Below are 57,671 nucleotides of genomic sequence, written 5' to 3'. Positions count from 1 at the left end.
GACAAGTATTACCTACGGATGTTGATGACTTACTGGTGGGTCAAAGTGCACGAGTCAAACTCTCTGGGCTTCAGCAAAGGACAACACCTGAACTGATAGGAAAGCTGCAATATGTCTCAGCTGACAGCATGTTAGACGAGCGTTCGGGTATGACTTATTTCATTATTCGAGTAAGTATAGCAGCAGAAGAGCTTGCGAAGCTTCCTTCAGAAGGTCTTATTCCCGGGATGCCAGCAGAAGTGTTTGTACAAACCGGTGAGCGCACCGCTCTAGAATATTTACTTCAACCACTTTCCGACACTATTGATCGGGCATGGCGAGAAAAATAAGTCCCCACATAAACACATTTTTCTTAGCGCTTAACGTCACTTAATAGATCAAGCGATTTCAAACAGGTAAGCTGCTAACGCTTTCGTCGAGTCTTTGTGAGTTTCAATACAAAATAAGGTTATCTAGCGACTAAGTGAAATACCAAATTATCAGCGTCTACTTTGCCTTTCAAACCGCCTTCAAGCACCGAGCGCTCTAACCTTTGAATGTTGTAGTCCGCTGAATAAAGAGCGTCGACGGTTTTTTCGTTAACGCTAAATGGAGGGCCGGCCATTTCATTTTGGTCATACTCGAATGAAATGATTAGCTGGGGGGCGCATTGGGTAATAGCAATTAGGTGCGCTGCATATTGCTCGCGAAGGGGGCTAGGCAGCGCTACTAAAGCTGCTCTGTCGTAAACACCAGTAACGTCACCTATGTCGCTTGATGTGAGTTTAAAAATATCGCCCACGTGTATGGTTAAGCCGTCTTTAGTATAAACCTTACCTTTGGCAGTAGTGGTAACGGTAGGCTCTGCACCTAGCTCTTCAAACAGCTGTATAATAGCCACTTCGCTTAGCTCAGCACCAACCACTTCACAACCCTTGGAAAGTAACCAAGCAATGTCACGGGTCTTTCCACATAGTGGAACAAATATGCGTTTTAACGAAGAATTAGAACTATCGTCGCCAAGCAGAAAAGACGCATACTTTACGAGAAGCACATTGCCTTTAGGTTCATGAAATCCAATTTCGTTCTTTTGCCATTTACTGTGCCAAAAACTATGTTCCATATAAGCCTCAAGTAGGTAAGCGATATATCTCTAAAAAAACGGGCGTTTTTATGAAATGTATTAGAAACAAAAAGGTAGCGAGAAACGCTACCTTTTAAACAAAATTAGTTATCAAGCGGTGTATTGAAGTCTTCAGATAACTCGAAGTCACCTTCAACCGTTGTCACTTTGTTGTCTACAAAGTTAATCACCATTTGCTTTTGAAAATCTTCACCACGCTTTTTCATACCGCGCTTCATATCGTAAACGTAATACCAAGTGTCATCGTCGAATGAGTCTTGAACAACAGGGTTACCTAGTACATAAATAACTTGTTCTTTTGTCATTCCAACGCGCAGCTTTTCCACATCTCTTTGATCAAGGAAGTTTCCTTGAGGAACGTCGATTCGATAAATCCAGTTCGAACAAGCGGTTGATGTAAGTGTGATACCAAGAATTACTAATAGGTGTTGCAACTTCATGCGTTAATTTGTCCAGTATTGCCTTTGTTAGTGTCAATGAACTTCGCTAAAGCGAATTTCGAGACTGTTTTATTGCAAGCGCGAAGGCATGCTACATTGACAACTATGACCAATCAACTGCATTTTAGTTCGATGCTGCGCTTTTAAGCAGTTCTTTTGCATTCGCTAGCGCCGATTTGGTTACTTTATCACCGGCTAACAGTCTTGCAAGCTCATCAATTCTGTCTTGCTTAGTCAGCGCCAACATCTGGGTTTCAGTACTTTCCCCGTCGGTAAGCTTGGTAACAAACAGTTGATTATGTGCCTGCGCCGCTACTTGGGGTAGGTGAGTTACACACATTACTTGCGATTGCTTACCTAATTTGCGTAAAAGCCCACCGACGATTGATGCTGTTGGGCCGCTAATACCCGTATCGACTTCATCGAATATCATGGTAGGTGTTGCGTGATGTCCGCTCGCGATAACCTGAATAGCCAGTCCTATACGAGAAAGTTCACCACCTGATACGACTTTTTCTAACTTGTCTGCATCTTGACCGGGGTTAGTAGACACTTTAAATTCTACGATATCTAGACCTGTGCTCACCGGCTTCTTAAGTTCGTCGTATTGAATCTGAATATCCACTTTTGCGTGGGGCATATTCATTTGGCGAATTTGCACTTCAATATCTTCGCTTAGCTTGCCTGCAGCACGTTGCCTGCTGTCAGAAAGCGCTTTGGTCGCGGTTAAATACGTTGCTCGTGCTTCTTCTACTTCGCCTTCAAGCGTACCTAACAGTGTTTCCTGTTCCGATAAAGCATTGAACTCGGCGGCAAGCTCTTGGTGATGCTGATAAAGTCCTTCTGGCATCACGGTATGTTTACGGGCAAGTTCCATCGCCTTCGCATAGCGCGCCTCAACTTGCTGTAAGCGAAGTGGATCGATCTCTAAGTGATCGCAGTAGCTACGTAGCTCTCCTGCTGCTTCTTCTACTTGAATTGCTGCATCATTAAGCATTGCAATGATTGGCGTTAAACTAGCGTCGTGCGCCTCTAATTCGCCTAAACGTTCAATACTGCTCTGTATAACTGACAGTGCGTTGCCTTCATCGCTTTCATATAAATTGTATACGCTGGTCTGTGCTTGCTCTAAAAGACTTTGCCCGTTACTCAGGCGCTTGTGTTCTATTTCTAACTCTTCAAATTCACCTTCTTCAATGGCGAATTCATCAAGTTCTTGAACCTGATAAGTTAACAGCTGAATTCTGTCTTCGCGCTGCTGAGCTTGTTCTTGAAGCGCCTTTAACGTGCGCTGCTTATCACGCCAAAGAGAGTAGGTTTCTCTAACTTGCACTAATAAGTCGTCGTGCTGAGCGTAACCATCAACTAATTCCCTTTGATGGTCTTCTTTCAGCAACTGTAGGTGAGTATTTTGACCATGAATGGCCAACAAAAATTGGCCTAAGCCTTTTAACTGCTGAAGTGAGGCGGGAATACCGTTGATAAACGCTTTTGAACGGCCTTCCTTTGAAATAACTCTGCGAATAAAGCAGCTATTCTCATCTTCATCTGAGGTGAGCTCATGTTCATCGAGGAAGGCTTTAGCTAATACATTGCCGGTTAAAGAAAAGTGAGCAATGATCTCTGCTTTTGCACTACCTTTTCGCACCGCATTTGCGTCGGCACGCTCGCCTAAGCACAAGCTTAAAGCATCAATAGCAATTGATTTACCTGCACCGGTTTCACCGGTTATAGCAGTCAACCCGTTTTCCAGTTGAACTGATAATTGTTTTACAACAGCAAAATTAGAAATAGACAGATGCGCTAACATAACCACACTCGAATAAGTTGAACATGATGATATATACAGTAACTGATAATATATACAGTATTTTTGCTGTGTAAAGTTAAGTCGCAAAATATTTATTTAAAAACAACCGGTGTCGATAGTAATGTTTTTAAAATCAGATTCATAGGTTGGAAATTTCAAAGATGGGTTATGAATAACCTCTAATTCGGGTTCGCCGCGAAGGGATAACTTAAAAAGGAGAGCCGAAGCTCTCCTTAACATTATAACTTTAATCTATTGCAGATAGTTCGGATTACAATCTGCAAACACAGTGGTCGTATTCTATTGCTGTAGCTCACCGCTGCCAGACTCAATGTGCGCGCGCACAAACCACTGGAACTGTTCTAAATCTGCAAGTTGGCCGGTGATCATATCTTCCGATACTGGGTCAATTTCACCTAGAAGCTCTAACGCTTTTCTATGGTCACCATTTACACCGTCATATACGGCATCTAGCGCCTTAAGGTGGTCAAGTACTAAACCTTTACCCAATTCATAATCGTTCCAGCTGCGACCTTCAACAATGGCTTTTGGTGTACCTTTCGGTACGCCACCTAATGTAGCAATTCGCTCTGCAATTGTGTCGGTCATTTCGCGTACCGCATCTACCTGCGGATCCAACATTTCATGCACACCGATAAAATTTGGTCCTACTACATTCCAATGAATGTGCTTCAACGTTAACTGTAAATCTAATAGTGCAACCAATCGCTGATCCAATACCTTGATTGTTTTGGCAGCAGCATCGTTATCCATTCCAGGGGCTGTAAATTTGATATTGGTGTTACTCATGATATCTCCTATTGAATGCAAATAAGTCAGCGGGATGCGAAACATCATTTAGGCCAAATAACAAAGACCTTGTGCTGACGGCTTGTTGTAATAGGTGCAACAGGTATGCCGAAAACTTATATTTCTATAAGTCTTGGTTTTCGTTAAGGAAATTAGAGAAGATTAAAATATCTTTATTTTTCAAGCCTGTAGCAATCAAGAAAATGCTACAGGCTTATGTAATAAATGCACATGGAATCAACTAAATGGAGCAGGGAGGTTAGTAAAGCTTACTACCCCAACCTAATTTTTTACGAAGTACATTGAAGTAGCTGTAGCCCTTAGGATGAACAAGATGGAGTTTGTCTACGCTTTTATTTATTCGAATTTCATCGCCAGGTAGCACCGGCAGGACAATATGGCTATCGCAACTCACTTGTAGCGAGTCACTGTTAACCTTTGATACTTTCATCGATACCTGACTGTCAGCATCAACAACGATTGGCCGGCTGCTCAGTGTGTGAGGAAACATGGGTACTAAAGTTAGCGCATCTAGCTTAGGCATTATAATAGGGCCGCCCGCTGATAAAGAGTAAGCCGTTGAACCTGTAGGAGTGGCTACTATTAATCCGTCGCTGCGCTGACTGAATACAAATTGCTCATCGATGTAAATTTCAAATTCCATCATATGGGCAACTTTTCCGTGGTGAAGCACCACTTCGTTTACAGCAGAGTTGTTACTTTTAAGCTTTTCGTGTCGATAAACTTCTACTTCAAGTAAGAAGCGCTCTTCTACTACGCATTCACCGTTAAAGATAAGGTCAAGTTGTTGAACAATATCATCGGGGTGGATATCAGTTAAAAAGCCGAGATTTCCGCGGTTTACACCGACAACGTGAATGTCAAAGCGAGCGAGCACACGTGCTGCACCAAGCATGCTGCCGTCACCGCCAACCACAACGGCAAGGTCAGCCTCTTTGCCAATAGTGACAAGGTTACAGCTTTTGAAGTTTTCAGTTTCAAGCTCTTCAGCAATACTTTCCTCAACCAATAATTTACAGCCTTTTGCCAATAAATATTCGGCAAGAATGTTCAGGCTGTCGTGGGTTGCAGCGTGCTGAGGTTTTCCAATTAAAGCAACGGTTTGATAGGGCATGGAATGCTAATGTCCTTTCATTTCCAATGGTTGGACATTAGCACAGGTTTTTTGCAAAAGAAAAGCGTAAAACGGCACACAGCGCAAGGTTTAGCGATCTTCTAACCGATTATAGTCGAGAAGACCGCCTTCAATAGGATAGCGCTCGCTAGACCATTGCATTAATTTATCACTAAACGCCCAAAAGTTAGGGTTGGTCCGGCGCATGCCAACATCGTCGAGCAGGGCTTTGTAATCGGCTTCGCTTTTAATGGATTTAAGCTTCTCAATCGAAGACGTTATTTCTGAGGCATTGATATACCAGAATGCGTCAGGGTAACTGCCCAACAAACCATGAACTAGCGTGATTGAATCTTTAGAAGGCTCCCGGTTTTCCTCTTCTTCAAATAGGCTATTTACATTGTAATGCGCGCTATTTCTAAGGGCAGTGAATACATCAATGTTGTCTGAGTTTTTGTCGTCTTGGATCACAATCATGGTAGTTTCAGGCATCAAGGTCGCTTGTTGAGCTGGTAGTGAATCCAAGTGCTTTAGTACTTCGAACTGTTCTGGTGATAGCAGACGTTTATTGTAGTTCGAGGCGTACGGTTGAACCTTGGCCAAGTATTGTGACAACAATTGATAGAGTTCTTGTTGAGGATTATCTGTTTCGAACGCTATGCCAGAAGGCTGTTCGAAACTGTTGATATCACCTTCCAAATAATCGGTTAGTTCAGGGCTGGCGTTTTGATACCAGGCGTTAAGAAGCTCATGGCGAGAGGCTGGGGGAAGTAGATTGAGGAAGTTCGACTCACCTTCCATACGTAAGAAGTCCATATACAAACGAGTCATCAGTTGATGCCCATAGTTACCATAGACGTCGAAACCAGCCACAAGTAAGTAGTGAATTCGCTCCAACAAGGCATAGTCAATAATCCATGCAGTTTTGGTCGGCTTACCAATCATTCCTTTTGCTACAGTGGCGTTATCGAAATGACGAAATACCGTCAAGCTGGCATTGGTATTATCGCCGTCGCCATCCCAAATGCTCGACAAATTCAGGTGAGCCCCGTCTTCAAACTCATTATTTAGAAAGGTGGTTCTGGCACGCATATATTCGCCCTGGCGCTTTGCGTATTTAACCCAATTTACTGCAAGGGCTGAGCTATCTTTTTCAGCGGGAAGGTGAAGGTTTTCTTTTTGAGAAGCGTAAAAAGCATTCACTTTTTCAGAGGCTGCAATGTCTGGGTCGACAAAGAACACCCAGAATCGATCGTTAATGACGTTAAGCGCGACTTGGCCTCTGCACACGGGACCTTTGATATAACCCATAATGGTGTTTTGAGCGCGTTCAAGCATAAATCGATAACGGCTTTCTACTGGCAATAAAGTAAAAGCAGTTAGTGGATTGGCTGCCACTTCAGGTTTGTATGAAGGCAATGCTTCTACAGAAAACTCTGCATCGATAAACCACGATTGCCACTTATCCATTAGTGCTTCGTTAATAGCGTACGCTTGATGTGTTTTACTCACAATAGTCGAATGCACTGGCTGAAGGCGATAATAAACGCGCTCGACCTCTGGATCGTCGAAGGGTCTGCGAGTGGCTATGATATCTAACGTTTGTCCTGGTGGTGTACGCGAGCGTACTAGGTCAAAAAACTGAGGGGGTTTTCCTTGTTCTGAAATGTCTTCGAAGTAGAGGTGAGACGTAAACAAGTGTTCGTAAATATAACGTGCGGAAAGCTGCATCTTGTTGCTATCGCCATTTAGCCACGCTTCTAAGTCAGATACTTTTTCATTCAGTTCTTGAGAGAGCGCTTTGGGCGACGGTAACGGCGCACCATGGTTTAACCATTGAATGAGTGTAGTGTGCTCAGCGTCAGATAGGGCTGGCAGGGCGTAGGGCATGCCTCCTAGAGGCTCACCAGCTATATATTCCCCCATTTCATCTATGGTTGGACACTGGTTTTGTCGGTTCAAGCTTACATCGAAACCGTCACCCAAATGAGCGGTGTTGGGCAAAGGGTGCTGTTTTTTTAGCAAAAGCATTTGCGCTAGCACCGAAGATTGGGTCGGCGAAGTGTTAGGTTTTTCTTTCGATTCTAGCACGTCGAAAAAGCCACGCTCTCGCCATGCGTCTACGTTGTGGGCGTCGAGAAACATTCTATTGGGTTGGGCAGCGGTGAGTCGTGTGCCTTCATAGACTTTTTCTTTGTTAGCACCTCTGGCTATACCTTCAGGAGATGACATCTTTAGTTGGCATGGCGCATCGTAACAGGCGTGGCAGACAACACAGCGCTGCGTTAATACTGGGTTTACTTGAGTATCAAAGAAATTGTCGGGCAAATTCTCCATGGCGGGCATGACGTTGTTTGATGAAAGTAAAGGAGCGTCAGTTTTCGGCCATTGCCATATCACTATAGCGATAATTGCTATAAGCAACGAAATCATACCGAGTTTCTTCATAATCGTATTCCACAGAAAAGTTCCAATCAGTCTATCACTCATTTCACGTACGGTGATGTTAATAATTAACCATTAACCATTAACGCTTGGCAATGGAAACAACCACACACTTGTATGCATTTGGAGAAAAGCTGAAGAGAAAGTGGGGCGATAACATTATTTTTACATTGTCATTGCTTTGGGCGTTGTACTAGGTATGCTGATGAAAAGAATTCGCAGCGAGGGAAACATGTCTCATCAAATTATTCTGCCAAGAGTGATGCACATAGGGAAAGGGGCGAGTCAGCGGGTTGCTGAAACGTTAAAAGGACTCAACTGCCATAAACCTTTATTGGTTACCGATAAGGTTATGGTTGAGTTGGGATATAGTGCTGCCATAGTGAAAGTGCTAGAAGAGGCGGGAATACACGCCGATGTATTTTCAGATACGGTGCCAGAGCCCACGGTGAGATCTATTTATTGCGGTGTGGATGCGTTCAAAACCCACGCTTATGACAGCATCATTGCTTTAGGTGGTGGAAGCCCCATCGATAGCGCAAAAGCCATCGCTATTTTGGGTAAGTACGGCGGCGAAATGCGAGACTACAAATTCCCGCGGGTTGTAGATGAAGCGGGGCTGCCGATCATTGCTATTCCCACAACAGCGGGAACGGGCTCAGAAGCAACGCGATTTACCATTATCACCGACGAAGAGACCACAGAAAAAATGTTGTGTGTTGGTTTAGGGTTTATGCCAACGGCAGCCTTGGTCGATTATTCATTAACGCAAAGTTTGCCTGCCCGCGTGACAGCCGATACAGGCATTGATGCGCTTACTCACGCTATTGAAGCGTTTGTTAGCCGCAAAGCCAATCTTTACAGTGATGCACAGGCGTTGTCAGCCATGGCGTTAATTGCGCCTAATCTACGCACTGTATTTGCCGACCCAACAAATGAAACGGCGAGAGAATCAATGATGCTGGGCTCAACGCTCGCGGGCATTGCTTTTTCAAACGCTTCAGTGGCCCTTGTTCACGGAATGAGCCGCCCTATCGGTGCAGCGTTCCATGTGCCTCACGGACTGTCGAATGCCATGTTGCTGCCCGCGGTTACCGCCTTTTCTATTCCAAGTGCCTCTGTGCGTTATGCACAATGCGCTCGCGCTATGGGTGTTGCTATCCAAAGTGACTCAGATGAGGTGGCGAATCAAAAACTTATCAACGAACTAAAAGCGCTTAATGCAGATTTACAGGTACCTACGCCTGCCGACTTCGGTATTGATAAAGAGGCATTTTTTGCAGCGACGTCAACAATGGCAGAACAAGCTTTGGCATCAGGTTCTCCCGGCAACAATCCACGCGTCCCCACCATTGAAGAAATGGTTGCCATCTACGTATCTCTTTGGGAATAACGCTTTTGCGAAAACATTAGACGAAAAAAGACTGCTTATTGCAGTCTTTTTTATGTGAAAAGAAATATTCTTTAAAAAACTAAGCGTTGAATCGCTTACGGGTTATCTAGCCGTCCAGCCGCCATCAAGCACCATGGTTTGCCCAGTTATATTGCGGGCACTGGGTGACATTAAGAAGCTTGCGGTATCGGCAAGCTCTTCAACGCTAACAAATTGCTTTTTAGGCATGGGCTCTAGCATTATTTTTGTTATTACCTCTTCCTCGGTAAGGTTATTTTCTTTTGCCTGGGCTGCAATTTGTTTTTCCACCAATGGTGTTTTCACATAGGCAGGGCAAAGGGTATTGATAGTTACATCGCAATCCCCCGTTTCAAGTGCGATAGTTTTGGCGAACCCTAACAGCCCATGCTTCGCCGCTACATAAGCAGACTTATAGGGCGAAGCTACCAACGAGTGAATAGAGCCTACATTGATAATGCGCCCATAATTTTGCTTGCGCATGGCTGGCAAAAAAGCTTGGGTTAACAGAGCAGGGCCAACAAGCATGATATTTATAAGCTGCTGCCATTTATCTGTAGGAAAGTCCTCTATGCGTGAAACGTGCTGAATACCGGCATTGTTTATAAGTACATCAACGGTATGCTTCCCTAGTACCTCAGGGAGTGCTGCGACTTGCTCTGCATCGCACACGTCTACCGCTACTGCGCTGGCCGAACCGTCTAAATGCGCAAGCCTGGTCACAGCCTCTTTTGCTGCCTGTTCGTTTATGTCGGCGATGATCACATGGTGCCCTTGTTTCATCATTGACTCAGCAATGCCAAAGCCAATGCCGCTTGCTCCACCCGTGATAAATATTGTGCGCTTAGTCATTGTTACTTCCGTTGGATTTATTTAGTGAAGGTGCACTATTTAATGAAAACAGCAGTTGTTTTACTGCGTTTATTTGTGCGCCGTTCCTGTTGGCGTAATCGCCAGAGGCATAGCCCCACCAATCCCAACAGCCTTGCGGATTTAACGGCATGAATAATGACTTTTTAGTTTGCGGATAAAGCACAACGATATTGTTGTCATCAGCCCATTCATTCAGACCTGTTTGGGTAGTGTAGGCACCGCCAACGGCATCGGCATACTGGTTACAGCCGTGGAAACTAATATGGGCTCTGCACGGCTCGCCTTGTGCACAGCTTTCAGGCACATACACAAAACCTTCGCTTGCTAATGTTTTGGCATCGCCCCCCGCTATTTTTTGCTGATCAATTGAATGAATTCGCCCTGACAGTGACTCGTCGGGTGTCGAGACATCTTCAACAAGGTGAGAGAGCATGACACCTGCTGCATCGTAATCACAGTTTCCAATGAAGGGGCTCTCTGATTTCATGCAGTTAACCCCATTGTTTTTGGTGGGGAAGAGGTGTGCCATCGGTTTGTCATTGATATAGGCAATATTTTGTGTGTCTGTCCACAATTTGTACTGTTCAAATAATAAATCGCTCACTGGTGCAATCACTCTGGTGTCTTGCGTACCGTGAAAAAGCCAGACTTTTGCGTCTTTCATATTGGAAAGCGACGCAATTTTTCCTTCAGTTTCATACTGTTTGGCTTTTTCATTCAGCGCTTCAAGGTTAATCTCTCCCTCTACCTTATTCACGCACTGCGCAAGGGCAGTGGTTATATCACCTTGTGCACAGAAATACGGGCCGCCAGCGATGACCCCAACGCCTTTTACCCAGTCACTGTGTGCTAACTGAAATTGTGTTGCCATGTAACCGCCTGAGGATAAACCAGATACGGTAACGTTCTTTAAATCAAGGGTGAGTGAAGGAAGCGCGTCTTGCGCCGATGACTCGTTACCGAATACCGGTACACTAAGGGAAAGTGCGCTTAATACAGACAGACAAAGCGCGTGGCGTAAAAAGGGTGTAGATTTCATCATTGCATTGCAGCCTTATCATTTTCTAAAAATTGGCGAATAGCCTGAGCCTGAGCGGATACATTGGTCACGCCTTCTAAATGACCTAATTTGCCATTTAGCGTAACCAATGTGCTGTCGTTATTCATTGAAGTTAAACCTTGATGTGCACTTTGCGATAAGTAGGGCATAAGTAGCAAATCAGTTTGGGCTGGAATAAACAGCGTTTTCGCCTTTATCGACGTCAGCCCTTGCTCGAGATTACCTTGATGCCCAGCAACAAAAAGCTGGCAAGCTCGAACCAAATACAAAAGGTGGTTGGCGTCCATAGATTGTGCCCGGGTCTTTGCACGCTCACGTAGCCAGTTCACAATACTGTGAGATTGACGTATGTCATTAAGCGGCGCCGACTCTACATTTTTATACCCTAACGTGTTGCCGGTTTGGTTGAAAAACGAAGGGGTAAGGGCATTTTGCGTAATTAACATGAGCGAGGCTGCTAGGCCATCAAACGGCGCTTGCTCTTTAGTGTAAGCGCCGTTGTTCCAGTTCTTGTCCAGGATAATTGGCGAAGCCCAGTGTTCCAGTGCCGCGGTAGTCCACGCATCGCTTTGACCTGCGCCGATAACTGAAATCATACGTTCAACCCAGTCTGGGTAAGCGCTCGCCCAATCGATAGCCTGCATAGAGCCCATAGAGGGCCCAATAACCGCATACAGTTTGCTAATATCTAAACTTTCAAGAAGTGCTTTTTGAACATTTACAAAGTCACGTATTGTCACGACGGGAAAGTCTAAGCCATAGGGTTTACCTGTATCTGGATTTATTGACGCAGGACCGGTTGTAATAACGTGAGGGTCGTAAGCATTTAAATTGGCCAGCGTATCAACGCTTATTACATAAAAGCGGTTTGTATCAATCGCCTTGCCGGGGCCGATAATACTATCCCAGTAGCCTGGCGCTGGATCGTTTTCATCGTACTTTCCAGCTGCGTGGGAAGATCCAGAAAAATAGTGGGTAATCAGTATAACGTTACTCTTAGCATCATTTAGTGTTCCATACGCCTCCCAGCCAACTTTTACGTTTTTAATTTGTTTACCACCAAAGGTTGTGAAATGAGGCATTTCAAAAACGCGTTTTTCTACCATCAGCGAAGCATTGGAATGCGAAGCGCTCGGCGAGGAGGAAGCTGCCTCAGATGAAGGTGCTTTTGAAGAACTGAGCAATGGCGATGTATCGTTGGGTTCGCCAGCAATGCCCTGACAATGTACCGTCAACATTAGCGTGGCAAATAATCCTACCAATGAGCGTTGCTTTTTAACTAAAAACATCTCAACCAAATTTGCTAATGCTAACTGTTTCTGCACTCGTTGTGAGCTGAGCTGTTTAAATAGCTTATTGATGCCTTTGCTCTTATTCCACACTAACGTGGAAACAAGCGTCTTTTTCCAATTCATACTTTCTTATCCTTTTCTCAGACCGCATTTTCAGATGGCAATGCTTTGCTAGAGTGACTTATATATCGTGCGGCCTTAGGCCATATCGTTGGCTTTGACTAATGCTACATAATGCTAAACAGGCCAATGGCCATGGCAAGGCCAATAACTGGCACCACAACAGTTAGCGCACCAACCGCCCAGTAGGCAGCCTGATGGGTTTCGTTGCAAATGGCGCGTATGGTAGTAACCACATAGCCATTGTGAGGTAACGAATCTAATGCGCCTGATGATATAGACACAATTCTATGTAGCTGTTCTGGCTCTACGCCTTGGTCAAGGTAATGCGGAGCCACTAAAGGTAAGGCAATGGCTTGTCCGCCAGATGCACTTCCTGTTAATCCTGCAATCACGCTTACGGCAATGGCGGCACCAATAAGCTCGTTACCAGGAATTTGGGTCATAAGCGCTACTGTTGTTTGAAACGCTTCGGTGTTTTTTGCTATCGAGCCAAAACCTACAACAGCAGCGGTGTTACCTATGGCGATCAATGCGCCGGTGGTACCCGCATTTATGGCAACCGGTAAACTGTGAAAATGTTTGTAGTTAATAGCCAGCAAACACAGTACGCCGCCGCCTAACGCCAGAATAAGCGCAAGCTGAGCGAGTTCTTCATGGAATAGAAACGAAATGACTAACACCACGACCAACGGCACAATTCCGGTAAGCGGGTGGGGTAGCGCTCTGTCTCGCACTTCAGGGTCGCTTGCTCTGGCTTCAAACACCTCGCCGTTATTAACGGCTTTTCTGATCATCTTAGCAAGCCACCAGTAACCGAAGCATGCCATGAATATGGCGACGACAAGGCTAACTTCCCACGCGGCAAAAGGGGAGGTGCCCAAATACTTTATAGGGATCCAGTTTTGGATTTCTGGTGAACCTGCCGAGGTCATAGTAAATGTTACCGACCCAAATGCCATGGCAGCAGGTATGAAGCGACGGGGTAAATTGGCATCTTTAAACAAACTTACCGCCATTGGGTAAACAGAAAACGCTACCACAAACACGCTAACACCACCGTAGGTCAAAATAGCGCAAGCTAGCACAACGGCTAGTACGGCACGCTTGTAACCAATTTTGGTGATGATCCAGCGAGAAACAGCATCTGCTGCTCCTGTGTCTTCCATGAATTTACCGAATAACGCACCAAGTAAAAACATGAAAAACCAAGAGGCGATAAAGCCAGAGAAACCACTCATATAGGTTTGAACGAAATTCACGTCGCCGGTGAAGACGCCGATATTATTGGTAATGGCAACTACAAGCGCACACAAAGGTGCAGCAATAAAGAGGTTCATGCCGCGTATTGTCAAAACAATAAGCAACAACAGACCGCCTACTAAGCCAATCATACTTAACATAGTTATTATTCCTTAAAAAATCTGTGACCGCAGATGATCCGAAACAGTTAAGTCGATTAAAAATTTGCTTACACTCAAATCCACAAAGTGTATACAAATCAAGTAAAAAGCGTTCATAACAGACATAAAGTTTGACGTTACTTTTATCAAAATCCCATAGTACGATGGTACTACATACTATTAACAATTAATTAACTAAAGTGGTTTTGACCGTAGGCAATACATCCGGCAGTGACCAGAACTTAGAACAACAAGGACTCACTATGTCTCAATCAATACACACAAATGGCTTGGTTTCACCCTACCAATCACATTCAACCTCTGCTAGCTCAGCAGAACGCAAAAGCGCTTCAGTTAAGCTCCCCATTCGCAGCCTTTGTGCCCTAGCGGTGGCTAGCGTTTTAAGCACCGCGCCAGTATTTGCTCAGGATAGTCAAGCTGATGCCGATGCCGAAGCGCAAAAAGGAAAATTAGAACGCATTGAGGTGACAGCGCGAAAAACTGTAGAGTCGCTACAGGAAACGCCGGTAGCTATCACGTCTATTGGTGCGGTTGAACTTGGCGAAAAAGGGATTAGCGTGCTGACTGAAGTGCAGCAGTTTTCGCCCAACACTACGCTACAAACCAGTCGCGGTACCAATTCCACCTTGACAGCATTTATTCGCGGACTGGGTCAGCAAGACCCGCTTTGGGGCTATGAACCAGGCGTGGGTATTTATGTTGATGATGTGTATATTGCTCGCCCACAAGGGGCCGTACTTGATTTGTTAGACGTACAGCGTATTGAGGTGTTACGTGGCCCCCAGGGGACGCTTTACGGAAAGAATACCATTGGTGGCGCGGTTAAATACGTTACGAAAGAAATGACCGGCGATACGCAGATGAACGTTGAAGCTACGGTAGGTAGCTATAGTCAGCGGGATATCAAAGTGACCGGTCAAATTCCATTAATTGAAGATACGGTGTACCTTGGCGTGGGTTATGCCAATCTAAACCGCGACGGTTTCGGCGAATACTTAGTAAGCGCGCTGCCTAATCAGGACAAAGAAAACTATAACAAAGATCTTTGGGCAGCCCGTGTGACACTTGAAGTTCATCCAAGCGAAGATTTATTTTTCCGCATTGGCTGGGATAAAACCGAAGATACATCAAACGCGAAAGGCGGCTATCGTTTAATTCCCAGTATTTTGACAGATGCGCCTGTACCTGATTCGGTTTTCGATTCCTATACTAGCCTTCCGACGTGGAATAAAGTCGAGCTAGAAGGGTATAACTGGCTGGCGCGATACCAAGTGAATGATGATTTAGAGTTTAAATATATTGGTTCGCACAGAGAAAGCTATTCACCTACCAACATCGACTTCGACAATACACCCTTGCCTATTTTCGATGTACCGGCAGAGTATGACGACAGTAATGATACTCATGAGATTCAAGCGAATTATACCGGGAACGCGTTTAGTTTAGTGTCAGGGCTCTATTTTTACGATGGTGAGAGTTGCGGTAATTTTGATGCCATTTTAGGTGTGTTAGGTCAATCGCTTGGTGCCTCAGGGTTGACGCGGGAAGTGACGGGTTGTAATAACTCAGAAAGCTGGGCTGCCTATGCGCAGATGAACTATGATGTAACCGATAAGCTATCGCTTTCGCTTGGTGCCCGATACACCGATGAAGAGAAGACCGCGTTTGTAAATAACGGTCTGGTATTCGCCAATGTTTATCCTTATACCGACTGGATTGATGGGTACGTGCGTCCCGACGGACAATTAGTGCCTCAAGTACTTGGGACAGACACCGATGGCGATGAAGTGTTAGATGCGCCAGCGGTAGAGAGTTGGTCGCGCTTTACCCCTCGAGTAGGCGTGGAGTATCAAATGGACCGCGATACCATGTTCTTCGCGAGCTATTCACAAGGCTTCAAATCGGGCACGTTTAACCCTCGTGCTCAGACTAACGAGCCTGGTGTTGAACCTGAAGTCGTTGACAGCTTCGAAGTGGGTGTGAAGAGCGACCTAACCGACGCACTTCGTATGAATATCACATTGTTCTCTTACGACCATAAAGATCGTCAATATATTGGTGTAGAAGGGGATTTGTCTGATCCAACAGCCCTCGACCAGCGACTGCGCAATGCTGCCGAAACGGCTGCAAAAGGCGCCGAGTTGGAGATGACGTGGGTAGCTACGGATAACCTTCAGTTTGACGTTGCTTACGGTTATATTGACTTTGAGATTAAGAAAAACAATGCAATCCCTCCGTTGATTGGTCTGGCAAGTACGCCAGAGAATACCTTTAATCTTAATGCCAACTACCTACTAGAAACGAGTTTTGGTGATATTACTTTCAACGCCAACTACTACTATCGCGATGATTATCTTATCTTTGAAACTAGCGATCTTATTCAACAAGATGCCTATGGTATGGTGAACTTGAGCGCGCGCTGGGAAAGCGTTGAAGGCGACTGGTATGCTGGACTACACGTCAAAAACCTGACCGATGAGGAGTATCTGGTTGGTGGTTACGACTTTGTCACGCAAGACGATGAAGGTAACTTTGGTCCGGGCCTTGGTGGCGATACCACACTTATCGGTTATTACGGTGACCCACGTACAGTTCACCTTACGGTAGGTTATCGTTTTTAGTGACCAATGCCCGTGACACTCAAGCGGTGTTGCGGGCGCGATTTCACGCTGCCTATTCTCAACCAACATGATACTATGCTAGTTAACAAGAAAATAACAACTTAGTAGTGCTATGCCTGTAACAATCTTGATTGCCGACGACCATCCTCTTTTTCGTGCTGCCATGTGTCATGCGCTTGGAGGAATCGAAGGTGTCGCGTTGGTTGAGGCATCAACGTTTCCTGAAACACTCACCATGTTGAGCTCAACGCCAGATCTTGAGGTGGTTTTCTTAGATTTAACTATGCCTGGTAACGAAGGGTTGACGGGGGTTTCACACTTACTTTCATTATTTCCTGATGTACTGGTGGTTGTAGTAACGGCACTGGAAAATCCAGCGATAGCAAAGCGTGCACTAGCGTTAGGCGCTAGCGGCTTTGTGCCGAAGTCAGCATCGGTTGATTGTATTGTAGAGGCAGTTGAGACCGTGTTAGATGGCGAAATCTGGGTGCCTCAGAGTGTCGCTATGAATGCACAGACAAGCGATAATGCAGATGACTTCTTATCAAAGCTTAAACTGTTGACTCCACACCAACTTAAGGTTTTGCACATGGTGGCAGACGGTCTGCTTAATAAACAAATAGCCTATGAGCTAGATATTTCAGAGTCGACAGTAAAACAGCATGTTTCTGCAGTGCTCAAAAAACTTGGGGTCATCAATCGAACAAAGGCAGGCATTGCATTTAAAAATGCTATGCATGTTAACGAGAACTAATCCGACACCCGCGGATTAACGTAAACATGGCTAATGAAACAAAGCTTAAAGTGCTGTTGTCGCTGTGTTATCCAAACTCTTCAAAAACATGCTGTCTCGAAAAGAGAGTACGTCGCTTTCTACAGTTCAGGACAATCAGGTTGTGTCGGTGTGGCATGACACAGGTCAAGTCTATTATTTAGAAAACACGCTAAAACTTACGTACCAGTCTAAAAGTGGGCCTATCACTATCGAGAAATTATCGTTACATGCGGTAGCTGACGTGCTTGCGCAGTTGCAAGCGCTAGATGCGTCTTCTCCTTTATCACGGCAGGAGGTAGCTAACCAGACAGACGCATTCAACATCAGTGTATGCGGAGTTACTTGGCAGAAAAGTAGTGATGGCACCAGTACGCGAATAAAGGCTTTACCAGAGGCTGCACTGTTACGCAGTCCAACAGCCTGTTTCAGTAAGTCTCAAGCGGTGTTTAAACACGCGTTTTTGCTCGAGCACGATGATTTGCTAACCCCAACAACGTCATCTGGGCGCGCAGGTGTTTACACCTATAACCGAATTTCTATTGCCGAGTTCACTCAACAGCTAGCTACTGCGAATGCCCGATTAGCAAGTAAGGATAGACGTAAAATCACCGTGGGTTTCGACAATTTCAACGCAGCGTTTACTGAACACGAACAACAAGGAATAGAGGCTATCATAGGCACGCCGCTTGAGAACGAAAGCTTGGAGAACAAGTAGCTTTGAGCGTTTAAACAAACATTAGCGTCCACCTTTTTTAAGCATGCGTTTTAGCGCTAACTGCTTTACTGGCTTCGGTAAATACATGAAGTCTCTTGCGGCTGCTTCTTCTCTAATAGTGTCGCTTCGGTTAGCGGTTATCAGTATTTTTTGAGCAAAACGCGCTCCCTGTACTTCTAGCCACTCTGCAGTATCAAAACCGGTATCTTTGTTTTGAAGATGGTAGTCAGCAATCAGTATGTTGAAAGCTTTTCTATTTAATAGCGCGGTTTCGTCTTTGCCTTTTATACACGTTACCTGCGCGCCCCAATCTGTAAGCAATGCTTTCATTGCGCTGGCCACTTGTTCGTCATTTTCAATTAGCAGTATATGTTTACTGAAAAGAAAGGGCGTGATAGTTTCGCGGCCTTTGATCTCGGCTGACTGTTCACTCGTGTTTAGCGTTTTGTCATCAATGCATGTTGCCAGCACGTCAGGTCGGTCACACTGTTCTACTTCTACGTAAAAAGCGCTACCTTTATTTGGTGTCGATTTGAGCGACAAAGAATGGTCTAGTAAGTGGCATATCTTATCCACAATGGTAAGCCCTAACCCAAGGCCCTCGTTATCCTGACTTACATTCAGCTGATGGAATTCGGCAAAAATGTTTTCTTGTTGATGCACAGCGATCCCCATTCCCGTGTCGTATACACAAACTGAAATAGAAGGGGGCTTATTATTGATATTGTTCAAAGAAGGTACTGCGTTAATGTGACGTCGCACCCCAATCAATACTCTGCCCGACTCCGTGTATCGCACGGCGTTAGAGATGAGGTTTTGCAACACTCGTCGTAATAAGTGTTTGTCTGAATATACATAAACTGAGCTGCGTACATAAATTAGTTTTATGCCTTTTTGATGAGCAATAACGCTAAATTCTTGAGTGAGTGACGATAGAATATCGTTCAAGCAAAAAACAGTTTTTTGTGGGGTAAAATGGCCTGAGTCTAAACGTGTCATATCCAAAAGTGTCGAGAGTAAGTTCTGGGCGCTCTGTAATGAGCTAACTACTCCTTCTGAAAGACTTGCTAGTGGCGAGTGCTCCGTTTTACGTTTCAGCATTTCTGCAAACAAAGTCGCGGCATTAAAAGGTTGCATTAAATCGTGCCCGGCTGCAGCAAGAAACTTCGTTTTACTCTCATTTGCTTTATCGGCTTGTAACTTAGCCTCAACGAGTTCAGCAGTACGCTTGGCAACACGGGCTTCAAGTTCGGATTTGGCGGTTTCTAATGCATGCTGAATCGATATATATTCAGTGATATCACTGTAAGTGGTTACATAGCCTCCACCGGGCAGTGGTGCACCGTTAACCTCGATAACGCGCCCGTCATTTTGTTGCCTGATATGCTTATAGCGATTTCCCGCTGTTATATGAGCGATACGCTTTGAAATTTCACCGTGCAATGCGTTTTCTGACGACAGTGAATGAGTAACATTATTTAGGTCGTTATCAGAGTTTGACTGCGACATGTTGAATAAACCGCGCTTGGCATTAAACGCCAGAATGTCGGCTATCGGCAATCCTGCTTTTAAAAAGCCTTTTGGGTAGTTAAAAAGCTCTATGTATCTATCGTTCCATGCTAACAGTTGCAGTTTGTCATCAAGAACACTTATACCTTGCTCTATATTCTGTACAGACGATTGAAGTACTTCGTAGTTAAACTGGAATGATTGAGAAGCTTCCTCTACCCAATCTACTAATTCTGGTAGAGGGTCGCCGCCAGTGTCCGCAATAGCGCTAAGCAATATCCGTGCGCTTGGCGCCCCCACCTGAGCGGCAAGCAATTTATTTACTCTGTCTATCAGTGCCTGACTAGCATAACCACTGCTCGTGTCACGATTAACATCAATCGATAGTTGTTGCACAAGCTTTGAATGGGTTTCACTTTCGAGTACTCGTTCAGTTAGTGCTGTTAAATCACGTATCTTTACCAGCAAATAAGTGGCTTGGTCACGTTGGAGCGCAGACGAATGTTGCTTTTCGTTGCGTCGTGATGAAATAAAGGCAACGGTAACAAACGTTATGCAGTTTGCAACTAGTGAATAGGCGAAACCGAGGCCTAAAGCTTGATCCGTTGGAGCTGGATTAAAATAGTAGCTCGACAATAAACTTGGATAGAGAAGAAATATCGCCCAACAGATAAAGCCCACTAACAGGCCGGAAATAGCGGCAGCTTTGCTGCTGCGTTGCCAATAAATACCGAACATTAACGCAGGCATGCACTGGGCTAACAGCGCGATAGCAATGACACCACTTTTAACTAATGGTGCAGTTTGGCTTATGTTCAAGTGGTACCACAAAGCAATACTGAGCACGACTACCACAGTAATGCGGCGTATAGACAGTATTTTGCTTGACTGCATTGAACGATTGGGCGAAGTCTTAAGCTGCGCTTTCAGCCAAAGCGGCGTAACAACATTGTTCGAGATCATTATTCCCAGCGCCAAGGTTGCAACAATTACCATGCTGGTGGTTGCAGAAAGACCGCCTATGAAAGCAAATGACGACAGCGCGATATTTTCTGTGTATAGAGGTAGGGCGAGCACGTACGCATCTGAACTTGTGGCCTCTGGCAACAGTATTTTTCCCGCAAGTGCGATTGGTATAACAAAGAGAGTCATACCAAATAAATAGAGTGGAAATAGCCACCTTGCTGTTCTAAGCTCCCCCTCACCGTTCTGCTCAACGAAGTTCATATGAAACTGTCTTGGCAGAACGAACATAGAGCAAACGCCCAAAACAACATGTGATACATAAACCCAGGGTGCGCTATCAGCATAAATTACTTCTCGAGCACTGGCATTTGAAGCGGAGTTAGACACCAAATCCAACACACCATCGAACAGATAGAAGCAAACGAAAACACCTACTGCGCACAGGGCAAAAAGCTTTATAACCGATTCAAACGCTATAGTAAGTAGCAGACCGGGGTGCTTGTCGGTCAAGTTGAGTGTACGGGTACCGAAGATAATGGCAAATAATGCGAGCAAGATAGCTACGTAGATACTTAACCATGGCGTGCTTGTATGCGCGTCGTCAGTCAACAAATTTATTGATTTCGTAATTGCGTCTAATTGAAGGGCTATATAGGGCACGACCCCAAAAAAACATAGTAAAGTGATAAATGCGGCAATTAAATGAGATTGCTGATATTTAAGTGAGATGAGGTCTGCTAAAGAGCTGATGTTGTGTTGTTGACACAGTCTGCTTATATGAAGCACCACAGGAAACGCAAATGCCATAGTCAGCATAATCCCTAAATAAGTAGGGATGACTGCCCAGCCATATTGTGCTGCTTGAGAGGTAGTGCCGAAAAATGCCCAAGATGTACAATGCACGCCCAATCCAAGACTGTACAGTATTGGATGTTGCCGGTTGTCACGTAAACGCTTATCGCCCCAAAATGCTAAAGCGAAAAGCGCGAGGAGATAAAAACCAACAATAGTGCCAACCGTCCAGATACTTAGCATTGATATTCCGTGTGATAGCTTGTCCGTGTCGTTGCATGCATTTTCAAAACTTGTGATAGTGCAGTTTTTGTGTCCTGACAATAACATGATTTTTACAAATGGCACATCTCCGATAATTTTTTAAAAATCATCCACAAAATTATTGTGGATACCCTTGATCACCTTAAATCTAGCCCCATAACTAAGCGCAACGAAGTTATTCCCAGTAATTTTAGTGTTATTGGGCATCGCCTAATTAAGAAAAACGTTTGGAGGTAGGCATGAGCGATAATCGCGACGTGCAGGCAGAACAAGAAAATACAGTAGATGAGACTGTAATCAATGCTGATGAAGCGCAGGTAGAAGCATCAGAAGCAGAAGGCGTAGAGCTAGACGAAAATGCACAGCGCATTTACGAACTAGAAACCGCACTTTCTGAAGCGCAAGCAACTATTAAAGAACAGCAGGATGGTGTACTTCGCGCGCGCGCAGATGCTGATAACGCTCGTCGTCGCGCTGAGGGCGAAGTAGAAAAAGCACGTAAATTTGCGCTTGAACGTTTTGCTGGCGAATTGCTTCCGGTTATCGACAACTTAGAACGCGCTATCGAAATGACCGATGGTGACAATGAAGCTGTAAAGCCGCTTTTAGAAGGTGTGGAAATGACCCACAAAACTTTCTTAAGCACTATTGAGAAATTTGGATTAAGCCTTATTGATCCGCAGGGCGAAGCCTTTAACCCTGATTTGCATCAGGCAATGTCGATGCAAGAAAGTGCAGATCACGAGCCAAATACAGTGATGGCTGTGATGCAGAAAGGTTATCAAATTAATGGTCGTTTGCTACGCCCTGCCATGGTTATGGTATCGCGTGCACCAAGCGGCGGTGTGGATACGCAGGCCTAAGACGCTTTTTGCGACGAACACACAAAAATGTCAGTTTTTTTACTGGCATCTATTGAAAAGACGGGGAATAACCCCACTAAAAGTACAGTATTAAGAAAATCATTCGGAGACACGAAATGGGTAGAATCATTGGTATCGATTTAGGTACAACGAATTCATGTGTCGCAGTTCTAGACGGCGACAAACCTCGCGTAATTGAAAACGCGGAAGGCGATCGTACAACCCCTTCAATCATCGCTTACACGAACGATGGTGAAACACTTGTAGGTCAGTCTGCAAAGCGTCAGGCGGTAACGAATCCTGAGAACACGCTATTCGCTATTAAGCGTCTAATTGGTCGTCGCTTCCAAGATAAAGAAGTACAGCGCGACATCGACATCATGCCTTTTAAAATTGTAGGTGCTGATAACGGTGATGCATGGGTAGAAGCGAAAGGCGAGAAAATGGCGCCTCCGCAGATTTCTGCTGAAGTACTTAAGAAAATGAAAAAGACAGCTGAAGATTATCTTGGCGAAGAAGTAACTGGTGCAGTTATTACTGTTCCTGCTTACTTTAACGACTCTCAGCGTCAAGCAACGAAAGACGCGGGTCGTATCGCAGGTCTTGAAGTTAAGCGTATTATCAACGAGCCAACTGCTGCTGCACTTGCTTACGGCATGGACAAGAAGCAAGGCGATAATGTTGTTGCGGTATACGACTTAGGTGGTGGTACATTCGATATCTCTATCATCGAAATTGATGAAGTAGATGGCGAGCACACGTTTGAAGTACTAGCAACTAACGGTGATACTCACCTTGGTGGTGAAGACTTCGATAACCGTGTAATCAACTACTTAGTTGAAGAGTTTAAGAAAGATCAAGGCATCGACCTTCGTAAAGATCCGCTTGCTATGCAGCGTCTTAAAGAAGCCGGTGAAAAAGCGAAGATTGAACTTTCTTCTTCACAACAGACAGAAGTTAACCTGCCTTACATCACTGCTGATGCAACAGGTCCTAAGCACTTAGCGATTAAGCTTACTCGTGCGAAACTTGAGTCTTTGGTTGAAGACCTAGTGAAGAACTCGCTTAACCCACTTAAGCAAGCACTAGCTGACTCAGACCTATCTGTAGGCGACATCAACGACATCATCCTTGTGGGTGGTCAAACACGTATGCCGCTAGTACAGAAGTATGTTACTGAGTTCTTCGGCAAAGAGCCACGTAAAGATGTTAACCCTGATGAAGCGGTGGCAGTAGGTGCGGCAATTCAAGGTGGTGTACTTTCTGGCGACGTTAAAGACGTACTACTTCTAGACGTTACACCTCTGTCTCTAGGTATCGAGACAATGGGTGGTGTAATGACTGCGCTTATCGAGAAGAACACGACTATTCCAACGAAGAAGTCGCAAACGTTCTCGACTGCTGAAGACAACCAGTCTGCGGTAACAGTACACGTACTACAAGGTGAGCGTAAGCAGTCAAGCGGCAACAAGTCTCTTGGTCAGTTCAACCTAGAAGGTATTCGTCCAGCAGCACGCGGTGTGCCGCAAATCGAAGTAACCTTCGACCTAGATGCTGACGGTATCCTACACGTGTCTGCGAAAGATAAAGACACAGGTAAAGAGCAGAAGATCACTATCAAAGCTTCTTCAGGCCTAAGCGATGAAGAAGTAGAAAAAATGGTAGCTGACGCAGAAGCGAACAAAGAAGCGGATGCGAAGTTTGAAGAACTAATTCAAGCACGTAACCAAGCTGATGGCATGATCCACGCTACACGTAAGCAGCTTGAAGAAGTTGGCGATGCACTAAGTGCTGAAGACAAAGCGCCAATTGAAGAAGCTCTTACTGCGCTAGAAACAGCGTCTAAAGGCGAAGACAAAGCAGAAATCGAAGCGAAAACGCAAGAGCTTATTCAAGCGTCTAGCAAGCTGATGGAAGCTGCACAGGCACAACAAGCAGCCGCTGGTGGTGCTGAAGGTGCAGAGCAGCAGACTTCTGGTAAAGCAGACGATGACGTTGTTGACGCTGAATTTGAAGAAGTGAAAGACGACGATAAAAAATAAACTGTTGTGATTAGCCCGGCGCGCCGGGCTGTGTAAGCAGTTCAGGCGCAACAGGACATTCTTGTTGCGCCTTTGTTGTGTAAATAACTTGGTGTAAATAGCTTGCTGTAAATAACCGTGCGTTACGAAACAGTCAGTCAGGTTATTTTCACAACAGTCAGATGTAGATTCGATAAGCATTATAAGTTTGTCGACAAAAAGTAGGATATGTAAACGATATGTCGAAACGAGACTACTACGAAGTACTCGGGGTAGATAAAAGCGCAGGCGAACGCGAAATTAAAAAGGCGTACAAGAAGCTTGCGATGAAGTATCACCCTGACCGTACGCAAGGCGATAAAGGCCTGGAAGATAAATTTAAAGAAATCCAGGAAGCCTACGAAATTCTGTCAGATTCGCAGAAGCGTGCAGCATACGACCAATACGGCCACGCCGGTGTTGATCCAAACCGCGGTGGCGGCGGCTTCGGTGGTGGTGCCGACTTCGGCGATATTTTTGGTGACGTATTTGGTGATATCTTTGGCGGCGGTGGTCGCGGTGGACGTCAGTCTCGCGCGCGCCAAGGTTCAGACCTTCGCTATAACTTAGAGCTAAGCCTTGAAGAAGCAGTTCGCGGCAAGAGCGTTGATATTCGCGTACCTACGCTGGTCGAGTGTGACGTGTGCGACGGTTCAGGTGCGAAAAAAGGTTCTTCACCTAAAACCTGTCCAACCTGTCACGGCAACGGTCAGGTTCAAATGCGCCAAGGTTTCTTTGCTGTACAGCAAACCTGTCCGACATGTTCGGGCAAGGGCAAGATTATTGAAGATCCTTGTAACAGCTGTCACGGTCATGGTCGTAAAGAAAAGACTAAGACTCTTAACGTTAAAATACCAGCTGGCGTGGACACAGGGGATCGTATCCGTCTTTCTGGTGAAGGCGAAGCGGGTGAAAATGGTGCACCAGCAGGTGACTTATACGTGCAAGTACATGTTCGTGAACACGACATCTTCAAGCGCGACGGGAACAACCTGTATTGCGAAGTACCGTTGAGCTTTACTACGGCAGCCCTTGGTGGCGAACTTGAAGTACCTACGTTAGATGGCAAAGTTAAGTTGAAAATTAGTGCTGAAACGCAGACTGGCCGTATGTTCCGTTTACGCGGCAAAGGCGTTAAATCTGTACGCAGTGGTGCTATGGGTGATTTGATGTGTAAGGTTGTGGTTGAAACGCCAGTAAACCTTTCATCACGCCAAAAAGAGTTACTGCAGGAACTTGAAGAGTCTATGGGCAAAGCGTCAAGCAAGCACAGTCCAAAAGCACAAGGTTTCTTCGATGGTGTGAAGAAATTCTTTGACGACTTAACTAACTAGTTTCGGTGCTCCTATCAAGTTTTAAAAGCCCTCATTTATGAGGGCTTCTTTGTATTTAAGTACCTCTTTTTCTGCACCCGCAATTTGTTAGTACGGTTTGCTTTGTAAATGAGAAAATATTGAGTGACTGTCCGAATCTGTACGAATCTGTACTTTTGAGAATATGTAATGGAATTGCACGCTGGTCGTGGAGAAATTGATTGTCTGAAAGTACATTTTTTTAAAGCAGAGTAAGTGACTGTCCAAACCTGTACTTTGCATTTTTTTAAAGCAGAGTAAGTGACTGTCCAAACCTGTACTTTGTAAAGGTGGAGTGTGTGGGTGTCCCTTTTCCATTCGAATATATGTTGAAGATAGGATTACGCGCGGATAATCCCTTGAAAGCGTTTGTTCACCGTTATATTTCTTGCGCTAAAACGAACTATTCGTCACGATAGGCTTATAAGTAAAAGGTAAAATATCTGCAAACGTAAAAGTAGATAACCAGTAATTAAAAAGGGAACAGGCATGAGACTATTCAATAAAGCGATGATCGCAGCAGCAACCGTTGGTGCAGTGATTTCAGGTTCAGCGTTAGCTGAAGTAACGGAAGCTTCTTCTGAAAAGCACGCTAAAGCAGCAACTCAATATCGCCAAGCAGTTTTTCAATTGGTGCGCAGTAATATGGGGCCGTTGGGTGGTATGGCGAAAGGTGCGTTACCTTTTGACGAAAGCGTAATGCAGACTAACGCTGTGCGCCTTGAGCAACTTGCCGATATGATGGGGGACTATCTCGCTGTCGACACGCGTAAGTTTGATGTAGAAACTGGCGCAAAAGATGAGATTTGGGAAAACTTTTCAGATGTCGAAAAGAAAGTAATGGCGCTTAAAACTGCTGCGCAAGGTCTACAAGCGGCTGTTAAAGCTGGTGATGAAAGTGCCTATCGCGGTGCTATCGGTAAAATCGGTGCAAGCTGTAAGTCTTGCCACGACGATTATAAAAAAGATTAACCTATAGGTGCTGTTGAGCCTAAATCCATAGCTAGGCTCAACAGTACAAACCCTTTGAAAAGTACTAGGTGGTTTGGTAACTGCCAAACGAGTTTACGCCAGCGCCATTCAATACAACCAACTTCTACTCTACTTCATTTCAATCTCTTTCTTTCAAAGAGTAAGACAGACATCGGTATAAATAAACTGCTGGAAATTTGTACTGCATTTGTCTATTTTTAAATACGGACAACGGACGTATAAATAGAACATAATCAACATAAATTTTTACCTACTATCGTTGTTAAACGATATTTCTTATCGTAGGTAATTCGTAACCGTTGAAAAATAACGAGGCGTTAAAGTGCCAATACTTATCACTTGCTTGGCTTTAAGCATGGTGTGAGCCCCTTCATTTACGCTGAAATTAACTTTTTTCGAAGGATTGAATTGATGGATTTACGCAGTGAGCGCATGTTATCAACTATGCGCACAACGCAGTACAGCATTTCTGCGCTATTGACGGAGAGTAGGAATAATACAGAGTCGTTGTGTATATTACTGGCTTCAATAAACCCAAACAGCGACCGAGCAACAGTGATTGCAAGCGACGACGAACATTTGGCCAATGAGTCAACTCATATTGTTGTTCCATCGCACGCTTTACTCATGCTACCCCTTACGCCACTGAGTGCGCCTCTACCAGCAAGAGATTTCACATTACCTCAACCACTTGAGCGTTTTCGCGAATATTATGTTGTTCTGGCCACGGTTAAAAATATGCAAAATGAAGTGGTGGGCGTTGTTTTCACGTTTGTTCTGCATAGTAACCTCACTGCACAGCAACATGCTTACGTTGATATTCTGCGTCAAAGGGTTGAAATAAACTATCTTTACGAACTAGCTAGACATCCATATTCAGATAAGCTGTCAGAGCAGCTATCGTTACTAGAAGAAGTCAGTGCTATTTCGAAAGTTGGGGCGTGGCAAATAGATAGATTTTCAGGCGCTTTTTCCTCGACGGAAATCATAAAAAGCTTATTGGGACTGGTGTACTCGAAAAGCATTAACTTACAAGATGTCCTTGATGTGATTTCTAATCACGACTTAGATGACCTAAAGCTGAAAGTGCTCAGAGCAATAAGGGGAAAGAGGCAATTTGAAAAATATTTCGATATTACTGACAAACAAGGGCGAAGAAAAAATATTAAGTTAATTGTATTTTTACAGGTTGAACGTCAAGTAAACTTAGCGCTTAAACTTACCCGTCTCTACGGTGTAGTTCAGGATGAAACCGAAACTCAACGGCTTTCTGACTCTCAACATAGCTACACTGACTATCTCACTAACCTATTAAATAGTATTGATAGTGCCGTACTTAGCGTCGACAAAAATGGCACCATTTTGACTGCTAATGAAAATGTAACTTTTCTATTAGGCTTTGAGCCAGAAGAATTAATTGGTCAAGACATTAAACTCATTGCGATAAAAATTCAAAATGTCGGCGCGACTTCATATCTATTTAATTTAAATTCTGGGGTAAAACAATGTACTAAAGTTGGAATGATTAGCGAATGTTTGCGTCACAAAAATGGCAAACGAATAGCATGTGATGTGAATTTAAAGTCATGCTCAGTAGGCCCACAAGATTTCGTGGTAGTAAGCATTCGTAAAGTTTCGCACCTACTTACCGAAGTCGAACGCTTTAAGCAATTAGCGTTTTTTGAACCGTTAACGGGGTTGCCTAATTTGCATTACCTCGAGCGTTATCTTAGTGAAAGCAGTGCTAATTATTCCGCCGAAACAGCACTTTCTGTTTTCATCCGGGTCAGTATTGTTAACATTAAAGAATATGAAGATGCGTTTGGAGAGCCAACTGTCGATTACATCCTACGTATTATGGCTAGTCGGTTTGTTCGTGCCTTTGATGTAACAAAGCAATTAAATGTCAGTGTATTTAAATATGCTCGAGAAGACTTTGTTCTTCACCTTTGTACTTGTTTAAAAGATGACAATGACGCAAAAAGTGCAGCTGAGAAGTGTGTTAACTTTCTCCGTGAAAATGTTTTAGTTCCCATTACTTTACATAACAGTGCATTGGCAATAGAAACACAAACAGTTAGCTGCGCCATACCTTCTAAGTATTTTTCATTGAAAAAAGTAAAAGAATTTTTATCGAGAAAACCTGATAAAAAACGCATTACTTATTTAGATGAAGAGAAAGAGCACCTTTATTCGCATTTCAGTGCAAGCGACATAGACCGATATAACTATATACAGCAATCCTTAGGCAGAGCGACCGCCAATAATGAATTATTTATAGAGCTTCAGCCTCAGTATAACAGTGCAGGAAGCCTTGTAAGCTCAGAAGTATTGCTAAGATGGAATCACCCACATCTTGGTATTGTCACGCCTCTAGAATTTATTCCCATTGCTGAACAAAATGAATCTATCGCCGACATCGGGCTATGGGTGTGTAATGAAGCCTGTAAATTGTTAAGCGAATGTCAGACTAAAAATATAAACACCAAATTATCGATAAATATAAGTGCGAAGCATTTGGCACGGGCTGACTTTGTCAGCAAGTTTGTAGTCATAGTTAATAGGTGGGAAGTGGAACACAAGTGTTTAACGTTAGAGTTGACTGAAGGGGCCTTGATTAAGGGCGTCAGCATAATACAGCGCCGAGTTCGAGATTTAGCACAGCAAGGCTTCTGTTTGTCTATCGACGATTTTGGTATTGGTGACTCAAATCTGAATTATTTACAAGACCTTCCCATAAACGAACTCAAGGTTGATAAAGTTTTTATCGAAGCAATTGAAGGGTGTAAAGAAAAAAACCTAATGGTGACTAATATTTGCAACATGGCAAAGGCTTTAGAGCTCGATACCGTAGCAGAAGGAGTTGAAACTACGGGGCAGTTAAATGAGGCTAAAGCTTGTGGATGTAGCGTGTTTCAGGGGTATTACCTTGATAAACCAATGAGTGCAGATGAGTGGCGAGATAAGGTTTGTGAATTACAAAACGCGTCATAAGCGAGAAGTTAATGATATGAGAACCAAGGTTCAGGGCTGTTTTTTCTAAGATAGAACGTTGTTGTTTTAAAATGTTTAAATTTATGTAAATCAAATTGTTACGCAGTATGCGCCATAAGTCTTATAAGCAGGCCTGTTTAAACTGAAGTAGGGTATTTATAAACCCTACTCAGGACATGGTTATGACTTATAAAAAAGAATATATTGCTTCTACTCTCCACCCCGACGAGTTTTGGTTAGAGCAAGCACGCAAGATAGCGTGGTTCACGCCTCCCCAAAAGGGATGTCAGAAAACGGATAATGGTTACTTTGAATGGTTTAAAGGTGGACAGCTTAATACCAGTTATCTGGCACTAGATCATCACGTCAACAATGGCCGTGGTGATAAAACCGCACTTATTTACGACTCACCTGTTACGCAAACTACCCAGCATTTTACTTACAACGAACTACTTACTGATGTTGCACAGTTTGCAGGGGGGTTGTCTCGCCTAGGTGTTAAAAAAGGCGATCGCGTAATTATTTATATGCCAATGATCCCCCAAGCAGCGATAGCAATGCTTGCTTGTGCTCGTCTAGGTGCAGTGCATTCTGTTGTCTTTGGTGGCTTTGCTGCAAATGAACTCGCTGTACGAATAGACGACGCGAAGCCAGTTGCTATCGTTACTGCATCATGCGGTATTGAAGGTAGTAAAGTACTACCTTATAAGCCACTTGTTGAAGAAGCGATTGAATTAGCTGAACACAAACCGCAGGCCTGCGTGTTGTTTCAAAGGGAACAACTCACCGCTGAATTAAATGAAAATATGGATTACGATTGGAACGCCCTAGTTAATGCAAGCGAGCCAGCTCCTCCTGTTAGTGTTGACGCTACAGACCCTTTATATGTTCTTTATACATCGGGCACCACAGGCAAGCCCAAAGGTGTGGTTCGAGATAACGGAGGCCATGCCGTTGCGCTTTACTACTCAATGGGTGCCGTTTACGGGATAGACGAGGACGATGTCTTTTGGGCTGCCTCCGATGTGGGTTGGGTAGTGGGTCATTCATATATTGTCTACGCACCCCTTATCAAAGGCGCTACAACCGTACTGTACGAAGGTAAACCGATTGGCACCCCTGATGCGGGCGCATTTTGGAGGATGATAGAATCGCACAAGATAAATGTACTTTTCGCCGCACCTACAGCGTTCAGGGCAATTCGAAAAGCGGATCCGGACGCAGTGTTTCTGTCTAAATATGACACGTCGAGTTTACGTACTTTATTTATGGCAGGTGAACGACTTGACCCTCCAACTTATTACTGGGCTAGCGAGAAAGTAGGTGTGCCCGTTATCGATCACTGGTGGCAAACCGAAACTGGCTGGCCTATTTGTTCAAACCCTATGGGGCTTGAACCCATGGAGACAAAGCCTGGTTCATCAAGTGTTCCGACGCCTGGATTTAACGTTAAGGTGCTGAATAGTGCCAATACGCAACAAGCCACAGGTGAAAAAGGCGCTATTGCTATCAAATTACCACTCCCCCCGGGTTGCTTAACAACGATTTGGCAAGATCATCAGCGGTTTGTCGATGGCTACTTGCGAGAGTTCGATGGGTACTACAGCACGGGAGATAACGGATACGTAGATGAAGCGGGTTATGTATATATTATGGGCCGTACCGACGATGTCATAAATGTTGCAGGCCATCGCTTGTCTACTGGTGAAATGGAAGAAGTGCTTGCAGCGCACCCGGCCATTGCAGAATGCAGTGTCATAGGCGTTAACGATGCACTGAAAGGGCAATTACCCGTTGGTCTTGTGCTACTCAAAGATGGCGTTAATGTTGATGAAAAAGCGCTTGAACAAGATCTCGTTCAGCGTGTTCGCGACAAAATTGGGCCAGTAGCCTGTTTTAAACGAGCGATAGTGGTTAACCGTTTGCCTAAAACCCGTTCAGGAAAAATACTTCGAAAACTTCTGCGTCAAATTGCAGCAAATGAGTCTGTTGCTGTTCCTTCGACAATTGACGATCCATCAAGCGTAAGAGAAATAGAGTCGATAATGCGGGAAAAAGGCTTAGTCAATGAGGCAAGTGCAGTTTGATGTAACAGCCTAACGACAATTATGAAGGGGATTGACTTTCTCCTTAACAAGACTAGGGGCGTTTGCTTCTAGTCTTGTTAAGAGATAAGCGTCAAACTACACCTCTAATTGAGCTATGTTGAGCGAATTGGAAATAAAGCACTTTTTTACTTAATAGTAATATTCATCTACCTGTGGAGTTGGCGGGTATACTTCAATGGCTACGTAAACGACAGCTGCACAGATAAGCGCAACAATCATCGCGCGCAATAGCCGAGAATCAGCGATGCCAGCAGTTTTTGACATTTTTTTGCCGTGCACCATGGCGGGAACCAATTTTTGCTTTTTATATACGCTGTAAAAAACAACTGCGCCTATGTGCAATGCGATAACATAAAGAAGCGCGTCAAAAGCGAAATGATGAAGGCTGTTCATTAGTGCTAATGTATCTTCATTGGCTAACTGGCGATAGGGCCCGTCTAAGAAAATATCGTCAGTCATAAACAACCCAGATATAGCTTGTATGGCCACGAGTACAAGCATAACAATGACAAACCAGCCACCTAATGGATTGTGCCCCACAGCAGGCTCAGAATGTCTGTTAAATAGTGTTTTCACATAATTCAGAACGGCTTTAGGGCCGGTTACAAAGCTACTGAATTTTGCGTGTTGTGTGCCAACTATTCCCCACAGAAGACGAAAAACAACGAGAAACAAGGTGAAATACCCTATATAGAAGTGCCACTGGACTTTGTTTTCAAGCCATTCAACCGTGGCGTATTGAGCTAATAGGCTCGCAACAATAAGCCAATGGAATAGGCGCGTGGGGAGGTCCCATACTAGAGTTTTCTGCATAGTCAATTTATTCACACTTTGTGGGCCAATCACACTTTGTTTTATATCAAAATGAGACAGAGGTTAATTGAAAGGCCCTATTCATAAGTTCTGCGCAATAGCGTCGCTTAATACACTTATGAAAACAAGTAAGCTTAACTACATAAAACTTTGTTTTGTCTAAAAGCGAAAGGGATCCATACGATTAAATACCGCACTTACCATATCAGGTAGGCAATATGTGGCGGTTCTCATCTGACTAAATTAAAGGATTCAATTAGTTTTATTCAACAAATACATGAATATTAAAAAAGCATAAACCCTTCCCTTGGTTTCTAATTATGCGTATTTAATATGAATCTCGCATTGCAATAGCGTCGGCATTTGGCAAAATGCCCGATAGTTAAAGGTTAATAAAAGTGTAAAGCTCAAAATGAAAGTAGGATTATTTGGCGCCAATGGGCGTATGGGGCGCGTGCTGGTCGAAGCATTGGATTTAAGTGAAGATGCGAAACTTAGCGTAGCGACGGTACGCGATGACTCACCTTGGGTTGGGCTCAACGTAGGAGAGCTTGCCGGGATTGGTAAAAAAGACGTTGATTGTAGCGCGCTATCTGATTTAAGCGGTAACGACGCAGATGTAATGATTGATTTTACTTTGCCTTCGGTGATTGAAAGCAACCTTGCATGGTGCGTTAAAAACAACATGCCCGTTGTAATCGGTACAACAGGTTTGAACGATGCACAGTTAGCGGCACTCGACGAAGCTGCAAAACGTATACCCATCGTATTTGCGGCTAATTACAGTGTTGGCGTGAACTTAATGCTTTCGCTAGTTCGACAAGCCGCCAGTGTATTAGGCGAAACCGCTGACATAGAAATCACCGAAGCGCATCACAGGTTTAAACAAGATGCGCCTTCAGGTACAGCTATGGCTATTGGTGAAGCCATTGCCGATGAGTTGGGGCGCGACTTAAAAACCTGTGCTGTTTACGGCAGAGAAGGAAAAGAGCCTGAGCGCGACCAAGGTACCATTGGCTTTGCCACAGTTCGCGCCGGAGACATCGTTGGCGAGCATACCGCATTATTTGCGGATATTGGTGAACGCTTAGAGATTACGCACAAAGCATCAAGCCGATTAACTTTCGCAAAAGGTGCTGTTCATGCAGCAAAGTGGTTGTATGGAAAACAACCTGGTCTATACTCCATGGTTGATGTACTTGATTTAAAGCTGTAGGCGTTTTTGGATGTTAGCGTGCAATAGCTTAAAGGCATGCAAACTCGAAGGCGTTATCAAAGTGTTAAACTAAAGTTGCACTTTAAATGAGCAATAAACCGCACTTTCGGTGGTTCTGCGCAAAAAAGGTGGTAAGAGCGTTATTTTAGTAAATTATTACAAATAAATTTGCCATTTTCGGTCAGTGATGTATACTCGCCGGAATTTGCCAGAATTTCGTATTCTGAGGCCGGTAAAACGGCTGAAGAGTGCGGTTTTATTAGCTGCAAAGATCGTAAAACGGGATGTATTGTTATCAATAACTCCCGTTTTTTGTGGGGTTTGTGCAGAAAACTGCACAAACACATAGTTATCCTTAATCTGGAGGTTGACTTGGCTAATTCTGCCCTTTTGGTGTTAGAGGATGGTTCTGTTTTTAAAGGTACGGCGATAGGCGCTACAGGCTCCGCCGTTGGGGAAGTTGTTTTTAATACTTCCATGACCGGCTATCAAGAAATTCTCACCGACCCATCCTACGCTGAACAACTCATCACCCTTACTTATCCACACATTGGCAACACCGGCACTAACGAAGAAGACGTCGAAGCAGATAAAATCTGGTCGAAAGGTCTAATCATCCGTGACCTACCTCTTGTTGCTAGTAACTTTCGTCAACAGCAAACTTTGTCTGAATACCTTAAAGCGAAAGGCGTTGTGGGTATTGCTGATATTGATACACGTCGCTTAACGCGTATCTTGCGAGACAAAGGTGCACAAAACGGCTGCATTATTTGCTCAGATGAATTAGACGAGTCTAGCGCACTGGCGCAAGCAAAAGCTTTCCCTGGCCTTAAAGGCATGGATTTGGCAAAAGTAGTAAGCATTACTGAGCCTAAAACATGGACTGAAGGCAGTTGGGCACTTGGCAAAGGCTACGTAACACCAAGTGAGTTCAAATATCACGTTGTTGCTTACGACTACGGTGTTAAAAACAACATTCTTCGCATGCTGGCTGACCGCGGTTGTAAAGTAACTCTGGTACCAGCGCAAACGCCCGCAGAAGATGTGCTTGCCATGAATCCAGACGGTGTATTTTTGTCAAACGGCCCGGGCGACCCTGAGCCATGTGATTATGCAGTAACCGCCATTAAAACTATTGTCGAAACCGGTACGCCAGTATTTGGTATTTGTCTTGGTCACCAGCTGCTTGCTATCGCAAGTGGTGCAAAGACAGTTAAGATGAAGTTTGGTCATCACGGTGCAAACCATCCGGTGAAAGACCTTAAGCGCAATGTAGTTATGATCACCAGCCAAAACCACGGTTTTGCTGTAGATGAGTCTAGCTTGCCAGATAACCTAGAAGTAACTCACATTTCGTTGTTCGACAAGTCGCTGCAGGGGATTCACCGCACCGACAAGCCTGCGTTCAGCTTCCAGGGTCACCCTGAAGCCAGTCCAGGTCCTCATGAAGCGGCGCCGTTATTCGACCACTTCATCGAACTTATTGAACAACACAAGCAGTAGGAATTAGCCAACTATGCCAAAACGTACCGACATACAAAGTATTCTTATCATTGGTGCTGGCCCTATTGTTATTGGCCAGGCTTGTGAATTCGACTATTCAGGCGCGCAAGCGTGTAAAGCCCTTCGCGAAGAAGGCTACCGTGTTATTTTGGTTAACTCTAACCCAGCAACCATCATGACCGACCCAGAAATGGCAGATGCAACTTATATCGAGCCTATTCATTGGGAAGTAGTTCGCAAGATCATCGAAAAAGAGCGTCCAGATGCCATCTTACCTACAATGGGTGGTCAAACTGCGCTTAACTGTGCGCTAGAGCTAGATAAGCATGGCGTACTAGAAGAATTCGGCTGTGAGCTTATCGGTGCTACGGCAGATGCTATCGACAAAGCAGAAAACCGCGAGCGCTTTGATAAAGCGATGAAAAACATCGGTCTTGAGTGCCCACGTGCGGAAATCGCGCACACCATGGACGAAGCGCACGATGTATTAAGCCGCATCGGCTTCCCTTGTATTATTCGTCCGTCTTTCACCATGGGTGGAACTGGTGGCGGTATCGCGTACAATATTGATGAATTTAACGAAATTTGTCATCGCGGGCTTGACCTTTCTCCTACCAACGAGCTACTTATCGACGAGTCGCTTCTAGGTTGGAAAGAATATGAGATGGAAGTAGTACGCGATAAAGCAGATAACTGCATTATTGTATGTACTATCGAAAACTTCGACCCAATGGGCGTGCATACAGGCGACTCAATCACAGTTGCCCCAGCACAAACCCTGACTGACAAAGAATTCCAGCTAATGCGGAATGCAGCAATGGCTGTACTGCGCGAGATTGGTGTTGAAACCGGTGGTTCAAACGTACAGTTCGGTGTAGATCCGAAAACTGGTCGTGTAGTAATCATCGAAATGAATCCTCGCGTATCGCGTTCATCAGCGCTTGCTTCGAAAGCAACAGGTTTCCCAATTGCGAAAGTAGCAGCGAAACTTGCGGTAGGTTATACGCTAGATGAATTAGCAAACGACATTACAGGTGGCCTAACGCCAGCGTCTTTCGAGCCGTCTATCGACTACGTAGTGACTAAGATCCCACGCTTTAACTTTGAGAAGTTTGCCGGTGCTAACGACCGACTGACTACCCAAATGAAGTCGGTAGGTGAAGTGATGGCCATTGGCCGTAACCAGCAAGAATCACTGCAAAAAGCCCTTCGCGGTCTTGAAGTAGGTGCGACAGGCCTTAACCCAATGGTTGATCTTGAAGACCCTGAGTCACGCAATAAAGTGGTTTATGAACTTCGTCAACCTGGTGCAGAGCGTATTTGGTACATCGGTGATGCATTCCGTATGGGCATGACGGTTGAAGAGGTATTTAACCTTACCAATATCGACCGTTGGTACCTTGTGCAGCTTGAGGACCTTATTCTTCTTGAAGCCAAAGTAGCAGAGCTTGGCTTGCCAGGTATTGATGCTGACTTCATGCGCGCACTTAAGCGTAAAGGTTTCTCTGATGCGCGTCTTGCTGAGCTAACCAAAGTGGCAGAAAGCGATATTCGTGAGACTCGTCGCGGTTTTGGTATTTCTCCTGTCTACAAGCGTGTAGATACTTGTGCAGCAGAATTCTCTACCAGTACAGCTTACATGTACTCAACGTATGACGAAGAGTGTGAAGCAGCGCCAACTGACAAAGACAAGATCATGGTTTTGGGCGGCGGTCCAAACCGAATTGGTCAAGGTATTGAGTTCGACTACTGCTGTGTTCACGCGGCGCTTTCAATGCGTGAAGACGGTTACGAGACCATTATGGTTAACTGTAACCCTGAGACAGTATCTACCGATTACGACACATCAGACCGTCTGTACTTCGAGCCAGTAACGCTGGAAGATGTACTTGAAATCGTTGCTAAAGAGCAGCCGAAAGGCGTTATCGTGCAATATGGTGGTCAAACGCCACTTAAACTTGCGCGTGCACTAGAGGCAGCGGGTGTACCGGTTATAGGTACCTCACCAGAAGCGATTGACCGTGCTGAAGACCGTGAGCGCTTCCAGCAAATGGTGAACAAGCTTAATCTTAAGCAGCCTGCAAATGCTACCGTAACAAACGTTGAGCAAGCGCTAACTATGGCTGAAGAAATTGGCTTCCCACTGGTTGTTCGCCCAAGCTACGTGCTAGGTGGTCGTGCGATGGAAATCGTCTATGACATCAAAGACCTTAAGCGTTACCTAAACGAAGCGGTTAAAGTGTCTAACGACGCGCCAGTATTGCTAGACCGTTTCTTAGATGATGCTATCGAAGTTGATATCGACGCTATTTGCGACGGTAAAGACGTAGTGATTGGCGGCATCATGGAACACATTGAACAAGCGGGTGTTCACTCTGGTGACTCTGCGTGTTCATTGCCTCCACACTCGCTTTCAAAAGAGATTCAAGATGTCATGCGTGAGCAAGTTAAAGCCATGGCGCTTGAACTTGGCGTTGTCGGTTTGATGAATACACAGTTTGCGATTAAAGATGGTGAAGTATACCTAATTGAAGTTAACCCTCGAGCAGCACGTACCGTTCCATTCGTATCTAAAGCAACGGGTGTACCTCTTGCTAAAGTTGCAGCACGTGCCATGGCTGGTGTGAGCTTAGCCGAGCAGGGCGTAACAGAAGAAGTGATTCCACCTTTCTACTCTGTGAAAGAAGTGGTGCTTCCATTTGCTAAGTTCCAAGGTGTTGACCCACTGCTAGGCCCAGAGATGCGCTCTACGGGTGAAGTAATGGGCGTTGGCGATACCTTCGAAGAAGCTTATGCGAAGGCTAACTTGGGTGCCGGTGCGCCACTACCTAAGCAAGGTAAAGCACTTATTTCAGTACGTGATACCGATAAACCTCGTATGATTGCTCTGGCAAAAGCGTTGGTTGAAGCGGGCTTCAGCATTGAAGCTACCCGCGGTACGGCTACCGAGCTTTATGATGCAGGCATCATGAGTACTGTGGTTAATAAGATGTCTGAAGGCCGTCCTAATATTGTTGATGCAATCAAAAACGGCGAATACGCATATTTGATTAACACAACGGAAGGTCGTCAAGCCATCACCGACTCAGTGTACATTCGTCGTGAAGCCTTGGTAAACAAGGTAACCTACACTACAACGATGAACGCTGCGTTCGCAACTATCCGTGCTAAGTCTGCTGATGACCGCAATAAAGTGGCGTCAGTTCAAGAACTACACGCTAGACTTAAACACTAATGACATACGCTAGGATACGAGGTATCCTAGCGATATTACATTTGTGTGAACGAATAAAAAGTGCGCCTTCGCGGCGCACTTTTCTGTTTAAATTACTAGCTAAGTGAGACGGTATTCATGAGTCAGTATCCAATGACAGCGCGCGGCGCTCAAATGCTGCGTGACGAATTAAATGAGCTAAAAACAAAAACACGCCCACGTATTATCGAGTCTATTGCCGAAGCACGTGAACATGGTGACTTAAAAGAGAACGCTGAATATCACGCTGCCCGTGAACAGCAAAGCTTCTGTGAAGGCCGCATTCAAGATATTGAAGGCAAGCTTTCAAACGCACAGATCATCGACGTGACTAAAATGGAAAATACCGGTAAGGTGATTTTCGGTACTACCGTAACCATTCTAAACGTCGATACCGATGAAGAAACCACCTATCGTATTGTTGGTGATGACGAAGCTGATATTAAGAACAACTTGATTTCGGTTAATTCACCTATTGCTCGCGGCCTAATCGGTAAAGAGCTCGATGATATGGTAACTATTCAAACGCCAGCGGGTGCAGTTGAAGTAGAAATTATCGAAGTCGAGTATATTTAACCCTCATATTACACAGAAGCGCCGAGCAACTGCTCGGCGTTTTTATTTGTGTAAGTAGTTGTAGTGTTGTATAAATAATGTACATATTGGCTAGCGCAAAATATCTACAAACATGCTACAACACGGACGTTTGTACAAAGCACACCTTATATTACCCATATTGTATTTATTTTCAGTGCCGCTTTCATGGGTAATTGGGGCGTTAGTGGATAAGTACTTGCAAGAAATAATTGAAATTTCAAAGATGGTTTAGCTCATACCGCCTGCCGTGATTTACATGTATTTGCCGAGAAAGGCACTGAACGCAATGTCTGTTTGCGCTTATTTTATTGTTTTCTATACTGAAGTGAGCTTTCTATTTATTAGGCAATAAAAGGAGGTGTATCTTTCCTCAATTTTTCTATTGAGCAGTACGGTTTACATGGAGCTCTATCGGTGCGCTTATTTCAACGACTTTCGATACTACAACTGTCTGTGTTGGGGGCGGGCATTCTTTTATTAAGCGTTTCATACCTTTCTTTCAAGGATATCAAGCGGTCATTAGATATCACCAGTGCTGCCTCAACTGATATCGATGTTATAACGCTTATTGCTGCTGTAGAATCAGTGGCCCATCATCATGCGGTAGAGCGCGGCTTGACAGCAGGTTACTTAGGTAACCCAACGGTACAGGGGAAAGAAAAAGTGTATACGCAGCGTCAACATGCAGATGACGCTGCCTCAAAAGTGATATCGTTACTTCAAAATACTGATGTGTACAGCGAACGAGTAGTTAAAATCGTTAATCCACTCATTAGTTACTTACGTGAAAAAGACGCCTTAAGGAGAGAGGTAGATAGTCAAAAAGGTGCTCGGGCCTTCACGTTCTACAGTTCACTGAACGCATCTGCGCTGAACGCTGCAACTTCATTAACTATATATGTCAATAACTTAGCTTCAAAAGAACAGTTGTCTAATGCTATTCTTTTAGCCCAATTAAAAGAGCGGTTAGGGCAACTGCGAGGGAAAGTTAACGGTGCGATAGCGAAACGTGAAGCCAGTGACATTGTAATAAGTGAACTAACGGGTTATCAACAAGAGGCGCAATACCTTGCAGGAAAGCTAAAAAATAGTTTGTCTCATGAGAGCAATGCTGAATTCACAAAAGCTATGACATCGAATAATGCAAAAACGATTGAGCGTACTTTACAAAAGCTTAGTTCGGGGGCAATCGACTTTAATTCCCTTCCAACAAGCAGCGATTGGTTTAGCGCTGCAACGTCGCAAATTAAAGACGTAAAAGCGATACTTGATAATATCTGGGAAAAAGTAAACGAGAATGCGGAACAAATGCACAGGAACGCCATGTTAAGCCTAGTGCTAACGCTAATCATTATTTCTGTTGGCATTGTGGTCATTGCAATTATCTACCGTACGCTGCTGTACATTCTTAATACTCAACTAACGCGCCTTACTCAAAATCTTTCGAAAATTGCCGAAAATGGGGATTTAACAATTGATGTGGAGATGCCGATGCAAAATGAGTTGGGAAGGGTTTCCGTAGCAATTAATACTACGATATTGGCACTGAAAGATGTAATCAAAGGGTTAGAGCAATCAATTGAAGCGAGCTCGCGTCTGTCATCGGAATTAGAAGCATCCTGCACTGAAATGGTACACGATGCAGGTAAAACGCAACAACGATCACTTAATATCGCCTCAGCGCTAGAAGAAATATCGGTAACCAGTACCGATATTGCGAAGTCAGCCTTTGACACATTAGCTGCGAGTAAATCGTTAGATGAATTGGCAATAGAGGCTTTTGATATTAATGAATCAATTAGAATGGCGATGAAGCTCTTAGAAAATGATATGACACACGTTGAGGTGAATGCTGCGGCTATGGAAAAGCAAGTGACTGACATTAGCAGCATACTCGAAACTATTAACACTCTCTCAGATCAGACGAATCTTTTGGCTCTGAATGCTGCAATAGAGGCGGCCCGTGCTGGAGAACATGGTAGAGGGTTTGCGGTTGTTGCCGATGAGGTTCGCAAACTAGCACAGAATAGTCGCGACGCTTCAGCTCAAATAGCTACACTGCTTGCGTCGCTTCAACAAGCAAGTTTGGTGGTTGTCCAGGACGTTAATAAAAGCGCTTCGGCAGTGAAGAAATCGGTTGAAATTACAGGAAGGGGACGGGAGACAGCTGAAAAAGTAAAAGATGCCGCATCTAACGTTGAGCTTATGGCCAACAATATGTCTGCGGCGGCAGAGCAGCAGTCAGTCACAACACAAGAAGTAGCAAAAGATATTGTTGATGTTGAAGCTGCAGCAAAGCATGAAGTGGAGTTGTCTCAAGCGTTATCAAAATTATCTAGTTCAATGAAAGAGAATAATCTTTTACTTAGTCGTACAATTGCTAATTTCACAATTGACTGAGTTGTTTTCATTGCCCACTATGTTGGTCAAGTAACTTTATTAGAATACGTGCGCGAAGTGACGAGGAATACGATGGCAGATATTGAAACGCTTGATTCAAAAGTGGTTTATGAAAACAAATGGCTTCGCGTAAGGGAAGACAAAATTCGTCGCAGTAGTGGAAACGAGGGTATTTACGGCGTGGTTGAAAAGCCTGACTTTGCCATTATTTTGCCGATTGAAGGCGACACCGTGTATATGGTTGAGCAGTACCGCTATACCATCAAAGAACGACAGCTAGAGCTTCCTCAGGGAGCATGGGAAAACAATCCCAGCGCAGACCCGGTTGAGCTTGCAAAAGGCGAGCTTAAAGAAGAGACCGGCTTAACCGCTGAGTCAATGGAGTATGTTGGTTTCCAATATCTTGCATATGGCTTTTGTAATCAGGGATACCATATTTACGTGGCAAAAGGCCTGACTCAAGGTACACAAAAGCTAGATGCAGAAGAGGAAGATTTACGCGTAGTCTCACTTTCTTTGAACACATTAAAAGAGAAAATTAAAACTGGCGAAATTAAGGACGCGAGTACCTGTAATGCTTTGGGTTTAGCCATGCTTAAAGGGTTTATTTAAATGCACTGTTACAATTCTCAGGCTGTCATTTTCTGCACAAGAGGATAGTGTAGGTAAATTTACTACAACGCTAATAAAAAGGGATATTGATGACAATCGAAGGAAGTTTCTCCATTACCCAGTGGGATGAAAACACACTCAGTGAAAAAGCTGAAGGAATTAGGGTGTCACACGCCAGCATTAAGCAGGTGTACTCTGGTGACATGAGCGGTGAGTCAAGTGTTGAGTTCTTGATGTCCTATCAATCGCAGATGTCCGCCAAATTTACGGGTTTTGAAACCTTTATCGGTGTGATCAACGGCTTGCGTGGTGCTGTTACTTTTCAGCACAACGGTAAGTTTGAAAGCGGTATTGCTAGCAGCGACTTCGAATCTATCAAAGGCTCTGCAACGGGAGAACTCGCGGGCAAGACCTTTCGAGGACGTTTTCAGTCAGGAGAGTCGGGTAAAGCTAATTACACCCTTGAGGTAGATGATGCCTAAGTAGTTAGTGATTAGGTAGCTAACGCTTAGCATGCAAGCGTTTGTAGCTTTACTGCTGCGTTTTAAGGCAAAAAAACGGCGCCGTAAGGCGCCGCTAAAAGTTGGGAAACAAACCAAGAAACGACTTATTAGTTCTCAAGTAAACGAGAGCCAATTTCTATTTGACGAGGCTTCTTGGCTTCAGGAATGACTCGCTCCATATCGATATGTAGAAGGCCATTTTCCATATCTGCAGCTAACACTTTTACGTGGTCGCCAAGTTGGAATTTACGCTCAAAGTTACGTTCTGAAATGCCTTTATGTAAGAACTTGCGCTCTTTACTTTCTTTGTTTTCCGCTTCCGTTTTCTTCGTGCCAGTAATTGTTAACGTATTTTCTTCTACTTGAATAGAAACGTCATCTTTACTGAAGCCTGCAATGGCCATGGTTACACGGTATTTGTCGTCGCCAAGTAGCTCGATGTTGTATGGCGGATAGGTGCTTTGCTTCTCTGCACGAGACGCAGCATCAATTAAAGACGCTAGGTGGTCAGAACCAATGAATGAACGGTAAAGTGGAGATAGATCGATAGTACGCATAGTCATATCCTCAAAATTAAGCAATATGTTTAAAAATAAAGTGCCCCGACTTTGCGGCGGCGGTTTTGTCGACCTGACTGTTCAGCGCCGACAAGACATATATAGGAATGGCCCAAAGACTTTTCAACAAAGAAAGGTGAATTTTTTAGAAAAAATTCAAAAAATAAAATAAGTTATTGAAATTTATAAATTATATCCTTAAAGAATTTTTCTGAATCTCGGTGGGTTGTCGTAAGTTCGAAATAGTTCTTTATAAAACCCTATATAAAATAAGTGTATGCGATAATTTTTATAAAACATTTAGCAATTGTTTAACCAACCTGGTTGTTTATAAATGCTACAATTTCATTACTTAAATCGAATTAACACTTTTATTTGTAAATATAAAAATGAAGAAAGAAGTTATAGTTTTAAACTGTGGTAGTTCCTCCGTAAAGTTTGCGATTATTAATGCTGACACTGGAGAGGCTGGCTTGTCTGGTATTGCTGAGGCTCTTGGTAATAGCGATGCAAGTTTGTCGTATAAGTTTAACGGCAAAAAAGAGAAGCAGGCATTGTCGGAAAAAGCAGGGCATACCGAAGCGTTAAACGCCATCTCTGAAATTATCGCAAACACAGGTGTTCAGCCTATTGCAATCGGACATCGTGTTGTACATGGTGGCGAAAAGTTTAAAGGCGCAGCCCTAGTTGATGATAGCGTACTAGAAGCAATCGAAGATTATGCGAGCATGGCGCCGTTGCATAACATGGCTAACCTAAAAGGCATCGTTACTGCTCAAGCTGCATATCCAGACCTACCTCATGTTGTAGTGTTCGACACTTCTTTTTTCCAAACCCTTCCCCAAAAAGCTTTCATTTATGCGCTGCCTATGTCGCTTTATCGCGAGCACGGCATTAGACGTTATGGTTTCCATGGAACCAGCCACAAGTTCATCCTTGATAGCATGGCAAAAATGCTTGAAAAGCCAGTTTCAGATACCAGCATTATTAGCGCGCACTTAGGCAATGGCTGCAGTGTGTCGGCGATAGAAAAAGGTGTGGCGGTAGATACAAGCCTTGGCTTTATTCCTCTTGAAGGCTTAGTTATGGGCACACGCTGTGGTGATTTGGATCCAAGCCTGCCAGGCACATTGCAGAAAAAACTGGGTAAAACCGCAGACGAAATTAGTGATTTATTAAACAAGCAGTCTGGTTTACTCGGTATTTCAGAGCTAAGCAACGACTGCAGAACCCTCGAAGATGCAGCACTTGAAGGTCATGAAGGCGCTCTACTTGCAATTGAAATTTTCTGTTATCGCTTAGCGAAATACATTGCAGGTTATATGGTGGCAGTGCCAACGTTAGACGCTATTGTCTTCACCGGTGGTATTGGAGAAAACTCGTCGCTTATTCGAGAAAAGACGATGGCATACTTCGCTCACTTTGGTATCAGCCTTGATGAGCAAAGAAATACCGACGCACGTTTTGGCCAAGGTGGAAAGATAACCACAGATTCTGCATCAACCGCCGTTTATGTTGTGCCAACAAATGAAGAATGGGTAATAGCGGCTGAAGCTGCAACCTTCGCTTAAATTCAGTGAGTAATGCCAATGCCTAGGTGTTGGCAACAGCAGGAGTAACTATGTCTCGCAAAATTATGTTGATCCCCGTAGGTACCAGTGTGGGCCTCACTACGGTCAGCATGGGCCTTGTTCGTGCCATAGAGGAACAAGGTATAAAGCTCAATTTCTTTAAGCCCGTGGCTCAACCGCGCAAAGGTGACAACGGGGAAGAGCGTTCTACCGCAATTATTGCGCACCATGCAAGCGTATCGCCAATCGAACCGTTCGGACTTGAATACGTTGAGCGAATGATCAGTAACGACAACACCGATGAGCTTTTAGAAGAAATCATTGAGCGCTTTGAAGAAAAAAGTGTTCATGATGCGGTGACGGTTATTGAAGGGCTGGTAACAACCCGCCATCATCCTTACGCTGAGCGTTTGAACTTAGAGATTAGCCGAGCACTTGATGCCGATATCGTATTCGTGGCGGTGCCAGGTAATGAGTCGACCACGGATATTAATCACCGTCTTGAAATCGTTGTAGACACCTATGGCGGCCACAAAAGTCAAAAAGTGGTTGGCTGTATCTTCAACAAGGTTAACGCGCCTTTTGATGAACATGGTCGACTTCGTGCCGATATCGGTGCTATAGAAGCGCCAGAGCATGACGAAGAACGTACAAAGGCGCTGCGCGACTTACCTATTTTCAAGAAAGGGTTGAGTTTACTTGGCACCATCGACTGGAGTGCCGATTTAGTGTCTCCTCGCGCTACCGACGTTTCAAAGCACCTTAATGCTATTTTGCTTAACGAAGGCGAGTTGGCTGAACGACGATTAAGTAGCGTCACTTTTTGCGCGCGCGAAATTCACAATATGACCCACACCTTGAGGCCAGGTGCACTACTTGTGATGTCAGGCGATCGCAACGATGTTTTTGTGTCGTGCTGTTTAGCGGCGTTAAACGGCACTAAGCTAGGCGCGCTTCTACTTACCGGTGGCTATCAGCCCGATGAAAACATTATGGCGCTGTGCAGCCAAGCCATGGAAACGGGCCTGCCTGTCATGCTTGTAAACTCAAATACATGGCAAACAGCCCAAGCACTTCACGCGTTCAATCAAGAAGTACCGGTTGATGACAGCCAGCGTATTGAGAAAGTGATGGTTCATACAGCGGAAAGTTTAGATGCAAGCTGGGTTAATTCACTAACGCAAAAAGTAGCTCGCCAGAAAAAGCTTTCTCCGTCAGCATTTCGCTTCTATCTTACAAACCGTGCAAGGCAGGTAAACAAACGCATTGTGCTACCTGAAGGTAACGAGCCAAGAACCGTTGTTGCGGCTTCTATCTGTGCTAAGCGTGGTTTAGCGCGCCCAGTACTTATTGGCGATGAAACAGAGATTCGCCGTATAGCAGAGCAGCAAGGTGTAGTACTGAGCGATGGAGTAGAAATACTTTCTCCTAGTGAGATAAAAGATGACTATGTCGAAGGTTTAGTGGCACTGCGCGGTCATAAAGGCGTTACTGAAGTAGTTGCTAAAGAGTTACTAGAAGACAACGTGACTTTAGGCACAATGATGCTTCAGCAGGATGACGTAGACGGATTAGTATCAGGCGCAGTAAATACTACTGCGAACACTATTCGCCCGGCGCTACAGTTAATTAAAACAGCTGAAAACGCCTCGTTAGTATCGTCAGTATTTTTCATGCTACTGCCTGATCAAGTTTTGGTTTACGGCGACTGTGCAATCAACCCTGACCCCAACGCACAGCAGCTAGCCGACATAGCAATTCAGTCTGCTGAATCGGCGCAGATGTTTGGCATTGAACCACGAGTAGCTATGATCAGCTACAGTACAGGCTCGTCAGGTGCAGGCAGCGACGTAGAAAAAGTGCGTGAGGCGACTAAAATTGCGCAAGAACTGCGCCCTGATTTACTTATCGACGGCCCGCTGCAGTACGATGCTGCGGCTATTGAAAGTGTGGGTAAAAGTAAAGCGCCTAATAGCCCGGTTGCGGGTAAAGCAAACGTATTTGTTTTCCCAGATCTAAACACAGGTAACACCACTTATAAAGCGGTGCAGCGTAGCTTTGACTTAGTGTGTATTGGCCCAATGTTGCAAGGCATGAGAAAGCCAGTAAACGATTTAAGCCGCGGTGCGTTAGTGGATGATATCGTATTTACCATAGCCCTTACCGCTATTCAGGCGGCGGGTAATTAACGGTAAATTGTGCATCTAATCCACATATATTAAATGAGAGCGGCGCCCTATGTCAGGCGCCGTTTTTTTAAAGACAGCACTACCCCATAATAATTACACGTTCTCCACCCCTGAACAGCAAATGTTTTAGCCGACATGTTTTTAACTTTCCAAAAAACCTTTCAGATTGTGCTCTACAGGTCTAGTTGCGGTTGATATTGCCTTTCTTTAGTATTATTGCAGTAGCAAAAAGTACAGATACTAGTATCCACAAACCCAATTCCTGCAAGTGGTAATAGGGCGTAAATCCGCGTGTTGCCACAACTGGCGCTGAAATATTACCTGCTATGAATTGAGGTAACCGAGCTGTTACTTCACCTTTGTGATTGATAAAAGCAGTTATGCCGTTGTTTGTAGCTCTAACGACGGGGCGCCCTAGTTCGAGTGCGCGCATTTGCGCTATCTGCAAATGCTGAGCAGGGCCATGGGAGTGCCCAAACCACGCGTCGTTACTTACGGTAATGATCATGTCCGTATCTTCATTTACATTTGCCATTACTTGGTGAGGAAACGCAATTTCAAAACAGATAGCGGGCGCTAAGCGAATGCCATTAGCTTCAAGGTTAGCCTGCTGATAGTCACCACGAGAAAATGACGACATTGGCAAGTCGAATAGGGGGGCGAGAGGGCGAAGCCAGTCTTCAAAAGGAACAAACTCACCTACAGGTAACAGGTGGTGCTTCGAAAAACGGTTATTGTGGAAGTATTGGTAATCCGGATACGTAGCATCTGGCGTGCGTTTACCTAGCACAATTAGGTTGTTCCACGCTTCGTCGGTTTCCCAATTATAATTTACAATACCGGTTATAAGTGCGGTGTTCTCTTGAAAGGCTCTTTCATTAACTTTAGCAAGATAAGGTTGTGCCAAAGGCTCAAGCTTAGGAACAGCCGCTTCAGGCCAGATAATCAAGTCGTTATCCCACAAGCTTTCGGTTAAATTCCAATACGTGTCCATGGTTGGGCCATCTTGCTCTGGCAACCAACGCAAGCTTTGCGCAATATTGCCCTGAGCCATGCCTATCGAGTAGGTCTTTTGTGGCTCAACCCAATTATGCTGTTTAAGCAGGTATCCGCTGGTAAACAGACACAGCGCCACCAATGTGGCATTAGCAAAAGTTCGCTTATTATGTATTAAAGCAAATAGGGTAGCACTAATAACGATAAGCGCGCTTATTCCCGTTTCGCCAATAATAGGTGCAAAGCCAGACAGCGGGCTTTCTAACTGGCTGTAGCCTAACGATAGCCATGGAAAACCACTTAACATCCAGCTTCTAAGCCATTCAGCTACAATCCAGAAAAATGGAAGTGCCATAGGCCACAGCTGTGGCGAAAAATATTTTGCAGTGAACTTCGTCGCAAGTGCTGGGTATAGCGCTAAATAACCGCATAGCAATGCCATGAGTGCGATAGAGGCAATAAGCGGAAGGCCACCAAAATCAGCAATGCTCACATGAACCCAGCTTATGCCAGCCCCAAACCAGCCTGCGCCAAATAACCAACCGGCTAAAAACGGGCGATGTTTCAGCTTTATCACCTGACGTATGGCAAGTGCAAGCGTAGGAATAGTTAAAAGCCACATGTTAAAGGGAGCGAAAGCAAGGGTTAAGCTTGCACCACTTAGTAAAAGAAGAAGGTGGGGAGTAAACCGTTTCAGCATAGGGGTCATCTGATCGTGGTTGATAGGATTGTTACATCAACATAGGGTAAGCATACATAAATCATGCTGCCCTATGCTGAAACAGAAGTTGTTTGAATTACTTCACTATTCTAGCGAAGGCACTGAAACCTTAAGCTGAATAAGTCGGCGCTTATCAGAGTTTGTCACTTTAAACTGAATATCGCCAATGGTGATTTCATCATTAGTTTCAGGCATATGACCAAACGCTTTCAGCACAATACCGCCAATAGTGTCGGCTTCCTCTTCGCTAAACTTGGTCTCAAAGAACTCATTAAAATCATCAACTGGGGTTAAGGCTTTAACAGAGTAGGTCGACTTATTTAATGGGCGAATATCATCGGTACCATCATCTTCGGTATCGTATTCGTCTTCAATTTCACCCACGATAATCTCTAGAATATCTTCAATCGTGACTAGACCAGACACACCGCCATATTCATCTACAACAATGGCCATGTGGTAGCGTTGCTGACGGAACTCTTTAAGCAGAACGTCTACGCGTTTACTTTCTGGAACAATAACCGCTGGGCGAAGAATATCGCGAAGGTTGAATTCTTTTTCCGCGTTGAATGCAAAAGCTAAAAGGTCTTTTGCTAATAAAATACCTTCAATGTGGTCTTTATCTTCGCTGATAACGGGAAAGCGGGAGTGGGCAGATTCGAGCATTACAGGTAAAAATTCTTCTACCTTTTGCTCTACATCTATAGTGGTCATTTGAGCGCGAGGGATCATAATATCCCTTACTCGCATTTCATTTACCCCAATTACCCCTTCAATCATTTCACGGGTTTGTGGGTCTATGATTTCGTTTTGTTCAGCATCACTAATAACTGATACCAACTCTTCTTTACTTCTCGGCTCGCCAGAAATTGAATTTTTTAGTTTATCTAACCAACTCTTGCCTGATGAGCCGTTGGTAGAGTGAGGATTATCGTCGCTCATAATGTCCGTTTAATTGTTAGTTCAACGCCAACGTTAAAATGGTTCTTGCTGGTCGTCAATGTTTTATTGTTATTAAGTATTAAAGTGCTTAGCTAACAATGGTTTATGTTGAATTGTTAATTAATAGATTCGTAAGGATCAGCAATGCCAAGGTGCGCAAGAATATCAATTTCCTTGCTTTCCATTTCCTCAGCTTCCGCATCATCAATGTGGTCGTAACCCATTAAATGCAATAGCCCGTGAACCGTCATGTGCGCGTAGTGGTCACTTACTCGCTTTTGTTGCTCTTTAGCTTCTCGGCTAATAACAGGAGCACAAATAACTAAGTCGCCTAATAAGTTAATTTCAATGCCGGGAGGCGCTTCGAAGGGAAACGATAGCACGTTTGTCGGTTTGTCTTTGCCTCGGTACTCATGGTTGAGGTTTTGGCTTTCTGCTTCGTCGGTAAAGCGAATCGTGACTTCTTGCTCTGTTAATCCTTCGTACTTGAGCACGGCGTTAGCCCAACGCTCAAGCTCTGAAGGTGAGGGAATGGCCGACAAAATGGCCTCGTCACCTTCAAATGCTTGCTGTACATCAATAATGGCACTCACGATGCGTTGTCGTCTTTCGTTTGCGTGGCATTATCGTTTTGAGAAGCCTGTTCACGTTGAAGTCGCAACGCTTCTTCTTTACGTGCTTTGCGAAGACGCTCTTGTTCAGCATCGTGCACTTCATAGGCTCTTACGATACGCGCAACCACAGGGTGGCGAACCACGTCTTCAGCGTTAAAGAAGTTAAACGAAATATCATCCACTTCACTTAACACTTCAATAGCATGACGAAGACCTGATTTTGCACCGCGAGGTAAGTCTACCTGTGTGATGTCACCGGTGATCACTGCTTTTGAATTGAAGCCAATACGGGTTAAGAACATTTTCATTTGCTCTACCGTCGTGTTTTGGCTCTCATCTAAAATGATAAAGGCGTCGTTCAGCGTTCGACCACGCATATAGGCAAGCGGCGCAACCTCTATCACGTTGCGCTCCATAAGCTTTTCTACTTTTTCAAAGCCCAACATTTCAAAAAGGGCGTCGTAAAGCGGACGAAGGTACGGGTCAACTTTTTGTGAAAGGTCGCCGGGCAAGAAACCGAGTTTTTCACCCGCTTCTACCGCAGGGCGGGTAAGCAAGATGCGGCGAATTTCTTGTCGCTCTAGCGCATCCACAGCAGCGGCAACGGCTAGGTAGGTTTTACCCGTACCGGCAGGTCCAATACCAAAAGTAATATCGTGGTTTACAATGTTCGCCACATATTGCGCTTGGTTAGGGTTACGCGGCTTAATCACACCGCGCTTGGTCTTAATATTCACTTCTTTGCCGTAGCCGCCGGTTGCGTCTTTTTCAATAACGCGGGCTTCTTGAATGGCAAGATGAACTTGTTCTGCTTCTAGCTCGGGAATACGACCTTTAATAGGCTGGGTTTCTATGTAAAGAAGCTTAAGTAATTCGCTAGCACTTTTTATTTGCTGCGGTTCACCCAACACTTTGAACGCGTTATTGCGGTAGGTAATCTCTACGCCTAACCTGCGCTCAATTTGTTTAATGTTGTCATCAAAGGGGCCACATAAACTCGACAAACGTTTGCTATCTGCCGGTTCTAATTCAAATTCGTTACTAACCAATGTACTCAAGCTACTTTTTTCCTCGCTATAAAATGTATTTAGGCTGGGTTAAATTGACCCACGCCAAGTTCATCGGGCAAATCTGCCTGATGCTTTGCCATGATAGATTGGGGCGAAACGGCAACACGCAAGCCCATTTCACTTTCTCTTCTTACAACTTCGCCACGTAGTGAGTTGGTAAATACGTCAGTGATGTTTACGTCAACGAATTCGCCAATCATGTCTGGTGTGCCTTCGAAGTTTACTACACGGTTATTTTCAGTACGTCCCGAAAGCTCCATTGGGTTTTTCTTTGACGGACCTTCAACCAAAATTCGCTGCTCTGTGCCAACCATATGACGAGCAATACGAAGGGCCTGTTGCGTAATACGCTGCTGTAATAGGTGAAGTCGTTGCTTCTTAGTTTCTTCGCTTACATCATCTACTGCGTCGGCAGCAGGCGTGCCCGGGCGAGCACTGTAAATAAAGCTGAAACTAAGGTCGTAATCGACTGCTTGAATCAAATCCATGGTGGCTTCAAAGTCGGCATCTGTTTCACCTGGGAAACCAATAATGAAGTCGCTCGACAAGCTAATGTTCGGGCGAATTTTCTTCAGCTTACGCATTTTAGACTTGTATTCGATTGCTGTATGGCCACGCTTCATCAAGTTCAATATACGGTCAGAGCCGCTTTGAACAGGCAAATGTAGGTGGTCTACTAACTCCGGTATAGACGCGTATGCTTCTATAATGTCATCAGTAAATTCAACCGGGTGTGAGGTGGTGTAACGAATTCTGTCGATACCGTCTATGGCCGCTACTAATTCAAGCAGCTCAGAGAAACGACAAATTGTACCGTCGTAATTTTCACCGCGATACGCGTTAACGTTTTGACCTAGAAGATTGACTTCACGCACGCCTTGACCTGCAAGCTGAGCGATTTCAAGCAATACGTCGTCAACAGGGCGACTAACTTCTTCACCACGGGTGTAAGGCACAACACAGAACGTGCAGTATTTTGAACAGCCTTCCATAATTGAAACGAACGCCGTTGGACCTTCAGCACGTGGCTCAGGCAAACGGTCGAATTTTTCAATTTCCGGGAAGCTTACGTCAATGACTGACTTTGCGCCGCCCTGAAGCTGATTAATCATTTCAGGCAGGCGGTGCAGTGTTTGTGGACCAAATACTAAGTCTACAAATGGCGCGCGTTGGCGAATAGTATCGCCTTCTTGAGAGGCTACACAGCCGCCCACACCGATAATAAGTTCAGGTTTATCTTGCTTAAGTGTTTTCCAACGTCCCAGCTGGTGGAACACCTTTTCCTGTGCTTTTTCACGAATAGAGCAGGTGTTAAGCAAGATAACATCGGCTTCTTCAGCACTTTCAGCAGCACTGTAGCCATGCGTTGAGTCTAGTAAGTCTGCCATTTTCTCCGAGTCGTACTCGTTCATTTGGCAGCCCCAGGTTTTGATATACAGCTTTTTAGTCATAACAACTATTCGATAACCTGTTAGTGTTCCTGTAAGTGAAAGCAGTTTCACCCTTTTTAAGCAAAGGTCGCTGCCAGAATGTTGTTTTACGAGCAGCGCTTAAATCGCTACGCAAAAAACAGTGATAGTGTCAGTTACAGGAAGATGTTCAAAATAGCCGCATATTTTACCTGTTATGTAAGCATATTCCCAGTATCTTGAGACGATTCGTTAAGAATTGATCTAGGGCATACCAGTTCTACGTTTTACTTCACAGCGCTTTGTGTTTTAAGACATAATGCAAGTGCGTGTTTTAAGGAGAGTAAATGGTCGATTTTTGTATAAATGGTGGCGGAATGGTGGGTGCTGCACTGGCACTCGGACTTGCGCAGCAGCATTTCAAGGTAGTGGTAATTGAGCCTTATTTACCGGCCCCATTTAACCCCGAGGATGGGCCTGACTTAAGAGTTTCAGCTATCAGCGAAGCGTCGGTCACGCTGCTAAAAGCCTTGGGTGCTTGGGACTACATTGCTGCCATGCGCGTTAAACCCTACACCGGTCTTAGCGTGTGGGACGACCCTTCACATCGAACAGATTTCACTGCACAAAGTATCGACATGCCGCAATTGGGCTTTTTTGTGGAAAACCGATTGTTGCAGCTGGGGTGCCACCAAGCATTAAAGCAGTGTGAAAATGTTGAGCTTATCACTGGTCAAATGGTGCAAGATATTCAGTTAGCGAATACGGCAAAGGTCAACCTCTCAAACGGCAGAACCATTGAAGCCAAGTGGCTTGTTGGCGCAGATGGCGCAAACTCACAGGTAAGAAAGGCGGCCGGCATAGGCACCACAGGTTGGCAATATGCGCAGCAGGCAATGGGGATCACCGTTAAGATGGAGAACGCCGTTGAACCTGTAACCTGGCAGCAGTTTACATCAAACGGCCCCAAAGCCTTTTTGCCCATGTTTGATAACTACGCCTCGCTCGTTTGGTATGACTCGCCTGACGAATTAAAACGGATTAAAAGTTTAAAAGCGAGCCAACTTGAAAGTGAAATTCTTAAAACGTTTCCCGATGAATTGACCGAAAATGGCAATCGCTTTTCGGTTATTGATAAAGCGATTTTTCCGCTTACCCGTTCCCATGCTAATCAATACGTTAAAGGCAGATGTGTGTTAGTTGGTGATGCAGCACACACCATTAATCCACTTGCGGGGCAGGGCGTTAACTTAGGGTTTAAAGACGTAGAAGCGTTTCTTTCTGTGAGTTCAGAGTTTAAACCTAATGGTAACGACAGCCACTTGTCGATAATCAATAAAGCATTTTCGCAAAGACTTATCAAAAACTATGAAAGGCCACGTAAACGAGATAACTTGGTGATGATGACGGCAATGGATGGGTTTTACACCTTGTTTAGCAATGACGTTGCCCCCATAAAATGGATAAGAAATCAGCTTCTTTCTGTGGCGCAGCGTATAGAGCCTGCTAAACAAGAAGTGCTCAAGTATGCGATAGGGTTGCGATAATGGAAGTGTTAATTTTACTGGCGGTATTGTTTGGTGCACTGGCATTGATTATACCGCTTATAGAGCGTTCTAAAATGCGAATCAGTAACGAGGATGCAGCAAAATGGGCTAAGTGGATTTGGCCTTTAATGGGAATTTTGCTGATTGCTCAGTTATTGCGGTTGCTGTTCTCTTAGTCGCTTATGCTTGCGTTTAAAAAGCCATAAAGTCTAGGCACTTGCTAATGTTAATTCGCTTGATTTTTAAAAAGGTTCAAAGGAATGACCGTACAATTCTCGCAAGGGTTCTCTAATCAATGTCCACAAGTCAATTTAAAGGGTTATAGCCTTTATTATATTTGGCAAGGGCATCCAGCAGACAAGGGTGAAAAACACTTTTATCAGTTGAAAAGTAAACCTGATCCCGAAAAGGTAGAGGTGATGTCTGCCTGCTGGGATGGCTACACAGGCAGTTACCAGCTAACTGCAGAAGGAAGGCTCATTCTCACTCGGTTTCATTACTTCCTTCCCGACGGTTTGGGCGAGTCTGATGACTTACTTGAGGAGCTGCACGGCGACTTTTACTTAGAGTTTAGAACCCACTTTGAGGGTGATCAGCTATACGTACCTTTCACTGAGGGTAAAGTGGCTATTGACCAGAAACAGTGGGTGGAGATAAAGCGAACCTATATCAATCCGAAATCGAACAACACTGTTTTTTTCGCTTGGTTTAAACGGCTCATACCGAACCGCTTATTTAAATAAACCATCGCCTAATCAATTGATTTCATAGCACTTGTTGTGAAATGTGCAGCTTCACTTTTTGTAAATCTTCATCTACATTAATGGGTTTGTTGCGGCCATTGCCCTTTTAAATCGACCATAACCTTGTCGATCATCTGGGTGGTTGCTAGATTTTCATCTTGCATAAGCGCAAACGCGCGTAAACCCACAAATTGATTTTGAAGCCACTCCGCAGCCAGTTTTGCTGGTGTCTGTTCAGGCAGTTCACCTTTTTCGATACAGGCTTCAATAATATCTCTAAAACCAGCCTTGAGAGTTTGCATGCTCTCAAGTACTGCTTTTTTGGCTATATCACCGATGATATCTAATTCAGCAATAGACTTTACCAGTAAGCATTGGCGCATGTAGCGTTGTTCGTCGGGGCCAGTTAACGCTGTTTCAAAAAAATGATAAAGCGCGCCAAGCGGCGACTCAGCTTCTGCTACCTGCTTCAAGCGTTTTTCACTGTTCTGTGCGTATTGTTCTATGACAAGCTTAAACAAGCCTTCTTTGCTTTGAAAGCGAGCATAGATACTACCCGGGCGCATATCCAATGCCTGCTGAATATCACGCATACCTGCCGCCTGAAAGCCTCGCTGCCAAAAAAGCGTAGTGGCTTTTTCTATAATTTCATCGTGGTCATATTTCATCGCTGCATACCTTATACGTGAATATTTTGAACATGTGTTCAATTATCGCTTGAACGATCGTTCAAGTAAACCTATTATTATCACCATAACGACTTGTGAGGAGCGTAACGCGCCACTCACGTTTTTGTTCACATCAATAGGAGAGTGACATGAGCGACTTTACTTTACACACAAAAGAAACTGCTCCAGAAGCAGCAAAGCCACTAATCGATAATTCTGTAAGCGCATTTGGTATGCTGCCTAACCTTCACGCGGTAATGGCAGAAGCGCCAACGCTACTTGAAGGTTATCAGGTGCTACACAAGCTGGCGCAAGAGACTTCGTTCAACGCAGAAGAGCTAACAGTGGTTTGGCAGGCCGTTAACGTTGAACACGCTTGCCATTACTGTGTTCCAGCACACACAGGCATTGCTAAGAGCATGAAAGTACGCGATGATTTAATTGAAGAGTTACGTAACGACGAAGCTCTGTCTGACAGCAAACTGAATACGCTGAAAGACACCGTGCTTGCCGTTACTCGTGGTCGAGGCAATGTTGACAGCGCGCAGCTAGATGCATTCTATGCTGCTGGCTACAAACACCAGCAGCTACTAGAAATTATTCTTATTTTGGCTCAAAAAGTAATGAGTAACTATACGAACCACTTGGCCGAAACACCGGTTGATGAGCCGTTCAAACAATTTGAATGGTCACCTAAGTAAAATTCGGTAAAGCCTATAAAAACGGAAGCACAGCTTCCGTTTTTTGTTTTAGCCTATCTTACTTACAAAGTGAGAAACGCTGGATAAAAGTGCACGTACTGGCGCAGCTATAATAAGCACAGTTAGTGTGTTTTGAACTGTCGAAGGTAATATTTAGGAAGCCAAAGGTAGTTGAGGACTCAGCTCTTCTACGGTTTCAATTGCGACTAGCTCTTCATAACCTTTCTGCTGCAGTAAGGTTTTCAAATCATCGCAGCTACTACATTTGTTTCTTTTGGCGATAGCCACCGCTTCAATAAAGCACGAGAGGTGAGTTATAGATTGTGCCTGTGTCATGGTCTACTTTACTTCTTTTTTACTTAAATTCGTAATTGATACTTTCAAAACAAGACTATGGCTCAACCTGAAGTCACTCATGTGACAACGCTATGACGCTTTTAAGAAAAAAATAGGAGATAAGATAAATCCCTCTTGAAGTGTATATACGTATGCTATACATTTTTAGCTCGAATGGAGTAAGCTGATCTTACTAAAGAGTTAAAGTGTCTGAGAAAAACAATAAAAAGAAGAAAAAGAATAGTCAGATGATTATTCGCATTAACGACGAAGAGCGAGCGCAATTTATAGCCTTGTGTGAAGAGTTGGATACATCTGCCGCTCGAGAGGTAAGACGCTTTATTCGAGAATATATCGCTAAACATGGCGAACAATAATCGCGTTGCTAAATCATTCTTAGTAAAAGCGACACTACAAACAATGATAAGGACTTAAATCATGGCTAAGAAAAAAGAGCTTAAAAAAGAAATAAAAGTTACAAAAGCTAAAATTGCTAAGCAAGAAGGGAAGCTTAAAAAGCTTAAGAAGAAGCTAAAAAAAGCGTAAGTGCTAAGTAGAACGAAATAGTGTAAAAAGCGAGACTGTAACTAATTTTGTGTAACTGCCTATCTCAATTTACTCTATAGAGAGTTAAGGATAGGCAGATGAACATGAATAAGAAAGAGCTTGAAGCTTTCGCTAAGGAAGCGGCTGAGGGTATTAAAACGCCTGAGGACTTAAACGAATTTAGTCAGATGTTGAAGAAAATCACCGTC

The 57,671-nt window shown here is 44.4% G+C and carries 45 protein-coding genes (1 of these 45 running past the window's edge); 25 read left to right on the top strand and 20 right to left on the bottom strand.

The features are described from left to right. Positions 1–329 carry the end of an HlyD family type I secretion periplasmic adaptor subunit gene (locus AC27KT_RS19340; protein WP_487132666.1) on the top strand. The gene continues 982 nt to the left of window position 1, outside the view, so only the last 329 of its 1,311 coding nucleotides appear in the window; the start codon falls outside the window, past its left edge; the stop codon is at positions 327–329. Between the two features lie 119 nt (positions 330–448). On the opposite strand, the gene tmpT is transcribed toward AC27KT_RS19340, so the two are convergent. The 6 genes from tmpT to AC27KT_RS19310 all read right to left on the bottom strand — a co-directional run bounded on the left by tmpT (position 449) and on the right by AC27KT_RS19310 (position 7,751). Continuing rightward, positions 449–1,102 (bottom strand): thiopurine S-methyltransferase, encoded by a 654-nt coding sequence (gene tmpT, locus AC27KT_RS19335; protein WP_487132664.1) that lies wholly within the window; start codon positions 1,100–1,102, stop codon positions 449–451. Positions 1,103–1,206: 104 nt separating this feature from the next. Beyond that, positions 1,207–1,563 (bottom strand): outer membrane protein assembly factor BamE, encoded by a 357-nt coding sequence (locus AC27KT_RS19330; RefSeq protein ID WP_012517879.1) that lies wholly within the window; start codon positions 1,561–1,563, stop codon positions 1,207–1,209. Positions 1,564–1,687: 124 nt separating this feature from the next. Next, a complete protein-coding gene (recN, locus tag AC27KT_RS19325; protein ID WP_487132662.1) occupies positions 1,688–3,373 on the bottom strand; it encodes a DNA repair protein RecN in 1,686 nt (561 codons plus the stop codon). A 300-nt stretch (positions 3,374–3,673) separates the two neighbouring features. Next, positions 3,674–4,183: a DNA starvation/stationary phase protection protein Dps gene (dps, locus tag AC27KT_RS19320; RefSeq protein ID WP_014976104.1), complete on the bottom strand. Its 510-nt coding sequence runs from the start codon at positions 4,181–4,183 to the stop codon at positions 3,674–3,676. Positions 4,184–4,442: 259 nt separating this feature from the next. Continuing rightward, a complete protein-coding gene (gene nadK, locus AC27KT_RS19315) occupies positions 4,443–5,318 on the bottom strand; it encodes an NAD(+) kinase (protein ID WP_014948959.1) in 876 nt (291 codons plus the stop codon). Positions 5,319–5,408: 90 nt separating this feature from the next. Continuing rightward, a complete protein-coding gene (locus tag AC27KT_RS19310) occupies positions 5,409–7,751 on the bottom strand; it encodes a fatty acid cis/trans isomerase (protein WP_487132672.1) in 2,343 nt (780 codons plus the stop codon). Positions 7,752–7,968: 217 nt separating this feature from the next. On the opposite strand from AC27KT_RS19310, the gene AC27KT_RS19305 reads away from it, so the two are divergent. After that, the gene (locus AC27KT_RS19305; RefSeq protein ID WP_487132659.1) at positions 7,969–9,156 is read left to right on the top strand and encodes an iron-containing alcohol dehydrogenase; all 1,188 of its coding nucleotides are present in this window, start codon (positions 7,969–7,971) and stop codon (positions 9,154–9,156) included. Between the two features lie 102 nt (positions 9,157–9,258). Here AC27KT_RS19305 and AC27KT_RS19300 read toward each other — a convergent pair whose 3' ends face one another. From AC27KT_RS19300 to AC27KT_RS19285, 4 genes are all read right to left on the bottom strand, one after another. Next, positions 9,259–10,026: a 3-hydroxybutyrate dehydrogenase gene (locus AC27KT_RS19300; RefSeq protein ID WP_014997925.1), complete on the bottom strand. Its 768-nt coding sequence runs from the start codon at positions 10,024–10,026 to the stop codon at positions 9,259–9,261. Then, the gene (locus AC27KT_RS19295; protein ID WP_487132657.1) at positions 10,019–11,089 is read right to left on the bottom strand and encodes an extracellular catalytic domain type 2 short-chain-length polyhydroxyalkanoate depolymerase; all 1,071 of its coding nucleotides are present in this window, start codon (positions 11,087–11,089) and stop codon (positions 10,019–10,021) included. Before AC27KT_RS19295 ends, AC27KT_RS19300 begins: the two co-directional genes overlap by 8 nt. Next, entirely contained in the window at positions 11,086–12,522 is a 1,437-nt protein-coding gene (locus AC27KT_RS19290; protein ID WP_487132655.1) for an E22 family MetX-like putative esterase, read from the bottom strand. The genes AC27KT_RS19295 and AC27KT_RS19290 overlap by 4 nt, the downstream gene beginning before the upstream one ends. 104 nt (positions 12,523–12,626) lie before the next feature. Then, the gene (locus tag AC27KT_RS19285; RefSeq protein ID WP_014976110.1) at positions 12,627–13,922 is read right to left on the bottom strand and encodes a GntP family permease; all 1,296 of its coding nucleotides are present in this window, start codon (positions 13,920–13,922) and stop codon (positions 12,627–12,629) included. A 263-nt stretch (positions 13,923–14,185) separates the two neighbouring features. Here AC27KT_RS19285 and AC27KT_RS19280 point away from each other — a divergent pair, with 263 nt between their 5' ends. The 3 genes from AC27KT_RS19280 to AC27KT_RS19270 all read left to right on the top strand — a co-directional run bounded on the left by AC27KT_RS19280 (position 14,186) and on the right by AC27KT_RS19270 (position 18,054). Beyond that, complete coding sequence (locus AC27KT_RS19280) at positions 14,186–16,564, top strand: TonB-dependent receptor (protein ID WP_487132652.1); 2,379 nt, start codon at positions 14,186–14,188, stop codon at positions 16,562–16,564. A 112-nt stretch (positions 16,565–16,676) separates the two neighbouring features. Then, complete coding sequence (locus AC27KT_RS19275) at positions 16,677–17,318, top strand: response regulator transcription factor (protein WP_487132650.1); 642 nt, start codon at positions 16,677–16,679, stop codon at positions 17,316–17,318. A 64-nt stretch (positions 17,319–17,382) separates the two neighbouring features. Then, positions 17,383–18,054, top strand: a complete 672-nt coding sequence (locus AC27KT_RS19270) for a hypothetical protein (protein ID WP_487132648.1) — start codon at positions 17,383–17,385, stop codon at positions 18,052–18,054. Positions 18,055–18,075: 21 nt separating this feature from the next. Here AC27KT_RS19270 and AC27KT_RS19265 read toward each other — a convergent pair whose 3' ends face one another. Then, complete coding sequence (locus tag AC27KT_RS19265) at positions 18,076–21,564, bottom strand: PAS domain-containing hybrid sensor histidine kinase/response regulator (protein ID WP_487132646.1); 3,489 nt, start codon at positions 21,562–21,564, stop codon at positions 18,076–18,078. A 260-nt stretch (positions 21,565–21,824) separates the two neighbouring features. Between AC27KT_RS19265 and grpE the strand changes: the two genes are divergently transcribed. The 6 genes from grpE to AC27KT_RS19235 all read left to right on the top strand — a co-directional run bounded on the left by grpE (position 21,825) and on the right by AC27KT_RS19235 (position 31,934). Next, positions 21,825–22,448 carry a nucleotide exchange factor GrpE gene (gene grpE / locus AC27KT_RS19260; RefSeq protein WP_487132644.1) on the top strand — a complete coding sequence of 208 codons (624 nt, stop codon included), beginning with the start codon at positions 21,825–21,827 and terminating at the stop codon, positions 22,446–22,448. Positions 22,449–22,564: 116 nt separating this feature from the next. Then, positions 22,565–24,490 carry a molecular chaperone DnaK gene (dnaK, locus tag AC27KT_RS19255; RefSeq protein ID WP_487132642.1) on the top strand — a complete coding sequence of 642 codons (1,926 nt, stop codon included), beginning with the start codon at positions 22,565–22,567 and terminating at the stop codon, positions 24,488–24,490. A 218-nt stretch (positions 24,491–24,708) separates the two neighbouring features. Then, positions 24,709–25,842, top strand: a complete 1,134-nt coding sequence (dnaJ, locus tag AC27KT_RS19250) for a molecular chaperone DnaJ (RefSeq protein WP_333969809.1) — start codon at positions 24,709–24,711, stop codon at positions 25,840–25,842. Between the two features lie 507 nt (positions 25,843–26,349). After that, positions 26,350–26,832, top strand: a complete 483-nt coding sequence (locus AC27KT_RS19245; RefSeq protein ID WP_487132639.1) for a c-type cytochrome — start codon at positions 26,350–26,352, stop codon at positions 26,830–26,832. 432 nt (positions 26,833–27,264) lie between these two features. After that, positions 27,265–29,847 (top strand): EAL domain-containing protein, encoded by a 2,583-nt coding sequence (locus tag AC27KT_RS19240; RefSeq protein WP_487132637.1) that lies wholly within the window; start codon positions 27,265–27,267, stop codon positions 29,845–29,847. Between the two features lie 182 nt (positions 29,848–30,029). Beyond that, a complete protein-coding gene (locus AC27KT_RS19235; RefSeq protein WP_487132635.1) occupies positions 30,030–31,934 on the top strand; it encodes a propionyl-CoA synthetase in 1,905 nt (634 codons plus the stop codon). A gap of 150 nt (positions 31,935–32,084) precedes the next feature. On the opposite strand, the gene AC27KT_RS19230 is transcribed toward AC27KT_RS19235, so the two are convergent. Further along, on the bottom strand, positions 32,085–32,768 hold the full coding sequence (locus AC27KT_RS19230) for a cytochrome b/b6 domain-containing protein (RefSeq protein ID WP_487132633.1): 684 nt from the start codon (positions 32,766–32,768) through the stop codon (positions 32,085–32,087). A 412-nt stretch (positions 32,769–33,180) separates the two neighbouring features. On the opposite strand from AC27KT_RS19230, the gene dapB reads away from it, so the two are divergent. The 7 genes from dapB (at position 33,181) to AC27KT_RS19195 (ending at position 42,831) form a co-directional block, all read left to right on the top strand. After that, a complete protein-coding gene (gene dapB, locus AC27KT_RS19225) occupies positions 33,181–33,984 on the top strand; it encodes a 4-hydroxy-tetrahydrodipicolinate reductase (RefSeq protein ID WP_487132631.1) in 804 nt (267 codons plus the stop codon). A gap of 372 nt (positions 33,985–34,356) precedes the next feature. Then, entirely contained in the window at positions 34,357–35,487 is a 1,131-nt protein-coding gene (gene carA / locus AC27KT_RS19220) for a glutamine-hydrolyzing carbamoyl-phosphate synthase small subunit (protein ID WP_487132629.1), read from the top strand. Positions 35,488–35,500: 13 nt separating this feature from the next. Then, on the top strand, positions 35,501–38,722 hold the full coding sequence (gene carB / locus AC27KT_RS19215; protein WP_487132627.1) for a carbamoyl-phosphate synthase large subunit: 3,222 nt from the start codon (positions 35,501–35,503) through the stop codon (positions 38,720–38,722). Positions 38,723–38,839: 117 nt separating this feature from the next. Continuing rightward, the gene (gene greA, locus AC27KT_RS19210; RefSeq protein WP_014948981.1) at positions 38,840–39,316 is read left to right on the top strand and encodes a transcription elongation factor GreA; all 477 of its coding nucleotides are present in this window, start codon (positions 38,840–38,842) and stop codon (positions 39,314–39,316) included. A gap of 435 nt (positions 39,317–39,751) precedes the next feature. Next, positions 39,752–41,737 carry a methyl-accepting chemotaxis protein gene (locus tag AC27KT_RS19205; protein ID WP_487132625.1) on the top strand — a complete coding sequence of 662 codons (1,986 nt, stop codon included), beginning with the start codon at positions 39,752–39,754 and terminating at the stop codon, positions 41,735–41,737. A gap of 72 nt (positions 41,738–41,809) precedes the next feature. After that, positions 41,810–42,349, top strand: a complete 540-nt coding sequence (locus AC27KT_RS19200) for an NUDIX domain-containing protein (RefSeq protein WP_487132623.1) — start codon at positions 41,810–41,812, stop codon at positions 42,347–42,349. An 89-nt stretch (positions 42,350–42,438) separates the two neighbouring features. Further along, positions 42,439–42,831, top strand: a complete 393-nt coding sequence (locus AC27KT_RS19195; protein ID WP_487132621.1) for a DUF3224 domain-containing protein — start codon at positions 42,439–42,441, stop codon at positions 42,829–42,831. A 128-nt stretch (positions 42,832–42,959) separates the two neighbouring features. Here AC27KT_RS19195 and AC27KT_RS19190 read toward each other — a convergent pair whose 3' ends face one another. Continuing rightward, positions 42,960–43,409 carry an Hsp20 family protein gene (locus AC27KT_RS19190; protein WP_423078345.1) on the bottom strand — a complete coding sequence of 150 codons (450 nt, stop codon included), beginning with the start codon at positions 43,407–43,409 and terminating at the stop codon, positions 42,960–42,962. Positions 43,410–43,798: 389 nt separating this feature from the next. On the opposite strand from AC27KT_RS19190, the gene AC27KT_RS19185 reads away from it, so the two are divergent. Together AC27KT_RS19185 and pta are read left to right on the top strand one after the other, a co-directional pair. Beyond that, positions 43,799–44,980 (top strand): acetate kinase, encoded by a 1,182-nt coding sequence (locus AC27KT_RS19185; RefSeq protein ID WP_487132618.1) that lies wholly within the window; start codon positions 43,799–43,801, stop codon positions 44,978–44,980. Between the two features lie 50 nt (positions 44,981–45,030). After that, on the top strand, positions 45,031–47,169 hold the full coding sequence (gene pta, locus AC27KT_RS19180; RefSeq protein WP_487132616.1) for a phosphate acetyltransferase: 2,139 nt from the start codon (positions 45,031–45,033) through the stop codon (positions 47,167–47,169). A 181-nt stretch (positions 47,170–47,350) separates the two neighbouring features. Here the strand turns inward: pta and lnt are convergent, their stop codons facing one another. The 5 genes from lnt to miaB form a co-directional block, all read right to left on the bottom strand. Further along, a complete protein-coding gene (gene lnt / locus AC27KT_RS19175; RefSeq protein ID WP_487132614.1) occupies positions 47,351–48,865 on the bottom strand; it encodes an apolipoprotein N-acyltransferase in 1,515 nt (504 codons plus the stop codon). A 105-nt stretch (positions 48,866–48,970) separates the two neighbouring features. Next, the gene (corC, locus tag AC27KT_RS19170; RefSeq protein WP_487132612.1) at positions 48,971–49,828 is read right to left on the bottom strand and encodes a CNNM family magnesium/cobalt transport protein CorC; all 858 of its coding nucleotides are present in this window, start codon (positions 49,826–49,828) and stop codon (positions 48,971–48,973) included. A 116-nt stretch (positions 49,829–49,944) separates the two neighbouring features. After that, entirely contained in the window at positions 49,945–50,421 is a 477-nt protein-coding gene (ybeY, locus tag AC27KT_RS19165) for an rRNA maturation RNase YbeY (RefSeq protein WP_487132610.1), read from the bottom strand. Continuing rightward, entirely contained in the window at positions 50,418–51,500 is a 1,083-nt protein-coding gene (locus AC27KT_RS19160; protein WP_487132608.1) for a PhoH family protein, read from the bottom strand. The genes ybeY and AC27KT_RS19160 overlap by 4 nt, the downstream gene beginning before the upstream one ends. Positions 51,501–51,529: 29 nt before the next feature. After that, positions 51,530–52,963, bottom strand: a complete 1,434-nt coding sequence (miaB, locus tag AC27KT_RS19155; protein ID WP_014948994.1) for a tRNA (N6-isopentenyl adenosine(37)-C2)-methylthiotransferase MiaB — start codon at positions 52,961–52,963, stop codon at positions 51,530–51,532. A gap of 305 nt (positions 52,964–53,268) precedes the next feature. Between miaB and AC27KT_RS19150 the strand changes: the two genes are divergently transcribed. The 3 genes from AC27KT_RS19150 to AC27KT_RS19140 all read left to right on the top strand — a co-directional run bounded on the left by AC27KT_RS19150 (position 53,269) and on the right by AC27KT_RS19140 (position 55,211). Then, positions 53,269–54,468: an FAD-dependent monooxygenase gene (locus AC27KT_RS19150; RefSeq protein WP_487132606.1), complete on the top strand. Its 1,200-nt coding sequence runs from the start codon at positions 53,269–53,271 to the stop codon at positions 54,466–54,468. Beyond that, entirely contained in the window at positions 54,468–54,644 is a 177-nt protein-coding gene (locus tag AC27KT_RS19145) for a hypothetical protein (RefSeq protein ID WP_014948996.1), read from the top strand. The genes AC27KT_RS19150 and AC27KT_RS19145 overlap by 1 nt, the downstream gene beginning before the upstream one ends. 84 nt (positions 54,645–54,728) lie before the next feature. Beyond that, a complete protein-coding gene (locus AC27KT_RS19140) occupies positions 54,729–55,211 on the top strand; it encodes a hypothetical protein (protein ID WP_487132603.1) in 483 nt (160 codons plus the stop codon). Positions 55,212–55,288: 77 nt separating this feature from the next. On the opposite strand, the gene AC27KT_RS19135 is transcribed toward AC27KT_RS19140, so the two are convergent. Then, the gene (locus AC27KT_RS19135; RefSeq protein WP_136781107.1) at positions 55,289–55,879 is read right to left on the bottom strand and encodes a TetR/AcrR family transcriptional regulator; all 591 of its coding nucleotides are present in this window, start codon (positions 55,877–55,879) and stop codon (positions 55,289–55,291) included. A 149-nt stretch (positions 55,880–56,028) separates the two neighbouring features. Between AC27KT_RS19135 and AC27KT_RS19130 the strand changes: the two genes are divergently transcribed. Next, positions 56,029–56,580: a carboxymuconolactone decarboxylase family protein gene (locus AC27KT_RS19130; RefSeq protein ID WP_423078335.1), complete on the top strand. Its 552-nt coding sequence runs from the start codon at positions 56,029–56,031 to the stop codon at positions 56,578–56,580. A 153-nt stretch (positions 56,581–56,733) separates the two neighbouring features. Here the strand turns inward: AC27KT_RS19130 and AC27KT_RS19125 are convergent, their stop codons facing one another. After that, positions 56,734–56,916, bottom strand: coding sequence for a hypothetical protein (locus tag AC27KT_RS19125; protein WP_136781109.1), 183 nt, complete (start codon positions 56,914–56,916; stop codon positions 56,734–56,736). Positions 56,917–57,122: 206 nt separating this feature from the next. Here AC27KT_RS19125 and AC27KT_RS19120 point away from each other — a divergent pair, with 206 nt between their 5' ends. After that, the gene (locus AC27KT_RS19120; RefSeq protein ID WP_487132600.1) at positions 57,123–57,293 is read left to right on the top strand and encodes a hypothetical protein; all 171 of its coding nucleotides are present in this window, start codon (positions 57,123–57,125) and stop codon (positions 57,291–57,293) included. Positions 57,294–57,671: the final 378 nt, after the last annotated feature.

This window comes from Alteromonas sp. 5NW40-0090, from assembly GCF_057552975.1.
This window is presented reverse-complemented; position numbering and strand designations above follow the sequence as displayed.

Coding starts and splice junctions, on each gene's coding strand:
- AC27KT_RS19240 (WP_487132637.1), top strand. CDS start 27,265: ATGGATTTACGCAGTGAGCGCATGTTATCAACTATGCGCACAACGCAG.
- dnaJ (WP_333969809.1), top strand. CDS start 24,709: ATGTCGAAACGAGACTACTACGAAGTACTCGGGGTAGATAAAAGCGCA.
- grpE (WP_487132644.1), top strand. CDS start 21,825: ATGAGCGATAATCGCGACGTGCAGGCAGAACAAGAAAATACAGTAGAT.
- AC27KT_RS19145 (WP_014948996.1), top strand. CDS start 54,468: ATGGAAGTGTTAATTTTACTGGCGGTATTGTTTGGTGCACTGGCATTG.
- AC27KT_RS19150 (WP_487132606.1), top strand. CDS start 53,269: ATGGTCGATTTTTGTATAAATGGTGGCGGAATGGTGGGTGCTGCACTG.
- pta (WP_487132616.1), top strand. CDS start 45,031: ATGTCTCGCAAAATTATGTTGATCCCCGTAGGTACCAGTGTGGGCCTC.
- AC27KT_RS19310 (WP_487132672.1), bottom strand. CDS start 7,751: ATGATTTCGTTGCTTATAGCAATTATCGCTATAGTGATATGGCAATGG.
- AC27KT_RS19300 (WP_014997925.1), bottom strand. CDS start 10,026: ATGACTAAGCGCACAATATTTATCACGGGTGGAGCAAGCGGCATTGGC.
- AC27KT_RS19245 (WP_487132639.1), top strand. CDS start 26,350: ATGAGACTATTCAATAAAGCGATGATCGCAGCAGCAACCGTTGGTGCA.
- carB (WP_487132627.1), top strand. CDS start 35,501: ATGCCAAAACGTACCGACATACAAAGTATTCTTATCATTGGTGCTGGC.
- AC27KT_RS19200 (WP_487132623.1), top strand. CDS start 41,810: ATGGCAGATATTGAAACGCTTGATTCAAAAGTGGTTTATGAAAACAAA.
- AC27KT_RS19135 (WP_136781107.1), bottom strand. CDS start 55,879: ATGAAATATGACCACGATGAAATTATAGAAAAAGCCACTACGCTTTTT.
- AC27KT_RS19290 (WP_487132655.1), bottom strand. CDS start 12,522: ATGAATTGGAAAAAGACGCTTGTTTCCACGTTAGTGTGGAATAAGAGC.
- dapB (WP_487132631.1), top strand. CDS start 33,181: ATGAAAGTAGGATTATTTGGCGCCAATGGGCGTATGGGGCGCGTGCTG.
- AC27KT_RS19195 (WP_487132621.1), top strand. CDS start 42,439: ATGACAATCGAAGGAAGTTTCTCCATTACCCAGTGGGATGAAAACACA.
- AC27KT_RS19140 (WP_487132603.1), top strand. CDS start 54,729: ATGACCGTACAATTCTCGCAAGGGTTCTCTAATCAATGTCCACAAGTC.
- lnt (WP_487132614.1), bottom strand. CDS start 48,865: ATGCTGAAACGGTTTACTCCCCACCTTCTTCTTTTACTAAGTGGTGCA.
- AC27KT_RS19280 (WP_487132652.1), top strand. CDS start 14,186: ATGTCTCAATCAATACACACAAATGGCTTGGTTTCACCCTACCAATCA.
- recN (WP_487132662.1), bottom strand. CDS start 3,373: ATGTTAGCGCATCTGTCTATTTCTAATTTTGCTGTTGTAAAACAATTA.
- corC (WP_487132612.1), bottom strand. CDS start 49,828: ATGAGCGACGATAATCCTCACTCTACCAACGGCTCATCAGGCAAGAGT.
- AC27KT_RS19190 (WP_423078345.1), bottom strand. CDS start 43,409: ATGCGTACTATCGATCTATCTCCACTTTACCGTTCATTCATTGGTTCT.
- AC27KT_RS19330 (WP_012517879.1), bottom strand. CDS start 1,563: ATGAAGTTGCAACACCTATTAGTAATTCTTGGTATCACACTTACATCA.
- AC27KT_RS19295 (WP_487132657.1), bottom strand. CDS start 11,089: ATGATGAAATCTACACCCTTTTTACGCCACGCGCTTTGTCTGTCTGTA.
- greA (WP_014948981.1), top strand. CDS start 38,840: ATGAGTCAGTATCCAATGACAGCGCGCGGCGCTCAAATGCTGCGTGAC.
- AC27KT_RS19305 (WP_487132659.1), top strand. CDS start 7,969: ATGAAAAGAATTCGCAGCGAGGGAAACATGTCTCATCAAATTATTCTG.
- AC27KT_RS19235 (WP_487132635.1), top strand. CDS start 30,030: ATGACTTATAAAAAAGAATATATTGCTTCTACTCTCCACCCCGACGAG.
- AC27KT_RS19125 (WP_136781109.1), bottom strand. CDS start 56,916: ATGACACAGGCACAATCTATAACTCACCTCTCGTGCTTTATTGAAGCG.
- nadK (WP_014948959.1), bottom strand. CDS start 5,318: ATGCCCTATCAAACCGTTGCTTTAATTGGAAAACCTCAGCACGCTGCA.
- AC27KT_RS19265 (WP_487132646.1), bottom strand. CDS start 21,564: ATGCTAAGTATCTGGACGGTTGGCACTATTGTTGGTTTTTATCTCCTC.
- dnaK (WP_487132642.1), top strand. CDS start 22,565: ATGGGTAGAATCATTGGTATCGATTTAGGTACAACGAATTCATGTGTC.
- AC27KT_RS19285 (WP_014976110.1), bottom strand. CDS start 13,922: ATGTTAAGTATGATTGGCTTAGTAGGCGGTCTGTTGTTGCTTATTGTT.
- dps (WP_014976104.1), bottom strand. CDS start 4,183: ATGAGTAACACCAATATCAAATTTACAGCCCCTGGAATGGATAACGAT.
- miaB (WP_014948994.1), bottom strand. CDS start 52,963: ATGACTAAAAAGCTGTATATCAAAACCTGGGGCTGCCAAATGAACGAG.
- AC27KT_RS19130 (WP_423078335.1), top strand. CDS start 56,029: ATGAGCGACTTTACTTTACACACAAAAGAAACTGCTCCAGAAGCAGCA.
- AC27KT_RS19230 (WP_487132633.1), bottom strand. CDS start 32,768: ATGCAGAAAACTCTAGTATGGGACCTCCCCACGCGCCTATTCCATTGG.
- AC27KT_RS19275 (WP_487132650.1), top strand. CDS start 16,677: ATGCCTGTAACAATCTTGATTGCCGACGACCATCCTCTTTTTCGTGCT.
- AC27KT_RS19185 (WP_487132618.1), top strand. CDS start 43,799: ATGAAGAAAGAAGTTATAGTTTTAAACTGTGGTAGTTCCTCCGTAAAG.
- tmpT (WP_487132664.1), bottom strand. CDS start 1,102: ATGGAACATAGTTTTTGGCACAGTAAATGGCAAAAGAACGAAATTGGA.